This is a genomic window from Caballeronia sp. LZ008 (assembly GCF_031451435.1).
Taxonomy (GTDB): Bacteria; Pseudomonadota; Gammaproteobacteria; order Burkholderiales; family Burkholderiaceae; genus Caballeronia; species Caballeronia zhejiangensis.
In genome coordinates, this window is sequence record NZ_JARUXK010000004.1 from 55,779 (window position 1) to 113,449 (window position 57,671).

Here is a 57,671-nt window from a genome sequence, read left to right on the forward strand (position 1 = left end):
TCTGATCATTCCGCTGATCTGGATTACGAAGGTGGCGAAGGGCGGGGGTGGCGGGGCGGCGTCGGGGGCGCATTGAATGATGCTCGCGCCCCGGGTGCTATTCGGGCAGAAAGCCCTCCTCCAGCACTGACGACATCGGCCATGGACAGCTTGCGGGAAACGTATCGAAGTCGATACCTGTCTCCGCTTCGGCCTGAGTCCGCGCTTTCGACCAGACCAAGTCGAGCCACTGAACATCATCGAAGCGTCGCCGCAAGCTCGGTGCTTCATTCAACACGAACAACGCCTCCCTTCGCTGCGTGCGAATGGTACTCGTCCAACTCCGGCTTCGGCGCTCCGGCTGAAATTGCCATTTGAGCAAATGCGCGAGCAGTACCGCCAATCTGCTTCGCAGCTCGCGTGATTCAGTTTTTGCCACGTCCTCGATTTCCTCAGCGATATGCTCGATATCGATGGACGCAAATTTCCCCGCACGCAGCAGCGCCGCCTGTTCCCAGGCCCACGCCACCACGTCCTTCTCATAAGGCGTTCCCATCGGCTGACTCCCGTTCTCTTCATCGTTCCCGGTGTCGCCGATATTAGTTTGCATTCCTTTGTTCATCCAGATCGTCCGTTTGGCCAACGCTCGTCACTTCAGCCCCAGTTCGACGCGCGAACCCGCGCCCTTGTCCTTGATGTCGTCCGCACTCATCTTCGGCGCGACGACGAAAATCCGTTTGCTGTCGATTTTCCCGTCGAAATATTCCTGCACCGCCTGCGCGCGACGCTGCGCCAGATCGCGCAACGATCCTTCGTCGACCGGTGCGTTCTTCGTGAGCGCGGCTTTCATGTCCTCATCGGGCACCGACTTCGTCATGCCGATGAAGTTCGTCGGCTTCTTGAAATCGGCCGACTTGTACGCCTTCGTCAGATACTTGTCGTAGTCCGCGTCCGTCACCTTGATCGCGTTCCAGTCGACGTTCTCGCCATTGCTCGACATGTCGCGCACCTTCGCGCGCTTCACCTGTTGATCGAGCCACGCGGAACGCAACGCCGGCTCGTCCGTCTTCGGATCGACGCGGCCCGTCACGTCCAAGCGCACCGACGGCTTGTCCGCCAGCGCCTTCGCGATCGTATCGAGCTTCTTCTGCGCGGCATCGTTCAGCGTGGCCGAGCCCGCATCGAATTCGATGTAGTTGAGATCCTCGCCGCCGCCGCCGCCGAACGCATGCGCGAGCAGCGTGAACGGCGCGGTCACCGCCTTCTGCACCAGATTCACGATAGCCTGCCACACGAGCCCACCGATCGAAAACTCGGGATTGTCCAGCGAGCCGGAAATCGGAATATTGACATCGATCTCGCCGCGCGAATTCTTCAGCAGCGACACCGCGAGCCGCACCGGCAGCTTCGTCGCCGTCGGATTGTCGACGTGATCGCCGAACGTCAACTGATCGATGAACAAGTGATTGTTCGCCGTGAGCTTGTTGTCGGCGAGCATGTAATGCAGATCGACGTTGAGCTTGCCCTTCGTGATCGGATAACCCGCGTACTTCGACGAATACGGCGTCAGATTCGTCAGCTCGACGCCATGCGCGCTCGCGGTCAGATCGAGCGCGGGTTTCTCGATGAGCGGATTCACCTGCCCCTTGATCGACACCGGCCCGTTCGCCGCGAGTTTCGCCGACACGTCGACGGGCGCGGACGTGGTCGAATGCGTGCCGAACGCGCCGATCGTCCCGTTGATCGCAACGAGATTCGCGGTGTAGTTCGGCTTGATGAAGTTATCGGTGTAAGTGACGCGGCCGTCCTGCAGCACGAGCTGGCCGAAGCGCATGTTGATCGGCGGCCCCGACGGCTTCGCCGCCGTCTTCACCGGCACCGTCGCGCTCGCAGCGGCCGGCGCGGACGCGCCCTCTTCCTTCGCACGGTCGCGCGTCACCGATTGCGGGCCGTTGTCGCCGGCCACGACGCTCTTGAGGTTCAACCTGCCCTGCGCGTCGAGCAGCACCCGACCGTAGAACTTGGCGAAGGTCACGCGCGCCGCTTCGACATCGGTGCCGCGCTCGCTGTAGTCCGCCTTCACGTTCGAGAGCGAGAGCAGCTTCCAGCCGGCGAAGCGGTCGGAGGTCGCCTTGTCGAGCATGCGTACGTCCGTCAGCGACACGTCGCCCTTATAGGACGCCGCGAGCGTCTTGCCGCTGCCCGACATCGCGACGTCGCCGTTCGCGTTCAGATACGCGCTCGTCACGTCGATGTTGAGCATGTCGCCGAAATACGGCTCGAACGCGGAGGCGTCGACCTGATCGCCCTTGACGTGCAACGCGAGCTTGAGCGGCGACACCGTGACGTTGCCGCCAATCGCGAGCGCCCCCTTGCCGTTCAGCGTCAGCTTGCCGTCGACGGCGAGCGGTTTCGTCAAATCGTCGCCGAACTGCCTGACGTTGAGCGCGAGCGGCGCGACGCGCAGCTTGACCGGCTTCGTCGTGGTTTCATCGGTGATATTCGCCGATGCATCGGCGAGCGCGATCTCGCCGATCCGATACCGCCACGCCGGCCCCGCCGCCTGCGCCTTCTGGATCCTGCGCGTCGCCGACTGCTCGGGCGCGGCTTCGTGCGGCGCGGCGAGCGCGGCCAGATCGATGCTGCCGTCCTTGCGGCGCGTCGCATCGAGCGCGAGGCCGTTCAATTGCACGCTGTCGAGCGTCGCGTTGCGCGCGGACACATCGACCTTGGCGATCTTCGCCGTCGCCGACGCCAGCTTGATCGGCGCGCCGCCGCCCGCGTTGGGCGCGAGCGTGAGCGCATCGAGCTTCACATCGCCCGCGCCGATTTGCACGCCGCCATCCGCCTTGCTCCAGTCGACCGACACCGGCAGATTCGCGCCGAGCGTGCCGCTCGTCACGCGCGCGGCCAACATGTTCGCGAGATACGGCTGCAACGGCGGCAGCGCCAACGCGCTCAGCGCGAGCTTTGCGTCCGCCGTTTTCGTGGCGAGCGTCACGTTGCCCGATGCATCGAGCGCGCCGCCCTTGTCGAATGCCGTCTTGAGCGTGTATTTCGCGGGCGTTTTGGCAAGCGTCGAGAAATCGTCGAGCGTCACGGCGAAGCCGGTCAACGCGGCCTCAACACGCTGTTTGAGCAACTGGTCGTCGAGCGCGATCCGGCCGTCTTGAATCGCGAGGTGGCGAATCGCCAGATCGAGCGGCGGCGCTTCCTTCTTGACTTCCTCCGCTGAAGGCTTCGGCGCGGGACCGGCCAGCTTCTGCACGTTCAGTTGACCCGTCGAATCGCGCGCGAGATGGACATCCGGATTCGACAGCGTCACTTCGTCGAGGTGATAGACATCGCGCAGCGGCTCGGCATTCGCGATCTTCACGTGCAGCGCGCGGGCCGCGATGAGCGGCGCGCTCGCCTTGTCCGTCACCGCGAGATCGGCGAGCTCGGCGGTGCCGTCGATGCGGATCGTCGGGGTATCGCCCGAGATCGCGAAGCGCACGTTGAGATCGGTCGAGAGCTTGCCGCTCTTCACCGCGACCGGCACCGACGCCGGCGCGTAAGACGCCATCTGCGGCACGTCGAGGCCGTCGAGCGTGAGCGCGATTTCCGATTCGCGCGACTGCGCAAACGGCTTCGTGCGACCCTTCACGACGAGCGGCGAGCCGTCGATGCGGGCCTGCAACAGCGGCGTCACGAAGATATCGGTGGCGGACGGCAGCGTCGCGATGAACGGAATGCCGAGCGCGAAACGGTCGACGACGTGCTTCGTTCTCAGAAGCCGGTCATCGAACGTGATCTGGCCGTTTTCGAGCTGAATGTTCGATACCGAGAAGCGCGCAGGCTTGTCCGAAGGCGGCGACGATGGCTTCGCGAACTTCGCGATCAGATCGGAGAAATTGAAATGCTCGCCGTCGAAACGCACGACGCTGATACGCGGCGAATCGATCTTCAGTTCGTTGACGACCGGCGCGAGTTTGAACACCGACGCCCACGACGTACGCACGACGAGCCTCGACACATCGACGAAACCGGCCGCCGCGCCCGGCGCCTTCGCGAGATTCGCGGGCGATTCGCCGATATGGACGTCATCGGCTTCCAAATCGAGCGTGTACGGATTGAGCCAAATACGCCTGATGCTGACGGGCCGGTCGAGCTGCTTTGCGAGCTGTTGCTCGGCGATATGTCGGATAACCGGCGGCCCGACGAAGAACCCGAGCACGCCGATAACGAGTATCGCGATCAGCAAGCCGATGAAAAAGCGCCGCGTGCGCCGCGCGTGAACGACGCCGCGCAGCGTCTGCCCGGCGGAGGCGAGAGAAGACTTCGTGATGCTCGACATTCGATGCGCGACGACGAGCCGCCGTCCCCGGAAAGATGATGTTCGAGTATACGACGATGCGACCCGCAAACGTTCGCCAAAGCGTGCGTCAAACGCATGAAGGCCGCGAAAAAATCGCGGCCTTCATGTTCGATTCAACTGTTTGCGCGCAGCGGAATCACTGCCGTTCGACTGACGGCGGCGCCCACGAGCCGTCGCTCGCCTGCGGCTTGGGCGCATAAAGACGCATCGTGAGCTGGAACTGGCCTTCGGGCGCGGGCAGCCAATTCGCTGTCTGCGCGCGGCCCGGCGACTTCGCCGACACGATCACGTCGATGGAGCCATCGCGATTCTTCTTCAGCCGGTCGCGATCGGAAAGCGAGAGCCGCGGCAGTTTCGCATCCGAGAGCGCCCCGTCCTTCGTGTAGGCGGTCAGGGTCCAGAAGCCGCGCACCGGCGGCAGTTGCTCGGGCTCGAAGTGCAGCGTGTACGCGTTCGCGCCGTCGAGTGCGTGGCCTTCGCTGTCCACGTGCGTCACCGGCTTCACTTCGCCTTCCTTCGTGCTCGTCGCGGTCTGCCGGCGCGCAAGATAGGCGCGCAACGTGTAATCCGTACCGTAGACGCCGACGCCATCGCCGAACCAGGTCCAACCGTTCTTCGTGATCGCGTTGGGCGGCGTCGTCTCGAGCCGCTCGCGTGCATCGGCGAGACCGGAATCGAGCAGCGGTGCGTCGGTCTTCTTGAACTGCACCGGCTCGCCCGGCTTCACGCCGAGATCGGCGAGCTGGCTGATCGCGTGACTGTCGTCGGTGGCGGCGGGATTGTCGTCGAGCGAGCGGGCGAGGCGCGCGAAGAACGCGTTCGCATCGAGCGCTTCGGCCTGCGCGCCCGGCGCGATCGTCGCCAGCGCGGATGGCAGCGGCGGCACCGCGGGTTGCTTCGCGCCGTTCGCGGGCCACGCGCCGGAGACGACCGGCGTCGGATCGGCGGCGGAGCCTTTCGCGGGCGTCAGCGTGTCGATTCGCATCGCGGTCTGCAGCTTGCGCGCTTCGCGCACGTCGCGAGCGCCGTTCACGCGCACGCGCACCGAAAGCCACACGTAACGTGTGCGCGTTTCGACGCGCGTCGCGTTCGCGGGCAGCGTGCCGGTCCAGCCAGCGGGCACGAACGCGATGAGCTGCATCTTCGGATAGGGCGTCGTGTCGGCGCTGGAATAGAGCGCGTTGGTCCACGCATCGAACGCGCGGGCGTCGAGATAGCGGCCGCGCGGCGCGGCGGGCAGCGTGACGATCACCGGATCGGCGGACACATCGAGCCATGCCGACGATTCGAGCGTGTCGACGCTCGCCCAGCCCGGCGCGCCGGCGGGCGGCAGCGCGCTCGCGTGACGGAAGGTGTTGAGCGGCGTCTGGCCGGGCTGCCCGGCGCGGCCGCTGGCGCGTTCGCGCGCGATATCCGACGCGACGAGCGGAAAGCCGAAGGTATAGGCATCGGCGACCTGATTCTTCACCCAGCCCGTGCTGGTCGCCTTGGCTTCGGGCTGCTTGGTCGCACAGCCCGAAACGACCGCCATGCCGGCGAGACTCACGCTCATCCAGATTGCGGTGTTGAGCGGAAACGTCCAGCGTCGCTTGTTCTTCATTCGAATGGAAATCCAGTTCTTCTTTCGATTTGGGTTCTCGCACGCATCTTCGTAGGAGCGATGCGCGGCACGCCCGGAAGCGTATCGGCGCCGCTGCCACTCCCCGCGCGGCGCGCCACGAGCGTTATCTCGAAATTCGGGTTTTAACTTATCCGCTGACGATAGGCAAGATTAAGTCAGCAAAAGCGCTGCGGCATGCCGAAGAATGCACCAGATGCCGGTCAAAAGCACTGAATGGCGCGCTTTTCGTCCTTCGAATACGGTCTTCTCGTAGCATTTCGCGCTCCCGCGCGGCGGGACTCGACATTGCACGACGCGCTTCATTCAGGCCTTGACCTTCCAGTCATTGGAAGGTCGATACTGTTCCTTATGTGGGATCTTCGCGATCCCGGCCAGAACGGAGCGTTTCGATATGTCCACAGCAGCATCCGACCATCCGCGGACCGCGGAATTGTCCGTCAGCGGGATGACGTGCGCGTCGTGCGTCGCGCGCGTCGAGAAAGTGCTTAAACGGGTGCCGGGCGTCGAAAGCGTCGCGGTCAATCTCGCGACCGAGAAGGCGACCGTGCACGCGAGCGCCGCCGTCACCGACGATCAGCTCGTCGCCGCCGTCGCCAAAGCCGGCTACGAGGCCGCGCCGATCCTGCCCGACGCCGCGCCGGAGCTCGCCGTTTCCTCCGGATTCGATCGCGAGCTCGCGGCCGTGCTCGCGTCCGCCGTGCTCACCGTGCCGCTGCTCGCGCCGATGTTCGGCCTCACGCTCGACCCGTGGCTGCAACTCGCGCTCGCGAGCGTCGTGCAGTTCGGCTTCGGCGCGCGTTTCTATGCGGGCGGCTATCGCGCGGTGCGGGCGTTCGCGGGCAACATGGATCTGCTCGTCGCGCTCGGCACGTCGGCGGCGTGGGGCTTGTCCGTCTGGCAGATGTTCGCGCACGGCGGCATGACGGAGCATCTGTTCTTCGAGGCGTCGGCGGTCGTCATCACGCTGGTGCGCTTCGGCAAATGGCTGGAAGCGCGCGCCAAGCGCCAGACCGCCGACGCGATCCGCGCGCTCAACGCGCTGCGGCCCGACAAGGCCCGCGTGCGCGACCGCGACGATCCGGCGCGCGAACGCGAAGTGCCGCTCGCTCACGTGCGTATCGGCGATATCGCCATCGTGCGGCCGGGCGAGCGCGTGCCGGTGGACGGCATCGTGCGCGAGGGCCGCACGCACATCGACGAATCGCTGATTACCGGCGAAAGCCTGCCGGTCGCGAAGGAACCCGGCGCGCGCACGACCGGCGGCTCGATCAACGGCGAAGGCGTGATCGCGATCGAAACCACGGCGATCGGCGCGGAAACGACGCTCGCGCGCATCATCCGGCTGGTCGAATCGGCGCAGGCGGAGAAGGCGCCGATCCAGCGGCTCGTCGATCGCGTATCGGCGGTGTTCGTGCCGGCAATTCTCGCGATCGCGCTCGTCACGCTCATCGGCTGGCTGCTGCACGGCGCCGATGCAGAAACGGCGCTGCTGAACGCGGTCGCGGTGCTCGTGATCGCGTGCCCGTGCGCGCTCGGCCTCGCGACGCCGACCGCGATCATGGCCGGGACCGGCGTCGCGGCGCGTCAGGGCATTCTCATCAAGGACGCGCAGGCGCTCGAACAGGCGCACGCGATCAAGATCGTCGCATTCGACAAGACCGGCACGCTGACGGTCGGCAAGCCGGGCCTCGTCGCGTTCGATGCCGCGCCGGGGCAGGATCGGAGCGCAGCGCTCGGACTCGCCGCCGCCGTGCAGCGCATGAGCGAGCATCCGCTGGCGAAGGCCGTCGCCGCCGCCGCGAGCCACGCACCGCGCTTCGAGGCGAGCGCGGCGCGCGCGGTCGCCGGACGGGGCGTGGAGGCGAACGTCGGCGCGCGGCGCATCGCGATCGGCAGTGCGCGCTGGGTCGCGGAACTGGGTTTTGACGTGCCGCCGACGCTCGCCGCGCGCGCTCGCGAACTCGAAGCGCAAGGGAACACGATCTCGTGGCTGATCGATCTCGACGGAGAAGTCCTCGCGCTGCTCGCGTTCGGCGATACCGTCAAGCCGACCGCGCGCGATGCAATCGAACGTCTTGCGCGCATGGGCGTGAAGAGCGCGCTCGTCACCGGCGACAACGAAGGCAGCGCGCAAGCCGTCGCGCGCGCGTTGGGTATCGCGCCGGAACGCGTGTTCGCGCAGACCTTGCCCGACGACAAGGCGCGCGTCGTCGCGCAACTCAAGGCGTCGAACGAAGGCATCGTGGCGATGGCCGGCGACGGCATCAACGATGCGCCCGCGCTCGCCGCCGCCGATATCGGCATCGCGATGGCGAGCGGCACCGACGTCGCGATCGAGGCGGCCGCCATCACGCTGATGCGCGGCGATCCGGCGCTCGTCGCGGACGCGATCGATATTTCGCGGCGCACGTATCGCAAGATTCAGCAGAATCTGTTCTGGGCGTTCGTCTACAACCTGATCGGCATTCCGCTCGCGGCGTTCGGCCTGCTCGATCCGATGTTCGCGGGCGCGGCGATGGCGTTTTCGAGCGTGAGCGTCGTCACGAACGCGCTCTTGCTGCGGACGTGGCGCGCTCAGGCCGGCGCGGCCGCTGACGAAGCGCGCGCCGGCAAGCCGATCACGCGGCCCGCGTAACGCGCGTCCTTCGGCGCGACCGCAGGTTCGGCGGCGATGCGCGCGGCGATGTCATCATCGAACGATGCGGATTTCGGCGCGCCGCTCGAATCGATGTGCATCAGCATCTGCTCGCACGCGCAAACGGCCTCCGTCGCGTCGCCTTCGAACATCTCCATATAGAGATGCACGCGCTTTTTGTCATGCGCGATCACGCGCCACTCGACGCGCACCGGCGCGCCCTCCTTGATCTCGCGCAGATACGTGACATGCGCTTCGAGCGTGTAGAGCGTGCGCTGGCGTGCGCGGCGGCCCGCGTCGTCGAGACCGATGCGGTCCATGAAGGCATCGGTCGCGAGGCTGTAGATCAGCATGTAGAACGCGTCGCGCAGATGGCCGTTGTAGTCGACCCATTCGGGTTTGACGGTGTCGCGATAGGTCATCGTGGTGCCTTGCGGTTCCGTTAGTCTTCGATCCCGTGACGCGCTTTCGCCTGCGCGATCGCCTCGATCACGCTCGCGATGCAGTCGTCGCGATAACGCTCCAGTTCCTTGATGCCGCGTCCGTTCGTCTGATTCGACGTACCGTCGACGACGCGGTCGATGAGTTCGTCGGTCAGTTTCGGCGCGACGAGTTTCGTCCACGGCAATTCGAGCGCGGGGCCGAACTGCTGCATGAAGTGTCGCATGCCCGCTTCGCCGCCCGCCAGCGTGTAGGTCAGGAACGTGCCCATGAACGACCAGCGGATGCCCGCGCCGTAGCGGATGGCGTCGTCGATTTCGCCGGTTGTCGCGACGCCGTCGTTGATGAGATGCAGCGCCTCGCGCCAGAGCGCTTCGAGCAGCCGGTCCGCGATGAAGCCGGGCACTTCCTTCCTCACGCGCAAGGGCCGCATGCCGATGGACGCGTAGAAGCGCATCGCGGCATCGATCGCTTCGCCGGATGTCGCTTCGCCGCCGAGCACTTCGACGAGCGGCAGCAGGTACACCGGATTGAACGGATGCCCGACGACGCAGCGCTGCGGATTCACGGCGCGCGCGTAGAAGTCGGTCGGCAGAAGGCCGGACGTCGACGACGCGATGATCGCATCGGGCTTCGCCGCGCGGCTCGCGCGTTCGTGCAGCGCGAGCTTGAGTTCCTCGCGTTCGGGCGCGCTTTCCTGGATGAAGTCGGCATGGGCGACGCATTCCTCGACGGTATCGACGAAGCGCAATCGTTGTTGCGACGCGCCCGGCGCCAGTCCGACGCGCTCGAGCGCCGGCCACGCGTTCGCGACGTTCGCGCGCAGTTGCGCTTCGGCGCCGGGCGCGGGATCCCACGCGGTGACGTCGAGTCCTGCTCCGAGGGCGCGCGCCACCCAGCCGCTGCCGATCACACCCGCGCCGAGCGCGGCGAATTGCTTGACTTGCATGTCTTCGTGTCCTTGTCGGTTCAGGCGAATTGTTCCGCGATGCGTTTTTCCAGCAGGCGTTCGCCGCGCGCCGGGAGGCCGAGCTTCTTGCGGCCTTCCGCGGGCGTGAGCGCGCGTGCGCCGAGCCGCTCGATGATTTCCACCGCGCGCTGGACGAGCGCGCCGTTGGTCGCGTGCACGCCGCGATCGAGCCACAGGTTGTCTTCGAGACCGACGCGCACGTGTCCGCCGAGGAGCATCGCTTGCGCGACCATCGGCATCTGCATGCGGCCGATGCCGAAGCCGGCCCAATGCGCGCCGGGCGGGAGGTTATCGACCATGGCTTTCATCGTGCCGGTGTCGGGCGGTGCGCCCCACGGAATACCCATGCACAGTTGAAAGAGCGGCGGGTTGTCGAGCAGGCCTTCTTTCAGAAGTTGATTGGCGAACCACAGATGGCCCGTGTCGAAAATTTCCAGTTCGGGCTTCACGCCGAGTTCCTGGATGCGTTTGGCGCCGGCGCGCAGTTGCGCGGGCGTCGATACGTAGATGTAGTCGCCGTCGCCGAAATTGAGCGTGCCGCAGTCGAGCGTGCAGATTTCGGGCAGCAGTTCTTCGACGTGCGCGAGGCGCGTGAGGCCGCCGACGAGGTCGGTGCCTTTGCCGAAGCGCATCGGGTCTTCGCCGGCGCCGATTTCCAGGTCGCCGCCCATGCCTGCGGTGAGGTTGATGATCACGTCCGTGTCCGATGAGCGGATGCGGTCTACCACTTCGCGGTATAGCGCGGGGTCGCGGCTGCCTCTTCCTGTCTTCGGGTCGCGAACGTGGCAGTGGGCGACGGTGGCGCCCGCGCGGGCCGCTTCTATCGCTGCTTCGGCTATTTGCTTCGGCGTGACTGGGATGGAGGGGTGCTTGCCGGTCGTGTCGCCAGCGCCGGTTACTGCGCAGGTCACTATCACTTCGTAGTTCATTTTCGATGTCCTTTAGGGTTCCTGTATTTTTTCTTCGGCTTTCGTTAAGTCCTGATTTCGCGTCGGTCTATTAGCACTGCCCCTGTGCGGGGCGGCACTCACTTTCTTTGCTGCTGCCGCTTCGCCGGATCCCGGTCTGTTATCGGTCTATTAGCACTGCCCCTGTGCGGGGCGGCACTCACTTTCTTTGCTGCTGCAAAGAAAGTAAGCAAAGAAAGCAGCTTCCGATACGCCCGCGGTCACACGCAATTTGGGTAGTCCTCTCGTCCATCGTGGGCTGCCTAAAGAGTGCCCTCATCGGTCCCATCGGGCTTGGATCGCGCACGGTCTGCCACATCGCACCACACAACAAACTGGTTCAGCACCAAATAGCTCCGGCCCGCTTCGCGGCCGACCGGTCAAGCGGGTCCGCGCGTGCTTCGCTACTAACGTCTCAATCTCGCTGCACTTGCCGCACGTTGGTTTCCCTTGCATACCCGGCGGCAGCGCGTAGCGCTGTGCCGGAGCCATTTCGTGCTGAACCAGTGTCCTCAGCGTTTTCGGGCGGCAGACCGTGCGCGATCCAAGCCCGATTAGGTGTTTGAGGGCACTCATTAGGCGAGTGCCGCCTGTGACGAGAGGACTACCCAAATTGCGTGTGACCGCGGGCCTGAAAAGCTGCTTTCTTTGCTTACTTTCTTTGCAGCAGCAAAGAAAGTGAGTGCCGCCCCGCACAGGGGCAACGCTAATAGACCGACGCGATAACGGGATCCGGCAACAACAACGAGACCCGGCAACAACAACAACAACAAAAAAAAACCTCAAAGCCCAAGGTATTGCCGAACCGCCGGCAGCCCATCCTTACCATCAAGAGTCTTCACGCCTGCGAGCCAGGCATCCAGCACCTGGGGGTTCTGCTTGAGATAGGCCTTGGCCGCCTCCTGAGGCCGCTCCTTGTTCATCACCGGCTGCATGAGCCGATTCTCGAGATCCGTCGTAAAGCGCAAATTGGAAACGAACTTCCCCGCATTGGGACAACGCGTCAGAAAATCCGTATTCGTCAGCGTATAAACGCGCGCTTCTCCGTAGTTCGGCCCGAACACGTCATCCCCGCCGGAGAGGTAATTGATCTTCATCTGGATGTTCATCGGATGCGGCTCCCAGCCAAGAAACACCACCGGCTTCTTCTCGCGGATCGCCCGCTCGACCGTCACCAGCATCCCCGCCTCGCTCGACTGCACGAGCTTGAACCCGCCCAACCCGAACTGATTCGTGTCGATCATCTTCTGAATCTTCGCGTTCGCACTGCTGCCAGGCTCGATGCCGTATATCGTGCCGCCCAGTTCGTCGCGATGCTTCGCGATATCCGCGAACGTCTTGATGCCCGCGTCATACGCATAGCTCGGCACGGCGAGCGTCGCCTTCGCGCCCGACAGATTCGGCGGCTCCAGCTTCTCGATGCTCTTCGCCTCCAGAAACGGCTCGACCGCCTTCCGCTGCACCGGCCACCAGTAGCCAAGCGACACGTCGATCTGCCTGCTCTTCAACCCCGCGAGCGAAATCGGCACCGACGCGACCGTCGTCCGCGGCGCATAACCGAGCCCCTCGAATACGACCGACGCAAGCGCCGTCGTCGACGTGATATCGGTCCAGCCGATATCGACGAAGCGCACCGTGCGGCAACTCGCGTCCTCCGCGCGCGCACTCTGAGCGACGGCGAACGCCGCGCACGCGCCGGCGAAAAACAGTGTGGGAATCAGGCGTTGTCTCATTGCGAGGCTTCCGTTGAGGGTTGAACCGATGCGCCAGTTCGAATGCCGGCGTGCATACAAAGTACCGCCGCATAAAAGCGCCCGAACGCCCGCGTGCGACCGCGAGTTGACTGCTTGCGACCTGCGTCGCTCGCCGCTTCGCGCACGCGCCTTCGCATCCGCGTCCCGGCAACATTGAAAGCAAATTGAAATCATGACTTCCTGCTCATATTCGAAAACTTCGCACCATGGCGTAAACACGCATTGGAATGAAAAAACGTCGCGAATTCAGTAGTTTTTCCGCTGTTCGGTATCCGAAGCATGGCCGTCGCCGTTGCGCAAGATCAATCTTTGCCGAAACGCCACGGTCTCTGTGGTTGGTCGCACATAGCGCCGACTTCCGGCCGGGTAATGTGCGGGAAAGAGATAGCTTGTCTCGGCAGTGACGCGGCTTCAGGAAATGCGATGGAGTTAGCCGCGAAGCTCGCCGATTACATAGCCGTTCGACACACGTCGCCCAAAACCAAGGTGCCTGGATAATGGACCGTCAAGACGCCATCCGAGAGAGCGCGCGGCTCTACGCGCGCGAACCGCTTTACCTGCCTTCCGCCGAACAGATATCCGCATCGCGCATGACGGCCTTCACGCAGGCCCTCGAAAAGGCAACCGGCGAGCGCTTCGCCGATTATTCGGAATTGCATGCTTACTCAGTGCGCGAATATCGCCAATTCTGGAAATGCTTTCTCGAATCGGCGCGCGGGCTCGAATGGTCGGGATCCGATGAACCGGTCTGCATCGGCAACCAATGCGAAACGGCACGGTTCTTTCCCAACATCGAACTGAATTACGCAGAAAATCTGCTCGGCAAACGCATCGCGCCCGACGACGCTCCCGCGATCACCTCCTGCTTCGCCGACGGACGCCGCATAAGCTATACGCGCGGCGAGTTGCGCGAGCGCGTCGTGCGCCTCGCGCAGACGCTCTCCGAGCTCGGCCTGAAGGAAGGCGATCGCGTGGTGGCGATCATGCGCAACGACTGCGACGCGATCACCGCCGCGCTCGCCGTGACCGCGCTCGGCGCAACGCTTTCGACAGCCGCGCCGGAAAACGGCGTGCAGGCGATTCTCGACCGCTTCGCCCCGCTCGATCCGAAGTTCATGTTCGCGCACACGATGCAGCGTCCGTTCGACACCGGCGGCTCGCTTTCGGGCCACGTCGCGGCGGTGGCCGCGCAACTGCCGACGCTCACGGACATCGTCTGTCTCGAAGATACCGAACTGCCCAGCACGGTGACGCAGCGTCAGCACGAGTTGCGCTCGCTGATCGCGCGCGGCGACGCGATGCGTTTCGACTGGAAGCGCTTCCCGTTCAACCATCCGCTCTTCATCATGTTTTCGTCGGGCACGACCGGCAAGCCGAAATGCATCGTGCACGGCGCGGGCGGCACGCTGCTCGAACACGTGAAGGAGCATCGCCTGCACAGCGATTTCGGTCCCGGCGACAAGCTCTTTTTCCACACGAGCTGCTCGTGGATGATGTGGAACTGGCAGATGTCGGTGCTCGCGTCGGGCGTGGAGATCGTCACTTACGATGGTCCCGTCGCCGCCGTCGACACGCTCTGGCGTCTCGTCGCGAACGAGCGCGTGACGGTCTTCGGGACGAGTCCCGCCTATCTGAAGATGAGCGAGGATGCGGGCATCGAGCCGGCCGGACAGTTCGATCTCTCGGCACTACGCGCGATGATGTCCACCGGCGCCGTGCTCTACGACTCGCAGTTCGAATGGGTGTACCAGCACGTCAAGCAGTTGCAGTTGCAATCGATTTCAGGCGGCACGGACATCATCGGCTGCTTCGTGCTCGGCAACCCTAATCTGCCCGTCTATGCGGGCGAAGCACAATGCCGGAGCCTCGGCCTCGACGTGCAGGCGTTCGATCAGGGCGCGAGCACGATCATGCCGGGCGAGCTCGTCTGCACGAATCCGTTTCCGTCGCGACCGCTCGGCTTCTTCGGCGACGACGACGGCTCGCGCTTTCACAAGGCGTATTTCGCGGCGAACGAAGGCGTGTGGACGCACGGCGACGTCATCGAGTTCTCGCCGCAAGGCTCGGCGCGTCTGCACGGCCGCAGCGACGGCGTGCTCAACGTGCGCGGCATCAACGTGAGTCCGGGCGAAATCTACCGCATCCTGAGCGAGATTCACGAGATCCGTCATGCGATGGTCGTCGCCCAGACCGGCGCGAACGCGGGCGATGCGGGCCAGCGCATCGTGCTCTTGCTCGTGCTGCGGCCGGGTGCGCAACTGAATGCGGCGCTCGCCGCGCGCGTGCGCCGCGATCTCACGCGACAAGGCTCCGCCGCGCTCGTGCCCGATGTGATCGTGCAGGTCGACGGCTTGCCCGTCACGCACAACAACAAGCCGTCGGAAGCGGCCGCGCGCGATGCCGTCAACGGCCTGCCCGCGCGCAACGTGTCGTCGCTCGCCAATCCCGAGTGTCTCGATCAGATTCGCGAGCATCCGTCGCTTACGCGCGTGAAGCGCGATCTGCCCGCGCCGGGCGATTCGATCGGATCCATCGAGGCGTATCTGTGCGCGCTCTGGGAACAGCATTTCAGCTTCTCGCCGATCGACCGCGACGACAACTTCTTCGAGCTCGGCGGCCACTCGCTGCTCGCCGCGCGGATGCTCGCCGACGTGCAGCGCGCGACCGGCCGTGCATTGCCGCTATCGACGATGATCGTCGCGCCGACCGTCGCGCGCCTCGCCGCCGTCCTCGCATCCGAACCCGGCGCGCGCACCGCGGACTCGACGCTCGTGCAAATGCGCGCGGGCGTCGGCCGGCCGATCTTCATGGTGCACAGCATCACCGGCTCGGTGATGGAGTGCCTGACGCTCGCGGGCATGGTGCAGAACGAGCGGCCCGTGTACGGCCTGCAGGCGCTCGGCCTCGACGGCGATGAAGCGCCGCAGCACAGCGTCGAAGAGATGGCGCGCGGCTACGTGCTGCGCATCCGCGAAGTGCAGCCGAGCGGTCCTTATGCGCTCGTCGGCTATTCGTTCGGCGGGCTGGTCGCGTTCGAGATCGCGCAACAGCTCGTCGCGGCGGGCGAGAAGATCGAGATGCTCTGCCTGCTCGACACGTACATTCACACACATTGTCTGCCCTTCACGCTGTGGACGCGGTATCAGGCGGGCGTGCTCGTCGAACGTCTGCGCGAGTTGCGCTCGCTCAACGCCGGCGCGCGCCTCGGCTTCGTGCGCGGCAAGGCGGCGGCGATGACCAACCGCGTGCGCGGGCGCATGGGCAGGCCGACGACGCACCGGCAATCCGACGACGTCGCCGATCTTCCGCCTGTGCTGCGGCGCGTGCGCGAATCGATGAGCGCCGCGATGGCGACCTACAAGCCGCGCCGTTATGACGGCGGCCCGATCGTCTACGTGCGCGCGACGATGCTCGACGACTCGCGCAGCGATCCGCTGCCGGTCTGGCAACGCGTCGCGAAGCACGGCGTGCGCGTGATGCCGGTCCTCGGCAGGCACACCGATCTCGTGGTGGAGCCGCACCTGAGCACGGTCGCCGCGACGCTCACGAACGCGCTCGCGAGCGCCTGAACCGCATCTTCGAGCAGTGCAATCCGGCCGCCCTTCGGGGCACGCCGGATTGCGCGCGTTTTTTGCGCGCGCTAGCGTGGACGGCTTCTCTCATCGACGAGCCTTGCCAATCGATCCGATGTCCGCGCCCCACGATTTCCATTTCCTGCTGCTGCCCGAGTTCTCGTCGATCGGATTCATGTCCGCGATCGAGCCGCTGCGCGTCGCCAATCGCTTCGCGGGCGATCTGTATCGCTGGCACATTCTCAGCTTGGACGGCGGTCCGGTCGCCGCGAGCAACGGCATCACGCTCAACGCCGAAAGCGCGTTCGATCAGGTGAACGACGCGCGCACCGTGTTCGTCGTGTCGGGATTCGAGCCGCTCTCGCGCTACACGCGCGCGATCGGCGACTGGCTGCGGCGCCTCGATCGCGCGGGCGCGACGCTCGGCGGCATCGACACCGGCAGCTTCATCCTCGCGGAAGCCGGGCTGCTCGCGGGCACGCGCGCGACGCTGCACTGGGAAGCGGCCGCTGCATTCACCGAGCGTTATCCGGCGATCGCGACGAGTCAGGAACTGTTCGAGATCGACACGCGGCGCATCACATGCGCGGGCGGCACGGCATCGATCGATCTGATGCTCGACGTGATCGCGCGCGAACACGGCGCGGAGTTGGCGGCGCAAGTGTCGGAGCAGTTCGTGCTCGGGCGCATCCGGCAGCGCTCGGATCATCAGCGGATGCAGATCGCCGCGCGTTACGGCATCCACAATCGCAAGCTGATTCAGGTGATCGAGCTGATGGAGCAGCATATGGAAGAGCCGCTGTCGCCCGATGCGCTCGCCGAATCCATCGGCGTGACGCGGCGTCAGCTGGAGCGGCTCTTCTGCGCATCGCTGAAGGACACGCCGACGCACTTCTATCTCGGCCTGCGTCTCGTGCGTGCGCGCGAGCTGCTTCACCAGACCGACATGTCGATTCTCGCGGTGTGCGTCGCGTGCGGCTTCGAATCGCCGTCGCATTTTTCGCGCACGTATCGCGCGCGCTTTCAGACGAGCCCGCGGCAGGATCGAAGCGCATTGCGCGCCGTCCCGTCCGCGCGGCTCGCGGCGGCTTAGAACGAGTGACGCATGCCTACGCGCACGTCGGCCTGCGTATTCGACGACGACGGCGTGAAGCTGTAGCCGATGACTGCATCGATGGGGCCGGACGCGCGCAGATAGTCGCCCGAGATATACACGTCGGTACGTTTCGAAAGCAGATAGTGCAGCCCGAGCGAGCCCTGATTCCAGTGATTGCCTTCGAAGCGCGTGTGCTGATAGCCGCCGTAGAGATTCAGGTCCGGCCTGAAGCTGTATGACGCGCCGCCTTCGTACACCTGCATGTGCGAGGTCTGGCCGAGGCCCTTGATCGTCGTGTAGGTGAAGTTGCCCGATAACATCAGGTTGCCGATGGTCCATGCCGCGCCCACGGCGAACGCGCCTTGCTTGTCGACGGGAAACGAGGTCGAGCTATAGAGATCGGTGACGGCCCCCGTCGCCGGATCGACCGATACCGTCGGCTGGCCGAGGAAGGTGCGCGCGCCGATCATCGCGTACGGATCGAACGCGTAGATGCCGTTCGGATTGTTGAGTTGCGTATAGGCCGCGCCGACGTTGAAGGTGTTCGCCGCATAGTGCGCGCCGACGCTCCACGCGCTGTTGCGATGGAAGTCGCCCGCCTGATTGCCGAACGAATACATGCCGCCGAAGGTGAAGCCGCCGATGTCGTTCGACAGGAACTTGATCGAGTTCGGCAGACGGTCGCCGTTCATGCGGTCGAAGTCGCCCTGGTGAATGGCGTAGCCGCTCGCCCACGCCGAGATGTTGTAGAGGTAGACGAACTCTTCGGTCATATCGAGCTGATTGCCGAGCGAGACGGTGCCCCACTGGTTCTTGAGGCCTACGTAGGCTTGCCGTCCGAATTGCGCGCCGCCGAAGCCGAGCTGGCCATTGCCGAGATGAAAGCCCGATTCGAGCACGAAGACCGCCTGCAATCCGCCGCCGAGATCTTCGGTGCCGCGAAATCCGATGCGGTTGCCATAGGAGATGCCGTCATCGAACTTCACGACATGCGAGCCGCCCGTGTTGCTGACCCAGGTGACGCCCGCATCGAGAATACCGTAGAGCGTCACGCTGCTTTGCGCGTGCGCCGTCATCGGCATGTTCGCCGCGCCCGCTGCGAACGCGAGGCCTGCGATCCTTGCGGCATGTCTTTTTCTCATGTGCTGGTCCTTTGCTCGTCTCGATGTGTATTGCGTTGGAATAGGCGATGAAGCATCGCGTCGACGTCGTAAAAATAATGGTCCATATATGCGCCGGCTCGACCCGGTGCGACGCAAATCTGTCTAGTTGCGACTACTGCAACATCGTGTTTCGCGTCAATAGAACGAATTCGTTTTCGGACATGCCCGATATGCGCGGCAGGGCTCGGCTCGCATACTTCGGAATCTGTAAAAAACCCGCATTACTCAAGCCTTGTTTCGGATTCGAACGACATGACTACCCGCTGCCTGAGCATCCATCAGACCGACGCACCCGAAGTCCTGACCAATCACAAGCACTACGCCGCCCGCATGGGCTACGAGCACGCGAGCATTTCGATGGCGGGCATGCCGTGCCCGTCGCAGCGTTTGTTGCTCAAGTACGAGGCGATCCTGCATCACTTGCGCCGGATGCCCGAGATGGCGCTGCTCGTCTGCATGAGCGAAGACTGCATCGTGCTCAACATGCTCCCGGTCGAGCCCATCGCAGAAGGCAGGCAGCACGCGCTCATGGCGGTTTCCGGCAACGACGACGGACGTCAGACGGCCGTGCAGATCTGGCGTAATACGGTCGAGGTGCGCAACCTCATCGTGTGGTGCATCGGGGAATGCAAGATCGGCAAAGCGCCGCAAAACGAAATCGCGATGCTTGCAGGGCTCGACTACATCGAGCCGCACGGTGAACGCGGCGGCATCATGGCTACGATGCACTGCGGTCCGCGCTACGATCCCATCTGGACGCAGTACCCCAACCTCTGGACCATCGTGCTCGGCGAGGAAGCGATCTACGGTTTCATCCCGGCGAGCTTTCGCAACGCGCTCGCCGAACACATCAACGACTGTCAGCAGAAGGGCGTGCCGCTGTTCCAGCTTCCGGCGCAAAGCGAAACGCCGCATGAAGAGTTCAGCGTCTATAACCCCGGCAAGTCCATCGCCTTCATCACGTACTACACGCCCAACGTGCGTGCGTACGGCGCGATCGCCGAGCAGAACATGCGGCGCTATTGCGAGCGCCACGGCTATACGCTTTACGTCTATCGGCAGACGCCCGCCGAAGGCGTGCCCGGCGCGACCGGCACCTGGCTCAAGCCGTGGTTCCTGCGCAAGCATCTGCCGCATCACGACTGGGCGATCTGGGTCGATGCCGACATCCTCTTCTTCGATCAGCGCAAGCCGATCGATCCGCTGCTGGACGGGCGCGACATTCTCGCGGCGCACGATATCGGGCCGTGGATCATCAATGCCGGCGTGCTCGGCTTTCGCCGCAAGCCCGCGGTCCTCGCGTTCGTCGACGAAATCCACGAGCATGTCAGCGCCGCGCCCGACAAATCGAGCACCTATGCGAACGGCGGCGATCAGACCATCATCGCGAATCTGCTGACGGACCGTCTCGGCTGGAAGCTCGAACACGGCCTCGACTGCCTGAGCATCAATACGCCGTGGTACTTGCACCAGGCGGACAGCCTGATGCTCCACTTCATGGCGATCCAGACGCCGATGCGCGCCGTCGTGATGGCCGCACAGGAACGCGCGAGCATTCAGCTCGGCTGATCCCTCACTTCACGCCGAGCGCGGTCTGAACGGCTTCCAGGCCGTTTCCGCCGCTCGCCGTGGTCACGCCGTCCAGCCACGATTTCAGCAGCTCCGGATGACGCTTCAGCGCATCCGTGGCCGCTGCATCGACATTCGTTTTCTTCTCCAGCACATCCGTGATGACGCCGTTCTCCAGATCGACGTTGAACGCCATCTGTTTGAACAGCCTGCTCACGTTGGGGCATTGCTGCTCGTAGCCGCTGCGCGCCACCGTGTTCACCGTCGCGCCGCCATAGTTGGGGCCGAAGTATTTGTCGCCGCCATCGAGATAGGCGAGCTTGAACTTCGTGTTCATCAGATGCGGCTCCCACGCGAGAAACACGATCCACTTCTTGTCGCGCACCGCCCGCTCCACTTGCGTGAGCATCGCGGTTTCGCTCGATTCGACCAGCTTCCAGTCGCCGAGACCGAAGGCCTTGTCATCGACCATGCGCTTGATGTTCTGATTCGCCGGCGCGCCCGGTTCGATGCCGTAGATGCGGTTATCGAACTTGTCGGCGTTCTTCGCGAGGTCCGCGAACGAATGCACGCCCGCCGCCGCCACATAGTCCGGCACCGCGAGCGTGAACTTCGCATTGGAGAGATTCGGACGCACGACGTCGATCGATTTCTCTTCGAAGAACGGCTTCACGAGCGGCGCCTGCGCGGGCATCCAGTTGCCGAGAAACACGTCGATCTGCCCTTTCTTCATGCCCTGATACGTGATCGGCACCGACAGGTTCGCGACGTTCTGCCGATAGCCGAGCGCCTTGAGCACGATGCCGCTCATCGCATTGGTCGCGTCGATATCGGTCCAGCCCGGCCCCGCCATGCGGACCTGCGTGCAGGACTGCGGCTCGGCGGCAAACGCATGCGAAGCCACGCAAGCCAGCGCGGCGGCGAAGAGCGCGTGGATGAAGCCCTTTTTCATGGTGCATTCCTGTCGTGTGTTGTGGGGATGCGATCGATGCGTCAGTGCTCGACGGCGGGAAAACGCGCCATCGCTTCGAGATCGTCCAGATCGATGTGATTGCGCATGTAGCGCTGGCTCGCATCGACGTGAGGCTGCCAGTCCCATGACTGAATCGTGCCCTGCGTCGTCGCCGCGAAATGGAAATGGCGGCGGCGCTGACTCTTCAGCACGTCCCGATGCAGCGCATCGAGATTCCAGCGGCGCGCGATCTCCGCGCGGAATTCGGCCACGCGCGCGGCGTGACGCTCATCGCTTGCGAGATTCTCACGCTCGAACGGATCGGCTTCTACATCGTAAAGCTGATCCGGATCCACGCTCGAATGAATGAACTTGAAGCGCCCGCGCCGGATCATCACGATGGGCGCAATCGCGCCTTCCGCGAGATATTCGCCGATGGCTTCGTCGTGCCCGCCGGTCTCGCGCAAGTGCGGCACGAGGCTTTGACCGTCGATGCTGTCGGGCCACGCTTGCGGCGCTTGTCCGCGCGCGAATTCGACGAGCGTCGGCAGCACATCGAGATGCGAGACCGAATCCTTCACGCGATGCGCGCCAAACCGCTTCGGCGCGTGCACGATGAGCGGCACGCGGCAGCCGCCTTCGAAGAACGTCATCTTGTACCAGAGGCCGCGCTCGCCGAGCATCTCCCCGTGATCCGACGTGACGACGATGATCGTATCGTCGGCGAGACCGGCCTCGTCGAGCGCTTCGAGGATCGATGCGAACTGGTCGTCGACATACGACACCGCGCCGTAGTACGCGCGCCGCGCATTGCGGATTTGCCGGTCCGTCGGCGGCGTGCGATCCGCTTCGTACACATGGCGCAGGCGCTTCGAATGCGGATCGCAGGCATCGAGCGAATCGCGATACGAAGGCATGTCGATGTCTTCATCGCGATACGCGTCCCAGTACTTGCGCGGAATCGCATACGGATCGTGCGGATGCGTGAGCGATGCGACCATCATGAACGGACGCGCGTCCTTGCCCGCGTTGCGCTCGCGCGCGATGTCGAAGAGCTTTTGACGCGTGGTGAAGGTCACTTCGTCGTCGAAGTCGAGTTGATTGGTACGCACGCATGGGCCCGCGTCTATCACGGAGCTCATGTTGTGATACCACGTCGGGCGCGCATCGGCGTTCTGCCAGTCGGGCGTCCAGCCGAAATCGGCGGGATAGATATCGGTCGTGAGACGTTCCTCGAAGCCGTGCAACTGATCCGCGCCGCAGAAATGCATCTTGCCGGAGAGAATCGTGCGATAGCCTTCGGCGCGCAGATAGTGCGCGAAGGTCAGCGTTTCGGACGGGAATTCGGCGGCATTGTCGTATGCGCCGATGTTCGAAGGCAGCTTACCCGCGAGAAGCGAAAAACGCGAAGGCGCGCACAGCGGACTCGCGCAATACGCGGATTCGAATACGACGCCTTCGCGCGCGAGCGCATCGATGCGCGGCGTCTTCGTCACGCGATTGCCGTATGCGGCGAGTGCGAAGGGCGTGAGCTGATCGGCCATCAGTACAAGGATATTTTGTTTCGTCTCAAGCATGACTGCGTGCCTCGAATAGAATCGTTGATTGAGCGTTGGGTGTCACTATTGCCGTTCAAATCGCGGCTGTGAAGACAGCAAAACGTTATGCGTTCATAAGGGGGAGTTATGCCGCGGCCGGACCGCCTGCCACCGATGCAGGCGTTACTGATGTTCGAATCCGCCGCGCGGCACGCGAGCTTCACGGCTGCCGCGCGCGAACTCGGCTCGACGCAGCCCGCGGTGAGCCAGCGCGTCGTGCAGTTGGAGGAATCGCTCGGGGCGGCGCTGTTCGAGCGCGGGCATCGCGGGGTCACGCTCACGGACGACGGCACGCGTCTTTTCGATGCGGTGCGTCGGGGACTCGACGTGATTCGCGCGGCGACGTCGGACATTCGCTCGCGTCACGCGCAACGCACGCTCACGCTGTCGACGGATTTCGGCTTCGCCACATACTGGCTGATGCCGCGCCTGCCGCAATTCAAGGCGCTGATGCCCGATGTCGACGTGAAGATCATCACGTCGCAGAGCTTGCCGAGCGCATCCGGCGATCATGCCGATGTGGTCATCGTCTTCGGCGACACGCATGCCGAATGGAGCGGTCAGAGCGCCGTGAAGCTCTTCGCCGAACGCGTGATGCCGGTGTGCAGCCCGGCGCTGATCGCGGGAAGAAGCGCGCGGGTATCGCCCGCCGATCTATCCGGGCTGCCGCTCTTGCATCTCGAACCGACGCTGCCCGAGCGCTGGCTTTCATGGAGCGCGTGGTTCGAAGCGCACGGCCTTGCCGCGCCGCCGACGCAGGGCGGCTTCACGTTCAACAGCTACGCGCTCGTCGCGCACGCCGCGGTGATGGGCCAGGGCGTCGCGCTCGGCTGGGCGCCGCTCATCGACGAACTGATCGCGACGGGCCAGCTCGTCGCGCTCTGCGATGCCCCGCTCGTCACCGATCGGGGCTACGTGCTCGTGACGCCGCGCGAGCCGTCGGCGGCGGTGCGGGCGTTCACCGAGTGGCTGCTGGACGAATGCGACGTCGTCGGCTGACGCTTTCGTACTATTTGCGCGGCGGTTCGCTTCTATCCGGAAGGCGCGCGCGTTTGCTCTACTAGCGCGTACGCTCGCCGCATTTCGCGGCGCTGCAACCATTCGAATGTGGAGCACGCATGGCAGCCGATTCCCGCTTTGATCAACTCGTGCTTACCGTTTCGTGCCCGAGCGCGGCCGGGCAGGTCGCCGCGATCGTCGGCTTTCTGGAGCGGCATCACGGCTATATCGACGAACTCACCGTCTTCGACGACGATCTCTCCGAGCGCTTTTTCGTGCGTTGCGTGTTTCATGGCGCGCGGCCCGAGGAGGCGCTCGATCTCGCGATGCTGAAGCGCGAATTCGAGCCTATCGCCGAGCGCTTTGCGATGTCGTGGGCGATGCACGATCTCGCCGTGCGGCCGAAGGTGTTGCTGATGGTGTCGAAGCTCGAGCACTGTCTTGCGGATTTGCTGTTCCGCTGGCGCATGGGCGAGTTGAAGATGGATATCGTCGGCATCGGGTCGAATCATACGGATCTGGCGCATCTGGCGGGGCAGCATGGCTTGCCGTTCCATCATCTGCCGATTACCGCCGATACCAAGCCGCAGCAGGAAGCGCGCTTGCTCGATCTGTTCGATACGTCAGGCGCGGAGTTGATGGTGCTTGCGCGGTATATGCAGATTCTTTCAGGCGAGACGAGCCGCAAGCTGGCGGGGCGTGCGATCAATATCCATCACTCGTTCTTGCCTGGGTTCAAGGGGGCGAAGCCTTATCACCAGGCGCATGCGCGTGGGGTCAAGCTGATTGGCGCGACCGCGCATTTCGTCACCGACGATCTCGATGAAGGACCGATCATCGAGCAGGAAGTTGAGCGCGTCGATCATTCTTATGGACCGGAGCGGTTGTTGGCTACGGGGCGGGATGTGGAGTGCCTTGCGCTTGCACGCGCGGTTAAAGCGTTTATTGAGCGGCGGGTTTTTATTAATGGCGAGCGGACTGTGGTTTTGCGTTGAGGTTTTTGCGCTCCGGGTTAGCTTGCTTTGCTGTTTTCGCTGGATTCCATATTCGCTTGGCTAGGGTTTCGCCGGATCCCGTTTTCGTGGCGGTCTATTAGCACTGCCCCTGTGCGGGGCGGCAGTCACTTTCTTTGCTGCTGCAAAGAAAGTAACCAAAGAAAGCAGCTCGTCACCGCCCGCGGTCACACGCAATTTGGGTAGTTCTCTCGTTCCAGGTGGCACTCGCCTAAAGAGTGCCCTCATCACAATAACGGGGCTTGGATCGCGCACGGTCTGACGAGCTAGTTTTCCAAGGACACTGGTTCAGCACGAAAGAGCTTCGGCACAGCGCTACGCGCTGCCGCTGGGTCTGCAAGGGAAACCAACGTGCGGCAAGTGCAGCGAGATGGAGACGTTAGTAGCGAAGCACGCGCGGACCCGATTGACCGGTCGGCCGCGAAGCGGGCTGGAGCTATTTGGTGCTGAACCAGTTTCGTGTGTGATGCGATGTGGCAGACCGTGCGCGAGCCAAGCCCGATGGGGCCTATGAGGGCACTCTTTAGGCAGCCCACGATGGACGAGAGGACTACCCAAATTGCGTGTGACCGCGGGCGTATCGGAAGCTGCTTTCTTTGCTTACTTTCTTTGCAGCAGCAAAGAAAGTGAGTGCCGCCCCGCACAGGGGCAATGCTAATAGACCGCCACGAATACGGGATCCGGCGAAAACAAAAGCCAAGAGCCAAAAGCCAAAAGCAACACCCCAAAAAAAAAGCGCCGCAGGCATAACCCACGACGCTCAGCGTTTGCCCAAACGCCCAAAGACCCAAAAAACCCAACGAAAAAAATTACTTAGTCCAGGACTCCACCCGATCCCCATGCGCGCTGATCCACGCATCCGCCGCCGCCTGCGGCTTCTCTCCATTTTGCGTCGCCAGCATCACGCTATCGATCTCACCCGGCTTCCACTGAAACTTCTTGAGGAATGCCACCACCTGCGGCGCCTTCTTCTCCAGCTCCGGATTGATCACGTTATCGACGTGCTCCGACTCACCGAACACCTTCTTCGGATCCTCGAGGAACTTGAGCTTGTACTTCGCGAACATCCAGTGCGGCTTCCAGCCCGTCACGATGATCGGCTTATTGGCCGCTTCGGAACGCGCCAGTTCCGCCGTCATCGCCGAACCCGAGCTCGGCAGCAGCTTGTAGTCGAGGTTATAAGCCTTGATCGCTTCGCTCGTCTTCTGCATCACGCCCGCGCCCGCATCGATGCCCACGATGCGCGAATCGAATTCCGCCTTCTTCGCCTCGAGATCGCTCAAGCTGTTGACGTCGACGTTCTCCGGCACGATCAAGCCGATTTTCGCGTCCTGAAAGTTCGGACCGAGATTCACGACCTTCGACTTGAAGTTGTTCCAGTACGCGCCATGCGTGACCGGCAGCCACGCCGACAGCGTCGCGTCGAGATCGCCGCGCGCCACGCCCTGCCACATCACGCCCGCGGCCACCGGCACCAGTTGCACCGGATAACCCAGCTTCTTCTCGATCACGCGCGCCGCCACGTTCGACGTCGCCACGCTATCGTCCCAGCCCTCGACATAACCGATTTTGATCGTCGGCTTATCCGCGGCGTTTGCCATCAGGCTCGATGCGAGGGCGGCGCTCATCGCCCCCAAAACGAGCATTCTTCTCATCGGTTTCATTTGGTTTCCCCTTAGCGGCCCCACGCCGTGTAGCGAACAGAATCACCAGCCAGAATTGACGCGTAGCGCACTTTTCCGACACTCAGTTGTCAAGAAACGACGCGCCCCTCAGGGCTTACTTGTCGACGACGAGATCGCTCATAGGCTTGCTGCAGCACAGCAGCACCATGCCCTGATCGATCTCGCGCTGACGTATGCCGCCCGCATGCTTCATGCTCACTTCGCCCGACACGAGCTTGACCTTGCACGTCCCGCACATGCCCTGCGTACACGACGATGGCAAGCGCACGCCCGCCTTCTTCGCCGCATCGAGCACATGTTCGTTGCTGCCGCATTCGATGTCGCGCCGGCTCTTCGCGAAGCTCACCTTGAACTTCGTATCGACGACGGGCGCGGCTTCAACAGGCGCTTCGATGATCTCGACGGGCTCTGTCGGCGCGGGCGCAAAGCCGACCGCGTCCTCGCGTGTTTCGACGAAATCCGTCTGCGCCGCAAGGGCCTCGGCGACATGCGCCGTCGTCAGTTCAGCCGCGACTTCCTCGACGACGCCGAACGAGAAGCTCTCCTCGTGATAATGCTTGCGATCGAAACCACCTGCATCGAGCAGATCGCGCACCGCCTTCATATACGGCGCCGGGCCGCACGTGAAGACTTCGCGCTCGAGAAAGTCCGGCGCGATCAGCTTCAGGAGCGGCAGCGTGAGAAAGCCCGTCACGCCCGGCCAGTTCGTGCGCGTGCCGACCCGCTCGCACACGAACGCCGTGCGGAAGTTCTTGTGATTCGACGCGATGAGATCGAGCTCGCGCGCAAAGATGATGTCATCCGGCGTGCGCGCGCTATGCACGAACACGATGTCGGCATCGTCGCCGAGTTCGTGATGCGCGCGGCTCATCGACATGAGCGGCGTAATGCCCGAACCCGCCGACAAGAACAAATACTTGCGCGCCGGATGACGCGCGCACGTGAATTCGCCCGATGGCCCGAGCACGCGCACCGTCGATCCCGCGACGAGGTTATCGTGCAGCCAGTTCGACACCGGCCCGCCCGGCACGCGCTTCACCGTGATGGAGATCGTGTGCGGGCGCGTCGGCGCGGACGAGATCGTATAGCAGCGATTGATCTGCTCGCCGTTGATCTCGAGCTCCAGCGTGATGAACTGCCCCGGCTCGAAGACGAACGTGCGCTCACCCGGCGCCTTGAAGAAAAAGCTCTTGACGTCGTGCGTTTCCTGCCGGACGTGACAGCAGACGAGCGTCTCGTCCGTGTCGCAATTCCAGCGCACGGGCAGCGTCCCCCAGAACTTCGGCTGGGTCACGCGGCTGTCGGTCGGCTCGAAAGTAGCCTGATCGCGCATCATGTTCTACTCCTGCTACGAGGCTGTCAGCGCATGAAGGAAACGACTTTCTCACCGAGCGACGCATCGACGCCGTGCTCGGGCGTATCGGCGTAATCGGCAAGACGTCCGATGTACCACTCGCAAAACTTCTCGACGAGACCTTCCGTGAACGGCGAGTACGGACCCGGTTCGTAGGCGTTGCTCGCGACGCCGAGTTGCGAGTACTCGACGAGCGTGCGGTCCTGATCGTTCGTCGCGCGCCACACGGCGGTGAGATTGTCGACGTCGTAATCGATGCCTTCGCGCGCGTCCTTGTGCACGAGCCACTTCGTGCGGACGAGCGTTTCCCCCGATGCAAGCGGAATCACGCAGAACGTCACGATGTGATCGCTCATGAAGTGATGCCACGAGTTCGGCTGCGTCCAGAACGACAAGCCGCCCAGGTCCGCGCGCTCGAAGCCGCCGAGCAGTTTCTTCGATGCGACTTTCGCATCGAGCGTCTGCGATTCGCCATCGCGATCGAGCGGCAAACGTTGCGTGCGAAAGCCCGTCACGAGATCGGCGAGGCGTTCGATCTCCGCGGACGGCAGGCACATCGCTTCCCATTGCTTCGTGCGCTCTTCGACGGTCTTCTCGAACGCCGCCATGCCTTCTTCGTTCGCGGGCGAGCGCTGATAGCCGAAGCCGTATTCGTAAAGCGAAATGGTCAGCTCTGGATGATTCGCGACGCAGTGATAGCACTCGCGATTGTTCTCCATCGTGAGCTTCCAGTTGCCCTTCTCGACGATATCGATGCTCGCCGCGATCTTGCAATCCTTCAGACCGTGCGGCGCGAGATACGGCTCCATCGCTTCGCGCATCACGGCGAAATCGGCGGGCGGTTCATCGGCGAGACAGACGAAGATGAGGCCCGCGAGATTCTGGACATGCACCTTCTTCAGGCTGTGCTTGCAGCGGTCGAACTGGTCGCCCATGTGCTCGGCGAACATCAGATCGCCGGAGAGGTTGTAGGTCCAGCTGTGATACGGGCACACGATATTGCCGAGCGAGCCCTTCTCCTGATTGCACAGGCGCGCGCCGCGATGCCGGCACACGTTGTAGAAGGCGCGTATTTCCATATCGTCGTCGCGCACGATCAGGATCGAATCGTTGCCGATCTCGATCGTCGTGTAATCGCCCGGCTCGGGAATGTCCGGCTCGACGGCGACCTGAATCCAGGTCTTGCGGAAGATGGCATCGAGGTCGAGCGCGTGAATCTCTTCGCTCGTGTAGAACGGCGCCTCGAGCGTGTGGCCCTTTTTGCGGCGTTCGATCATTGCGCGAACGTCTGCCGAAACTTTCATCGTGTGCACCTGTATGTGGGTCGATGTGGGTCGAGAAATCAGTAATCGACGAGTTGATGCTCGCGCAAATACGCCAGAATCACTTGTGCTTTTTCGACGGAACTCCCTTCAATTACGACGCTTCCGCCGCGGCTTTCGGTCGTCGTCGCGCCGAGCATGCGCGCGTGGCCCGAACGCCTTTCCGGCGCGGCGAGTTTCTTGGGCTTGGCCGTCACCGGGCCGATGCGCCACGCCGTGCTTTCCTTGTCGACGGGCGCGCTCGCGGCGACCGGCGCGACGTGGCCTTCGCGCATGCGCGCATAGGCGTAGCGCGGCGCGGCGTTGGCCAATGGATGCACGGCGACGAGCGCGGGCAGCGGCGCGCGCACGCGTCGGCGCAAGCCCTTCGGCATGAACTGGCGCACTTCGACGCCTTCCTTCGTCACGCTGACATCGACGGCCGCGCCGACGAGCGGAACGTTCAGCGCATCCGCGAGCTTGTACGGCAGCGTGCCGCTGTCGTAAGCGCCTTCGGCGCGCGTGCCGGTGAACACGAGCTCGTAGCCCGCAAGCCTTTGCGCGAGGGCCGCACACGCATCGCCTTGCGTGTTGAGCACTTCGACTTTCGACGCGCCGAGCGCGAGATATTCCTGCAACGCCGGATTAGCCGGATCACCCGCGTGCAACACGTCGAGTTGCGCGCCGTGCGTCTTCGCGATGCCGATGGCGATGGTCAGCGCGGCGGCGTCGTTGCGGCTGTAGCGCGCCGCGCCGCTGACGGGATGACGTCCGGTAGAGACGAGAACGGCGATCTTCATGCAGCGACTCCTTCGGCGATGTGCGCGGTCTGCGCGATCGATCCGCCGCCGGCACGCGCGGCGCGTGCGGCGGCGGCGGCATCGGTCAGTGCCTTGATCGTTTCCTGCGTGTCCGCGACGATCGTCAGATTCGCGCGCTTCGCGATCGGCGCACTGGCGTCGAGATTCACGGCGATGACGTGGCGGCAATCCTTGATGCCCTGCAAGTGCTGCACCGCGCCCGAAATGCCGAACGCGATATACACGCTCGCCTCGACCGTCTTGCCGGTCGCGCCGATCTGCTTGTCGCGCGTGAACTTGCCATCGTCGACGGCGACGCGGCTCGCGCCGATCGCCGCGCCCAGCGTGCCCGCGAGCGCTTCGAACGCGGCGATGTCCGACACGCCGTTGCCCGCCGACACGATGAAGTCCGCTTCCTCCAGCGCGACCTGCGCCGCGTCCATCTCTTCGATGCCGAGATCGACGTAAGCGCTCGCTTTCGCCGCCGGCACGATGCCTTGCGGATTCATCGCCTCGCCCGCGCCGACGAAGGGCAGCTTCGCATCGACGGCATGAGCTGCAAGCAAAACCATGTCGGGCAATGCACGCGATGCAAGCGCGCGACCCGCCTGTGCATACGACGCGACATGCGCTGCATCGATTTCGACGACCTGCGTCGCGATGGACGCATCGGCGCGTGCGGCGTAGCGGCGGCCGAGATCGCCGTCGCCGGTTGCGTTGTCGGGCATGAAGATATGCGCCGGTCGGAACGCAGCGACGCAGGCGGTCAACGCGCGCACTTCTTCGTCGGGCGCGTAGTTGCGGCGATCGAACTCCGGCAGCGCGACGTAGCGATCCGCGCCGAGCACGGCGGCATCGTCCTTGAACTCGCCGAACGCGATCAGCACGACTTCGGTCTGATCGTCCGCGAGCAAGGCGGCGGCCGCGAGCGCCTGGCGCGCGTGATCGTCGAGCGCGCCGCGATCCGTGTGCGCCGCGACGAGCAGCGAACGCGTCGCGGGCTTCGTCGTGCGGCGCGGCTTCGTCGCTTCCTTGTGGCCGCCGTGCGTGAAGTTCAGCACGAGGCCATTGCCGATTTCGCCGAGCGTGATGCGCTTCAGTCCATCGGCCGTGATGACGAAGGGACGGCGCGGATCGATTCGTTTGATGTCGTTGTTCATCGCTTCACTCCAAGGCCGCAGCGACGAGTTCCGCCACGTCGAGCACTTCGGGACGAGGACCGACCACGCCTTCCAGCATCGCGGTGCATTGCGGGCAACCGACCGCGACGACTTCCGCGCCGACCGACTTCGCATCCGCGATGCGGATATCGGGAATGCGCTGCTTGCCGGGGATATCCGTCAGCGGCGCACCGCCGCCACCGCCGCAGCAACGCGCGCGCATGCCATGACGCTCCATCTCGACGACCTTGATGCCAATGGTCTTCAGCAACTTGCGCGGCGCTTCCGTCTCGCCGTTGTAGCGGCCGAGATAGCACGGATCGTGGTACGTGATTTTCTTGTCCGCGAGCACGGCGGCGGCCTTCGGCGTGAGCTTGCCGCTCGCGACGAGCTCCGCCATGAACGCCGTGTGATGCTGCACTTCGTAGTAGCCGCCAAGCGCGCGATATTCGTTGCGCAAGCTATGCAGCACATGCGGATCGGCCGTGACGATGCGACGGAACTGGTATTGCGACAGCGTGTTCATCAGCTTCGATGCGCATTGCTGGAACGTGGCTTCGTCGCCGAGACGCCGCGCCGTGTCGCCCGTATCCGTTTCGACGCCGCCGAGCACCGCGTAATCGACGCCCGCCTTGTTCATCACTTTGGCGAGCGCGCGCAGCGTGCGCTGATAGCGCATGTCGAATGCGCCTTCGCCGGCGATCAGCAGAACATCGACAGGGCGTCCCGGCTGCGCGACCTGCACTTGCAAATCCACCGACCAGTCGTAGCGCGCGCCGATATCGAAACCGTTCTGACTGCCGGTCTCGCGCAGGTTCGCGAGCGTGATCGGGCCTTTGCCGGGCACATCGCCTTCGACGAGCGTTTGATTGCGGCGCATGTCGACGATCGCATCGACGTGCTCGATCAGCATCGGGCACTCCTGCACGCACGCGCGGCACGTCGTACACGACCAGATCGTGTCCGCTTCGATCATCTGCGAGATGAGCGGCTTGGCCGGACCGCCGGAATGCCTGCCGACGGGAATGCCGGGTGTCGGGCTACCCGCGTATTGCGAGTCCGATCCGCCGACCATGCCGACGACCAGATCCTGAATCAGCTTCTTCGGATTCAACGGCTGACCCGATGCGAACGCGGGACACGCGGCCTCGCACTTGCCGCACTGCACGCAGGCATCGAAGCTCAACAACTGATTCCAGCGAAACTCGACCGGCTTCCCGACGCCATATTCCTTCGCATCGAGCACGGGCTTCTTGAGCGCCGTCGGCGGCACGACTTCGCGTTCGTTTTCGTCCTTCGCGTGAAAACGCTCCTGACGCGGATGAAACGCGAGATGCAGCAGACCCGCCATCGCGTGCTTCATCGGGCCGCCTTGCGCCGCGCCGAAGGTCATCGTGTACGCGCCCGCCGCGATCAGCAACGCGACGATGATCGCGAGCGCGCCGGACATCCACGATGCAGGCAGCAGCATGAACAACGCGAGACCGAGCGCGAACGAACCGAGCAGCAACGGCAGGCTGTCCCACGGTCCATGCGACAGACGCGCGGGCACGTCCTTCGCGCGACGCCGCTTGTACACGAACATCGCACCGACGAACATGATGATCGCCGCGAGGAAAATCGCGCGGTCGAGCCACACCGAATAGATCGCGAGACCGTAGTTGACGAAGACGAGCGCCATCGCGAGGATCGCGCCACCCGCGGTCGCGACGTGCGTCTTCGCGATATACGGATCGCGCGCCACGACATGATGCAGATCGACGAAATAGCGCTTCGGAATAGTCAGCAGATTCGCCCATCCATAGGCGCCGGCCGTCGTCGCGCGGCCTTCGCGCCAGTACGCTGCGCGCTTGAGCAAGGCGAACGCGAGGCCCGCCATCGAAAGCCACAACAGCGCGGTGATGACAAACACGGGGTTCATCGTCGAATACCTCGTCAGAAGTCTTTGCAGAGGCGCAGCGAATCGTAGATCGCGCTGTGGATGTTGTGCATCGAGATGCAGTCGCCGACGCGGAACAACAGGAAGCGTCCGTTGCCGAGCTCTTCGCTCAACGACGGCTGCGGTAGCGATGCGAACAGCGTGTGCACGTCGATCTGTCCGCGATTGAGCGACTCGGGCTTGAGCTTCCAGTAGAGCGCGTCGTTCGGCGTGATGCCGTTCTCGATCACGACCTGATCCACCGCGCGCTCTTCCTGCTCTTCCGTGTACTCGTTGCGGATCACGGCGATCTTCTTGCCGTTTTCCTCGTAGACCTTGTCGAGCCAGTAGTTAGGCGTATGAATGACGCCTTGCGCATAGAGACGGCGATAGAAGATCGGGAACGTGGTGCCGCCGGTGTCGTCGGCGACTTTGACATCGGGCGTGACGATCTCGACGTTATTGCCGCGCGACGCGATGAAGTCCGCTACGCCCGCGCCCGCATGAGTCGATACGCCGTCGTAGACGAGCACGTTCTTGCCCGGCTCGACCTTGCCCGAAAGAATGTCCCACGAACTCACGGCGAGACCTTCTTCGACGCCCCACGCAGGAACCTGTTCGGTGAACGACGAACCGCCCGTCGCGAGCACGACGATGTCCGGCTTCTCTGCCATGATCATCTTCTCGTCGGCGGCGACACCGAGACGGCGATCGACGCCGAGGCGCTTCGTTTCCATGTCGAACCAGCGCACGATGCCGGCCATTTGCTCGCGCTGCGGCGCTTTCGCGGCGAGCATGATCTGACCGCCGACATAATCGTTCTTCTCGAACAGCACGACATCATGACCACGCGAACGCGCGACGCGCGCCGCTTCGAGACCGGCAGGCCCCGCGCCGACCACGACAACCTTGCGCTTCGGGCCACGCGTCTTTTCGATGACGTGCGGCATCGTCTGTTCGCGCGATGTCGCGGCGTTCTGCACGCACAAAACGTCGAGACCGTTGTACTGGCGATCGATGCAATAGTTCGCGCCGACGCACTGCTTGATTTCGTCTTCGCGGCCATCGCGAATCTTGATGACCATATGCGGATCGGCTATCTGCGCGCGCGTCATGCCAACGAGATCGACCATGCCGTTTGCAAGCAGACGCTCGGCCTGTCCCGCATCGCGAATGCTTTGCGCATGCATGATCGGCAGCTTCACGACCGACTTGATGCCCGCGGCGAGATGCACGAACGGCTCGGGCGGCAGCGCCATCGGCGGCATGCAGTTGGCGAGCGTGTTGTGCGTATCCGCGCCCGAACCGATCACGCCGACATAATCGATGAGGCCGCTTTCGGACATCGCCTGCGCAATCTCCTTGAGGTTCTCGTGCGAGAGACCGTCTTCATGAAATTCGTCGCCGCACATGCGCAGGCCGACGCAGAAATCCGCGCCCACTTCTTCACGCACGGCCTTCAGCACTTCCATCCCGAAGCGCAGACGATTCTCCAACGAACCGCCCCATTCATCGGTACGGAAGTTGGTGCGCGGGCTCCAGAACTGATCGATCAAATGCTGATGCGCCGCCGAGATCTCGATGCCGTCCATGCCTGCATCCTTCACGCGCCTCGCGGCCGCCGCGAAGTCCTGGATGATGCGCTTGATCTCTTCCACTTCGATGATCTTCGCGTTGCCGCGATGCACCGGCTCGCGCACGCCCGACGGCGACATCAGATGCGGCCAGTGCTCGCCGTGCCATGCGGAGCGGCGGCCCATGTGCGTCGCCTGAATCATGATGAACGCGCCATGACGATGCATGGCTTCGGCGAGACGCGAGAGCGGATCGATAACCTTGTCGGTCGCGAGGTTCACCGACTTCCACCAGCCTTGCGGACTGTCGATCGACACCGGGCTCGAACCGCCGCACACGGCGAGGCCGACGCCGCCCTTCGCTTTCTCCTCGTAATAGCGGATATAGCGGTCGCCGGGCAGACCGCCCGGTTCGGCATAGACCTCCGCGTGCGCGGTGCTGACGATGCGGTTGCGCAACGTGAGCTTGTTGAGCTGAAGAGGCTTGAAAAGGTTCGGGTAACGCATCGCGATCGACCTCGGAGTTGAGCTTTGCTTACAGCGGCGACACTTCAAATACGCAATGCGAATGGCCTTCCGCCGCGCATTGGGTTTCGATCGACTTCGAGCGCGGACCTTTCTTCGCACTGTCGGGAGCCGTGTCGTTGACCCAGTCCATCGCGCCCGCGAACCAGCCCGCGAACATGTAGCAGAGCTTGCCCTCTTTGCCGGGCTGCGCGAGCACGAACGACGAGTTATGCAGATGAATGCGCGCATGCGATGTCGCAGGATCGGCTTCGACGATCGTGAAGAGTCCCCATCCACGTTGCGACAGGCGCTTCAGGTAATGCTCGAAGCACGCCATGCCGCTGATGCCGTGCTTCTCGGCTTCCTTGTCGCACCAGTGATACGCGGACTTGTAGCCGGCCTTGTAGAGAATCTCGGCATACGTATCGCGGCCGAGCGCTTCTTCGACGGCGACGTGATTGTTCGTGAAGAAGTGGCGCGGCACGTAGAGCATCGGCAGCGCGTCGGTGGTCCAGACGCCGGTTTGCGGATCGACATCGATAGGCAGTTGCGGTTGCATCGCGGGGTTCCTGTTTATTTGTCGTTGACGGTCAGACGTTCCAGACTTCGCCGAAGAAGCGCATCCAGTTTTCGCCCATCACTTTCTTGATGCGCGATTCGCTCCAGCCGGCCTTTTCCATTGCAGCGGTGAGGTTCGGGAATTCGCCGATCGTGCGAATGCCTTCCGGATTCACGACCTTGCCGAAGTTCGTCAGGCGGCGATAACGGCCCTTGTCGTGCGTGATCCAGTCGAAGAATTCGGTGCTATAGCCTTGCGTGAAGTCCGTGCCGATACCGACGTTGTCTTCGCCGATGACATCGATGGTGTATTCGATCGCTTCGAGATAGTCATCGACCGTTGCATCCGGGCCTTTCTTGAGGAACGGCGAGAACATCGTCACGCCGACGAAGCCGCCCGCATCGACGATCTCGCGCAGTTGATCGTCGCTCTTGTTGCGCGGATGATCCTTGAGTCCCGACGGACAGCAGTGCGAGTACGTGACGGGCTTCTTCGAGCAGGCGATCGCATCGGAAGACGTCTTTGCGCCGACGTGCGAGAGATCGACCATGATGCCGACGCGATTCATCTCGTGAATCACTTCCTTGCCATAACCCGACAGACCGCCGTCCGGTTCATAGCAACCCGTGCCGACGAGGTTCTGTGTGTTGTAGCAAAGCTGGACCACGTTCACGCCCAGCTCCTTGAACACTTCGATATAGCCGAGGTTGTCCTCGAACGCATACGAGTTCTGGAAGCCGAAGATGATGCCGGTCTTGTTTTCCTTCTTTGCGCGCAGGATGTCGTCGGTCGTGCGGACGAGCGTGAGAATTTCGCTGTATTCGCGGATCTGCTGCTTCATTTCCGCGATGTTGTCGATGGTCTTCTGGAAGTCTTCCCACACCGACACGGTGCAGTTCACGGCGGTGACGCCGCCCTTTCTCATGTCTTCGAACACGGAGCGCTCGAACTTCGAGATGTTCAGTCCGTCGATGATGATGCTGTCGTTGTGGAGGGTGCTCATCGTGGTGTGCTCCGTGTCGCCTGAGAGGTGGGGGTCGTTCGACGTCGCTTTCGTCGTTGCGTCTATTCTTGACTTTCGCCGTGCCGGTCAATTTACGAATTCAGACGTGTTCTTTACCTTTTCCGACATGCGCGTCTGTTTTCGACAAGTGGCGAATTCCTTTTCGGTGTAGCGAATTTTTTGTGTGGGCTGTTGCACTGCATCGGAACGATCGTGCGCTGCTGTAGTGCATGTCTTGCGGCGCCTGGCCCCGCGTCAGTGCGAGCGCGCAGCGGAGCATGCGCGATGCCCTTCATCGATCAGGGTTTAGCCTGATGGCATGGTAGTTGCACTCGCAACCAAAATTGCAAGCGTGGTAAGCGCCGCGCGTGACGGCGCCACTCAATAGATTCCAAGGAATCAGTTCTCACATGTCCTCCGATCGCACGGCGTCGCTGTCACACTTCGCGTTCATGCCGCTTCCTAACTTCACGATGATCGCGTTCACCAATGCGATCGAAGTCCTGCGCATGGCGAACTACTTGACGGGGCAGCCGTTGTATCGCTGGTCGATCGTGAGTCCGGAGGGCGGGCCGGTGACGGCGAGCAACGGGCTTTCCGTCGATACCGGTCCGGTGGAATGCGTGGGGCAGCCCGACATCGTGTTCGTGGTCGGCGGCATCGACGTGCAGCGTGCGACTACGCCCGCGCATCTTTCTGCCTTGCGCCGTTTCGCGCGCACGGGCAGCGTGCTCGGCTCGCTTTGCACCGGCACGTATGCATTGGCGCGCGCGGGCTTGCTCGCCGGCTATGCGTGCGCGATTCACTGGGAAAACATGTCGGCGCTTAAAGAAGAGTTTCCCGACACGCGCTTTCTCAAAGAGCTGTTCGTGGTCGATCGCGATCGCGTGACGTGTACGGGCGGCGTCGCGCCGCTCGACATGATGCTGAACTTGATCGCGGCACGCGTCGGCACCGCGCGGGTGACGCAGATCGCGGAGCAGTTCATCGTCGAGCATGTGCGCGATACGAGCGCGCAGCAGCGGATGCCGCTCGTCGCGCGTCTGGGGTCCGCGAACAAGTCGCTCTTCGAAGTCATCTCGCTGATGGAGAACAACATCGAAGAGCCGTTGTCGCGCGAGGAACTGGCGCGGCTCGCGGGCATGTCGCAACGGCAACTGCAGCGGCTATTCCGCGAACATCTCGGCATGACGCCGACGCACTACTATCTGACGTTGCGCTTGCGGCGCGCGCGTGAATTGCTGCTGCAGACCGACATGTCGATCATGCACATCACGATGGCGTGCGGTTTTCAGTCGGCGTGTCATTTCTCGAAGAGCTATCGCGATGCGTTCGGCACGGCGCCGACGCGCGAGCGGCGCAAGCAGGTGCCGCCGCTGGCTGCCGTTCCCGCGATGGTGGCCTGAGCGTTCAGATCGCCATGTGAAGGCGCGTTTCGCAGACTTCGCATCCGCCGAGTCTTTCGGTGCGGAACACGCCGTCCAGTGCAAAGCCGAGCGCCTTGTAGAAGCGCAGGCCGTGCACGTTTTCTTCGAGCGCCCAGAGCGTCATTTCCCGATAGCCTTCGCTTGCCGCGGCGTTGATCGCTTCATCGATCAGCATTCTTCCCGCGCCCTGGCGCCAGTGTGCCGGGTCGATATAGATGGCTTCAATTTCGGCATCCGTTCTGCCTTTGTCGTTATCGCGTGACGGGCCCCATGCGATCCAGCCGAGCATGATGTCGTCGCGTTCGGCGAGCATTATGCGGGGCATGCCGCGCGCGATCAGCTCGGACCAGAGGGCACGGCGTTTCGGAATGGAAAGCGAATTGAGGTATTCGGCGGGGAAGATGGAACGATAGGCGGCCTGCCAGGCCTTCACGTGGATGCGCGCGATTTCCGCAGCATCGGAGGGGGCCGCCAGGCGGAAGGAAAGCGCGGTTCGGAGGTAATCGGCCTTCATGCGTCCTAGTATGACGCGGTTTTCTTGCTTTTTGCCTTGTGGTTTTCGCTTGGTTCGGGTTTTGCCGGATGCCGGTTTCGCCGGAGCCCGGGTCGGTTGGCTTGGCTTGGTTTCGCCGGATCCCGTATTCGTGTCGGTCTATTAGCACTGCCCCTGTGCGGGGCGGCACTCACTTTCTTTGCTGCTGCAAAGAAAGTAAGCAAAGAAAGCAGCTTCCGATACGCCCGCGGTCACACGCAATTTGGGTAGTCCTCTCGTCCATCGTGGGCTGCCTAAAGAGTGCCCTCATAGGCCCAACCGGGCTTGGATCGCGCACGGTCTGAACCATCGCACCACACACCAAACGGGTTCAGCACCAAATAGCTCCAGCCCGCTTCGCGGCCGACCGGTCAATCGGGTCCGCGCGTGCTGCTCTACTAACGTCTCCATCTCACTGCAATCGCCGCCCTTTTGGTTTCCCTTGCAGACCCAGCGGCAGCGCGTAGCGCTGTGCCGAAGCCATTTCGTGCTGAACCAGCGCCCTCGAAGTTATTGGGCGGCAGACCGTGCGCGAGCCACGCCCGATTAGGTGTTTGAGGGCACTCTTTAGGCGAGTGCCGCCTGTGACGAGAGGACTACCCAAATTGCGTGTGACCGTGGGCCGTGACGAGCTGCTTTCTTTGCTTACTTTCTTTGCAGCAGCAAAGAAAGTGAGTGCCGCCCCGCACAGGGGCAACGCTAATAGACCGACACGAACACGGGATCCGGCGAAAAGAAACGAAACGCCAAACCCAGCTTTGCAGCGGCAAAGAAAGTAGGTGCCGCCCCGCACGGGGGCCGTGCTAATAGACCGACGCGATCACGGGATCCGGCAACAACAAGAAAACCGAAGGCCCCCAACCCGCCGGGGGCAAAAACAAAGGCTCAAGCCGCCTTCAACAACCCATGCGGATCGATAACAAACTTCCTCGGCGCTCCGCCATCAAACTTCCGATACCCATCCGGCGCTTCATCGAGCGAAACCACCGTCACATTGACGATATCGGCAATCGGCAACCGATCCCACAAAATCGCCTGCATCAGATTGCGGTTGTACTTCATGACCGGCGTCTGCCCCGTATGGAACGAATGCGACTTCGCCCAGCCCAGCCCGAAGCGAATGCTCAAACTCCCCTTCCTCGCCGCAGCATCGACCGCACCGGGATCGTCAGTCACGTAAAGACCCGGAATCCCGATCGCGCCCGCCGCCTTCGTAATCTCCATCAGCGAATTGAGCACCGTCGCGGGCGCTTCGTGACCGGCATCGCTGCCGTGACCGTGCGCTTCGAAACCCACGCAATCGACCGCGCAATCCACTTCCGGCTTGCCGAGAATCTGCTCGATCTGCTCGCCGAGCGTCGCATCCTTCGACAGGTTGATCGTCTCGAAGCCCATCGCGCGCGCATGCGCAAGACGCTCCTCGTTCATGTCGCCGACGATCGTGCAAGCCGCGCCCAGCAAGCGCGCCGACGCAGCCGCCGCCATCCCGACCGGCCCCGCGCCCGCGATATACACCGTCGAGCCCGGCCCCACGCCCGCCATCACCGCGCCGTGGTAACCCGTCGGAAGAATGTCGGAGAGGCAAGTCAGATCGCGGATCTTGGACATCGCCTGCGCTTTGTCGGGAAACTTCAGCAGATTGAAGTCCGCGTACGGCACCATCACGTATTCCGCCTGACCGCCGATCCAGCCGCCCATGTCGACATAGCCATACGCGCCGCCCGCACGCGACGGATTCACGTTCAGGCACACGCCCGTATGCTGCGCCTTGCACGTCGGACAACGGCCGCACGCGACGTTGAATGGCACCGAAACCAGATCGCCGATGGCAAGCGTCTCGACATCGCGCCCCACTTCGATCACTTCGCCCGTAATCTCATGGCCGAGCACGAGGCCGACTTCCGCTGTCGTGCGGCCGCGCACCATATGCTGATCCGAGCCGCAAATGTTCGTGCTGACGACCCTCAGAATGACGCCGTGGCCGATGTCCCGCCCGCGTGGATCGACCATCTTCGGATAGTCGATGGATTGCACTTCGACCTTGCCCTGCCCCAGATACACGACGCCGCGATTGCTGCTCATTGATCGTCTCCTTGTTTCGTGGACGGCATGCGCGAACCATCCGACCGATGACCGCGCCCGTGCAACGAGGGTAGCGCTCTCGCGACGCCGCGACTCGCACTCAATGCGACGCACGTTTGACTGAAACCGACATCGCGCGCAGAAAACCTTTCGACCCGGTTTTTATTGATTGACCGTTCAAAATAAAAAAAATAGTATCGGCGCACATCGTCAGTCACGAAAGGACCATGCCCAAGCTCGGAATGCGCGATATCCGCCGCGCGCAACTCATCGACGCCACGTTGCATACCATCGACCAATCTGGACTTTCCGGCGCGACGCTCGCTTCGGTCGCGCAGCGCGCGAGCACGTCGACGGGCATCGTCAGCCATTACTTCGGCGACAAGGACGGTCTGCTCGAAGCCACGATGCGCCATGTGCTGCGCTCGCTATGGCAAGGCACGTCGCGCCGCCGCAAAGCCGCGAAGCCCGATCCGCGATCGAAACTGCGCGCGGTCGTCGCGGCGAATTTCGATGTCGAACAGGTGAACGGGCCCGTCATGAAAACCTGGCTCGCGTTCTGGTCGGAAAGCATGCACAAGCCGGAATTGCGCCGGCTGCAGCGCGTGAACACGCGGCGTCTGCATTCGAACCTGTGCGCGGATTTCGCGCGTGCCTTGACGAAGCCCGCCGCGCGCCGCGCCGCAAGCGGCCTCGCCGCGCTGATCGACGGCCTGTGGCTGCGCGGCGCGCTGGCCGGCGAGCCGTTCGACACGAAGGGCGCGCTGCGGCTCGCTTACGAATACATCGACCTCGTGCTGGAAGCGCACGGCTGATTAATCACATTCAAGGAAAGGAGCGCGACATGTCCGCATTCGGAGAGCAACGGCTTTATATCGGCGGCGAATACGTCGATGCGACAAGCGGCGAAACCTTCGACACGCTCGATCCCGCGACCGGCGAAACGCTCGCGCGCGTGCAGCGGGCGTCGCAGGCGGATATCGATCGCGCGGTGAAATCGGCGCGCGAAGGCCAGCGCGAATGGGCCGCGATGACCGCGATGCAGCGCTCGCGCATCCTGCGCCGCGCGGTCGATCTGCTGCGCGCGCGCAACGACGAACTCGCCGCGATCGAAACACGCGATACCGGCAAGCCGATCGCGGAGACGCGCGCCGTCGATATCGTCACGGGCGCGGATGTCATCGAGTATTACGCGGGGCTCGCGACGGCCATCGAAGGTGAGCAGATTCCGCTGCGCGAATCGTCGTTCGTTTATACGCGGCGCGAACCGATCGGCGTTTGCGCGGGCATCGGCGCGTGGAATTATCCGATTCAGATCGCGTGCTGGAAATCCGCGCCCGCGCTCGCGGCGGGCAACGCGATGATCTTCAAGCCGAGCGAAATCACGCCGCTGACTGCGTCGAAGCTCGCGGAAATCTATACGGAAGCGGGCGTGCCCGCGGGCGTCTTCAATGTCGTGCATGGCGACGGACGCGTAGGCGCGATGCTCGCGGAACATGCGGGCATCGAGAAGATATCGTTCACGGGCGGCGTCGAAACCGGCAAGAAAGTGATGGCGCGCGCGGGCGGATCGACGCTCAAGGAAGTGACGATGGAACTCGGCGGCAAGTCGCCGCTCATCGTATTCGACGACGCCAACCTCGAACGCGCCGCCGATATCGCAATGAGCGCGAACTTCTTCAGTTCCGGACAGGTATGCACGAACGGCACGCGCGTGTTCGTCGAACGCGGTGTCATCGGCAAGTTCGAAGCGCTCGTGATGGAACGCGTGAAGCGCATTCGCATCGGCGCGCCCGATGATCCGCGGACGAATTTCGGGCCGCTCGCGAGCGCCGCGCAGTTGCAGAAGGTGCTGACGTATATCGAGAGCGGCAAGCGCGAAGGCGCGCGGCTCGTCGCGGGCGGTGGGCGCATGACCGACGGCGCATTCGCGCGCGGCCAGTACGTCGAGCCGACCGTGTTCGCTGATTGCCGCGACGACATGCGCATCGTGCGCGAAGAAATTTTCGGGCCTGTGATGAGCATCCTCGCGTTCGATGACGAAGACGAAGTCATCGCGCGCGCCAACGATACTGACTACGGCCTCGCGGCGGGCGTCGTGACGGAGAACCTGTCGCGCGCGCATCGCGTGATTCATCGGCTCGAAGCGGGCATCTGCTGGATCAATACGTGGGGAGAGTCGCCGGCGGAAATGCCCGTCGGCGGATACAAGCAATCGGGCGTCGGGCGCGAAAACGGCATCGTCACGCTGAGCGCCTTTACGCGCATAAAGTCCGTGCAGGTCGAGCTCGGTCCCTATCAGCCTGTGTTTTAAGGAGCATGTGCGATGAGCGCGAACGAATACGATTACATCATCGTCGGTGCGGGATCGGCGGGCAACGTGCTCGCGTCGCGTCTCACGGAAGACGAAGACGTGACGGTGCTGCTGCTCGAAGCGGGCGGGCCGGATTATCGCTTCGACTTTCGCACGCAGATGCCTGCGGCGCTGGCTTATCCGCTGCAAGGGCGGCGATACAACTGGGCCTATGAAACCGAGCCCGAGCCGCATATGAACAACCGTCGGATGGAGTGCGGGCGCGGCAAGGGGCTGGGCGGATCGTCGCTGATCAACGGCATGTGTTATATCCGCGGCAATGCGCTCGATTACGACAACTGGGCGTCGATGCCCGGTCTCGAGAACTGGAGTTATCTCGACTGTCTGCCGTATTTCCGCAAAGCGGAGACGCGCGATATCGGACCGAATGCGTATCACGGCGGCGATGGTCCCGTGCATGTGACGACGAGCAAGCCCGGCAACAATCCGCTTTTCGCCGCGATGGTCGAGGCAGGCGTGCAGGCGGGTTATCCGCGTACCGAGGATCTCAACGGTTATCAGCAGGAAGGCTTCGGTCCGATGGATCGCACCGTGACCGCGAAGGGACGTCGTGCGAGCACGGCGCGCGGGTATCTGGATCGCGCGAAGCATCGTGCCGGGTTGACCATCGTGACGCATGCGATCACGGATCGCGTGTTGTTCTCGGGTAAGCGGGCTATCGGCGTTGCTTATCTGCATGGCGGGCAGCGCGTGACGGCGCATGTGCGGCGCGAAGTGCTCGTGTGCAGCGGCGCGATTGCATCGCCTCAGTTGTTGCAGCGCTCGGGCGTCGGACGGTCTGACTGGCTGAAGGAGTTGGAGATTCCTGTCGTGCATGATCTGCCGGGCGTCGGTGAGAACTTGCAGGATCATCTCGAGATGTACATGCAGTACGAATGCAAGGAGCCGGTGTCCTTATATCCGGCGTTGCAGTGGTGGAATCAGCCGGCGATCGGGCTCGAATGGATGCTGAACGGGACGGGCATCGGCGCGAGCAATCAGTTCGAAGCGGGCGGCTTCATCCGCACGCGCGACGAGGATCTTTGGCCGAACATCCAGTACCACTTTCTTCCGGTCGCGATCAATTACAACGGCTCGAATCCGATAAAGATGCATGGGTTCCAGGCGCATGTCGGATCGATGCGCTCGCCGAGTCGGGGGCGCGTGAAGCTCAAGTCGCGCGATCCGAACGCGCATCCGAGCATTCTTTTCAACTACATGGCCGATCCGCTCGACTGGCGTGAGTTTCGCGATGCCATTCGGATTACGCGCGAGATCATGCGGCAGCCGGCGCTCGCGCGATATCGCGGGCGGGAGTTGCATCCGTCGGATGATCTGCAAAGCGATGCGGAACTCGATGCGTTCGTGAGGGCGAAGGCGGAGACGGCTTTTCACCCTTCGTGCTCGTGCAAGATGGGTTATGACGATATGGCTGTCGTCGACGGCGAAGGACGCGTGCATGGGATGGAAGGATTGCGCGTCGTGGATGCGTCGATCATGCCGCAGATTACGACCGGGAATCTCAATGCGCCGACGATCATGTTGGCGGAGAAGATTGCGGATCGGATTAGAGGCGTTGCTGCGTTGGGGCGGGCGGAGACGGCTTATTTTGTGGCGCGGGGGAAACGGGCGCGGGAGGTGGTGGGGGCGAAGGGGGGGTTGGTGGGGGTTTGAGGGGGGAGCTCCGCTTGGGCGGAGGGGGCTAACGGGGGTTGTAGGTGTGTGGACACAAATCGGGTCTATCTCCGCGCATGCGGAGGAACCACTGCGGCACCCATGCCGCCATGTGGCACGCCAAGGTCTATCTCCGCGCACGGCTCGATCGTCGCATTCCTCCGCCCCCGCGGAGCTTCAACTCCCCCCAAACCTCCCCCTAGCCGCCTCCACCACCCTAACCACCGCCTCCGCGCTCAACCGCGCCGCCACGACCCTCACATACTCATGATGCCTGGCCTCTAACGGCGCATCGAGATACTGCGCATGCAGATACCGAATCAACGCAATCCGCCGATGCTTCAGCGCGATACTTCGATCCAGCAGCTTAAGCGCCGCATCCGCATCATGCTTCTTGCATGCACGTTCGGAGAGCTGCGCAGCCGAATCACGCGACGCGTTCATCGCCGGACTACAGCCGCATCCCACGCATCGACGCGCGACCGCCAAGCATCGAAATCCGCCCGACGCCAGTCGAGTTCAAGCCCAAGCCGCTTCGTGCCCTCACGAATCTTCGGCTTGTGCAGCACCAAAGTAAGCGCATCCAGCGCCGGCCACTCTTCGAACGACAACGCGGCGATCTCCACCGCGAGCGTCTCCAGCAAGCGCGTATGCGCCTTCCCTTCAAGAAACGCGCTCACGCGATTGCACCACGCCTCGTAATCAATGAGACCATCGTCCGATTCATGCGGCATGCCGCGATAACGAAGGCTCGCATCGATGCACACGGGCTGCGGCCCTTCATGCTCATGCTCATACAAGCCGACGCGCGTCTCCACGATCAACTCATCGACGATCACGCGCCAGCCCAGGCCACCCGCGGCAAGCGGTTCGAACGGCTTCATGAGAGCAACGGCGCGGCGGCGTCGAGCATCATCTTCACGAAGTAATCGGCGAAGCTGCGGCGCACGATTATCTCGAAGCGATCGCCGCCCAGCGGAACGAGCGTAAGCGATGCCTTGAAGTAATGGCTCTGCGCGCATTGTCCTTCGCCGAAAACCTTCGGATGCAGATCGAGCGGACAACCGCGCGAAAGCACGTCACGCGTCTTCGGGCCATCGATTTCGAGCACCGTATAACCGCTGCCGATATCCACCGCCGCCGAGAACTGTCCGACGAACGCGTCGCGCAGTTTCGCTTCGAGCGGCGCGGGACGCGATGCATCGTGCGCCGTATCCGAATGCACGAGCCATTCATCGGGACCGAGCCACAGCATCGTATAACCGTTGCCGCGCGCAATAGTGTTCGCCTTCTCGGGCGGCGTGCAGCCGATCACGCTCTGCACCGCCTTCGCGAACGCCGGATCGCGCGTATCGCCACGCACGTTCACGAGTTCGAGGAACGGCCGCTCGGCCAGACGAAACGCTTTCGGCGAGCCCGACTGATGCGTCTTCATCAATGCATCCGCGCCGACGAGCGGAGACTCCTGCCACACACCCTGTCCGCTGATTGCGCGATCGACGACCGTCGAGGAACCTTTGATCTCATTCAACATGCTGACGTGCTCCTTCGCTGTCGTAGAACACCGAACTGGTGATTTTTGCGTTGACCCGCTTGCCGTTCGCGAGCGGAATCATGACCGATTCGCCGATCTTCTCCAGACCGCCCTTCACGACGGCCAACGCAATCGAGCGCTTCAAAATAGGGCTGTAATAGCTCGACGTGACGTGTCCGAGCATCGGCGCGGTATCGCCCTGAAACGGTCCCGCGACGATCTGCGCGCCTTCCGGCAGCACGAACGAAGGATCGTCGGTGAGCAGGCCGACGAACTGCTTTCGCCCTTGTTTTGCAGTGTCCGAACGCGTGAGCGAGCGCTTGCCGATGAAGTCCTTGGACTTCGCGACAAGCCCGCCCATGCCGAGGTCGTAGGGCGTCATCGAGCCGTCCGTATCCTGTCCGACGATGATGTAGCCCTTCTCCGCGCGCAGCACATGCATCGTTTCCGTGCCGTACGGCGTAATGTCGAATTCAGCGCCCGCGAGCATCAGCGCTTCCCACACCGCGCGTCCGACATTCGCGGGCACGTTCACTTCATACGCGAGCTCGCCCGAGAAACTGATCCGCATCACGCGCGCCGATGCGCCCGCCACCGTGCCATCGCGATAGCTCATGAACGGGAACGCCGCGTTCGCGAAGTCGATGTCGTGACACACTTTCTGCAGCACCTTGCGGCTGTTCGGTCCGACGACCGCGAAGGTCGCCCAGTGATCCGTCACCGATGCGAGACGCACGCGCATGTCGGGCCATTCGGTCTGCAGCCAGCGTTCGAGCCACGTCAGCACGCGCGCCGCGCCGCCGGTGGTCGTCGTCATCATGTAATGCTGTTCGCCGAGACGCACCGTGACGCCATCGTCGAAGATCATGCCGTTCTCGTCGAGCATCAGCCCGTAACGGCACTTGCCGACTTCGAGCTTGCTCCACGGATTCGTGTACATCCAGTTCAGGAGCTTCGCCGAATCGGGGCCTTGAATGTCGATCTTGCCGAGCGTCGATGCATCGAGAATGCCGACGCTCTGACGCACCGCGAGCGACTCGCGCGCGACCGACGCGTGCATGTCCTCGCCCGCCTTCGGGTAGTACCAGGGACGCTTCCAGTTGCCCACATCCTCGAACATCGCGCCGTTCTCGACGTGCCATTCGTGGATCGCGGTCTTGCGCACCGGATCGAGAAACTCGCCCAGCTCGCGGCCCGCGAACGTGCCGAAAGTGACAGGGGTGTAATTCGGGCGGAACGTCGTCGTGCCGGTCTCGGGAATCGTCTTGCCCAAGGCTTGCGCGAGAATCGCCATGCCGTTGATGTTGCCGAGCTTGCCCTGATCGGTGCCGAAGCCCATCGCCGTATAACGCTTGACGTGCTCGACCGATTCGAAGCCTTCGCGCGCCGCAAGATAGATGTCGGCCGCCGACACGTCGTTCTGGAAGTCGACGAATTGCTTCGGACCGCGCGTCGACAATTCCTTGTTGCCGACGATCCACAGCGGCAACATCGGCGCTTCGACGATTTCAGCGACTTGCACGGCAGCCGGCTTCACGACGATATGACCCGCGGCGCGCGCCGCTTCCGCGCCCGCATCCGCGCCGAGGCGAATGCCGCGCGACAGCGAGAACTCGCCCGCGCATGCGCCGACGCTGCTCTCCAGTTGCATCGCCTTGCCCGGCACGAAGCACGCTTTCTCTTCGTGCCAGTGCGCCTTGCCGCCCGATTGCGCGAAGAGATGCAGCACGGGGCTCCAGCCCCCCGACATGGCGACGAGATCGCATGGCAGGTCTGTCTGCTTCTGACCGACCTGGCCTTTGTCGTACGAAGCCACTTCAACCGATGCAACCCGCAGCTTGCCGCGCGCAGCCGTGATGACCGCGTTGTTCAGCACGCGCACGCCGTAGCGTCGCGCGGCCGCCGGCAACGTGCCCTTCGATTCGGCCGGACGCGGATCGACGACGGTCACATCCGCGCCTGCCGCCTTCAGATCGAGCGCGCATTGATATGCGTCGTCGTTGTTGGTGAACACAACGGCGTTGCGGCCCGGCATCACCGCATAGCGATGCAGATACGTCGACACCGCCGACGCCAGCATGATGCCCGGCAGATCGTTGTTGCCGAAAACGATCGGGCGCTCGTGCGCGCCGGTCGCGAGCACGACGCGTTTCGCGCGCACTTTCCACATCAGTTCGCGCGTGCCGCTGCGGCGCGATACCGGCAGATGTTCCGTCAGACGCTGCGTGACCGTGACGAGGTTGTGATCCTGATAACCGAACGCCGTGCTGCGCGAAAGAACCTTCACATCGGGCATCTTGCGCAGTTCGCCTTCGATTTTCTGCACCCATTGCAGCGCGGGCTTGCCGTCGATCTCCGCGCGGCACGACAGAAGCGATCCGCCGAGTTCGCGCTGATCGTCGACGAGAATCACGCGCGCGCCCGACAAACCCGCCGCATGCGCCGCCGCGAGACCCGAAGGTCCGCCGCCGATCACGAGCACGTCGCAATGCGCGAAGCACTTGTCGTAGCGATCGGCATCGAGTTGCTTCGGCGCTTCGCCGAGACCCGCTGCATCGCGAATCACTTCCTCGTATTTCGGCCACAACTTGCGCGGCCACATGAACGTCTTGTAGTAGAAGCCTGCGGGAATGAAGCGCGCGATCTTCTGATTGACCGCCATGCGATCGTTTTCGATGTTCGGCTTCGCGTTCACGCTCTGCGCGACGAGCCCTTGATACAGCTCGACTTCGGTAGCGCGCGCATTCGGGACGGTGTACGCGCCGGTTTCGAGTTGCACGATTGCGTTCGGCTCTTCGACGCCCGCCGTGATGATCCCGCGCGGACGGTGATACTTCCAGCTGCGCGCGACGAAGCGCTCGCCGTTCGCGAGCAACGCGGACGCGAGCGTATCGCCTTCGAAGCCCTGATACGTCTTGCCGTTGAACGTGAAGGTGACGGGAATCGCACGATTGATGCGCCCGCCCATGCCGAGTCGGTCTTTCTGGCTCATTTCGACGTGCCTCCGTTGTCATGCATCACAGCCAGCGGACGGTCGAACGTCTCGTAGCCTTGAATTTCATATGAAACCGTATCGCGCTGCACTTTGAACCAGCGGCGGCAGCCTTGCGCATGATTCCATTGCTCGCGATGCACGCCGCGCGGATTCTTGCGCATGAAGAGGTAGTCGCCCCACTCGCGGTCGGATAGCTTTTCGGTGTCGAGCGGGCGCGCGATATCCGCTTCGCCGCCGCAGGAAAATTCGGTTTCGGCGCGCGGCCCGCACCAGGGGCATTCGATCAGCAACATGTTTTTCGCTCCTAATGCGATTAGTGGGCCACGGCAGCCGCGCCGTGTTCGTCGATCAGATGACCGGTATAGAAACGATCGAGCGAGAACGGCGCGTTCAGCGGATGCGGCTCGTCCTTCGCGATCGTGTGCGCGTAGGCCCAGCCCGAACCCGGCGTCGCCTTGAAGCCGCCCGTGCCCCATCCGCAGTTGAAGTACAGACCCTTCACGTCGGTCTTGGAGATGATCGGGCACGCATCCGGCGATACGTCGACGATGCCGCCCCACTGACGATTCATCCGCACGCGCGAGAACACGGGGAACATCTCGACGATCGCTTCCAGCGTGCCTTCGATGATGTGAAAGCTGCCGCGCTGACCGAAGCCCGTGTATTGATCGACGCCCGCGCCGATCACGAGGTCGCCTTTGTCGGACTGGCTGATGTACGCATGCACCGCGTTCGACATCACGACCGTGTTCACGACCGGCTTGATCGGCTCCGACACGAGCGCCTGCAACGGATGGCTTTCGAGCGGCAGGCGCACGCCGGCCATGTCGGCGAGCGTCGTCGTGTTGCCCGCCGTGACGACCGCGACCTTCTTCGCCTTGATGAAACCCTTCGTCGTATCGACGCCCGTCACCTGACTGCCGTCGCGGCGAATGCCCACGACCTGGCAGTTCTGGATGATGTCGACGCCCGCGCGATCCGCGCCGCGCGCGAAGCCCCACGCGACCGCATCGTGACGCGCGACGCCGCCGCGACGCTGAATCGACGCGCCCAGCACCGGATAGCGGCTGTTGAGATTGATCGTCGGCTCGATTTCCTTGATCTGCTGCGGCGTGAGGAACTCGGCATCGACGCCGTTGAGACGGTTCGCGTTCACGCGGCGCTCGGTATCGCGCACGTCCTGCAGCGTATGCGCGAGATTCATCACCCCGCGCTGCGAAAACATCACGTTGTAGTTGAGGTCTTGCGAGAGGCCCTCCCACAGCTTCATCGCTTTTTCGTACAACGCCGCCGATTCATCCCACAGATAGTTCGAGCGCACGATGGTCGTGTTGCGCGCGGTATTGCCGCCGCCGATCCAGCCCTTCTCGAGAATCGCGACGTTCGTGATGCCGTGCTCCTTCGCGAGGTAATACGCGGTCGCGAGACCATGACCGCCGCCGCCGACGATCACCACGTCGTACTCGCGCTTCGGCTCGGGACTTCGCCACTGGCGCTCCCAGTTCTCGTGATACGACATGCCGTTGCGTAAGAGGCTGAAGATGGAATAGCGGCTCATGGTGTTTCTCTTCCTTCGTGGGGTCCTGAATTCAGCATTCGATGACGTTCACGGCGAGGCCACCGCGCGACGTCTCCTTGTATTTCGTCTTCATGTCCGCGCCGGTTTCGCGCATCGTCTTGATGACCGAATCGAGCGACACGTAATGCTTGCCGTCGCCCTTCATCGCCATGCGCGCGGCGTTGATCGCCTTGATCGCGCCCATCGCATTGCGCTCGATGCACGGAATCTGCACGAGGCCGCCAACGGGGTCGCACGTCATGCCGAGGTTGTGTTCCATGCCGATTTCCGCGGCGTTTTCGACTTGCGCGGGCGTGCCGCCCATGACGGCGGCGAGCGCGGCGGCGGCCATCGAACAGGCGACGCCGACTTCGCCCTGGCAACCCACTTCCGCGCCCGAGATCGACGCCGTTTCCTTGTAAATGATGCCGATGGCCGCGGCTGTCAGAAGGAAGCGCACGATGCCGTCATCGTTCGAGCCGTGCATGAACTTCACGTAGTAATGCAGCACGGCGGGAATCACGCCGGCCGCGCCATTGGTCGGCGCGGTGACGACGCGGCCGCCCGCCGCGTTCTCTTCGTTGACGGCCATCGCATAGAGATTGACCCAGTCGAGCATCGACAGCGGGTCGCGCAGCGACTCTTCCGAGCGCGACCGCAGCGACGCGGACAGATCGGCGGCGCGGCGCTTGACTTGCATCGGACCGGGCAGCTCGCCGCGCTCCTTGCAGCCGCGCTCCACGCACGCGGCCATCACGCGCCACACCGCGAGCATGCCTTCGCGGACTTCGGATTCGCTGCGATTCGCGCATTCGTTTTGCATGGTCACGTCGGCGATAGACAGACCTGTCTCCTGACAGACGCGCATGAGATCGTCGCCGGTGCGAAACGGATACGGCACCGTATTGGCCGCGCGCAAGCCGTTCACGCGATCGCCTTCGCGATTCACGACGAAGCCGCCGCCGACCGAGTAATACTCCTTCTCGACGAGAAGCTGGCCGTTCTCGTCGAACGCCTGAAAGCGCATGCCGTTCGGATGCACGATGCTCGATCCCGGCGCGCCCGGCATCAGCTTGCGATAGAAGCCGATATGCTCGCGCTCCTCGAACATCACATCGTGCTTGCCGAGCAGCTTCAGGCGCTTCGTCGCGCGGATTTCCGCGAGACGCGGCGCGATGACGTCCGGATCGATGAGATCGGGCAGATTCCCTTCGAGGCCGAGCAGCACGGCCTTGTCGGTGCCGTGGCCTTTGCCGGTCGCGCCGAGCGAGCCGAACAGCTCGGCGCGCACGCGCGTGACGAAGGCGAGCAGATTGGCGTCTTCGATATGCGACGCGAAGCGGCACGCCGCGATCATCGGCCCGACGGTATGCGAGCTCGACGGTCCGATGCCGATCTTGAACAGATCGAAGACGCTGACGTTCATTGGCGTGTCCCTTGGGTTGGCGAGATGTTCCGGTATGGCGCTCATTGCACCAAACCCAGAAAAGACCCGATAGAACAAAAACGCCATCGAAATGGGATCGCGGCGTCAGCGCCGTTTTTCGCGCGTGGACGACGTCGGATTTCCGATGATTTCAGGCCCGGCGACGCAAGCGCGACTGCGCGTAACAGAGCATTTCGCGCCCGGCGCGTTTTTGCGCATCTTCGTTGCACATCCCGCATTTTTGAGACTGGTCCGAAGCGTCGCGCCGACAGGCATCGGTATATTCCCTAGGTCTTGAGGTGAGCCACGCCTATAGGTTTCGGATCACTCGTCCTTTCCGCCTTTTCTTGCTTATCCGGTTCGCATCGATGGAAACTCACGCCTTACCCGACCAGTTCTTCAAATCCTGGATTCTCGCTTTCCTTATCAGCGTGGCTGTCGTCGGCACGCTTCAGGCAGTCGATCTGCTCGCCGTCGATCGCGTGCTCACGCGTCAGGTGCCCGTCTGGATCGCGCTGATGCTGCTCTGCTCGATCGATCCCGCCCTGCGCTACTTCGGCGTGTTGAAGGCCGAAGTCGAACAGCGTTGGGCCGATTACACGATCGCGAGCGTGCTCGGCCGCGCGGCGGGCGCGCTCATCGGCGGCGCTTTCGCCTGGGGCTTCGCGGTGCTCGGCGGCTGAAGCGCACCGCTTCGATTCATGGTTATTTGTGCGGCCGGCGTCACACGACGCCGGCCGCGTTCCATTTCTGACGCACGCCCGATGCTCGCGGCCGAGTGATATGCTCGCTGGATAACGTCCAGCCGCATGTCTCCCGCATGAACGCCGCAGAATCTCTTCCGCCGTCGTCTGTCGACGGTCAATCGAAATCGCGCATCCGCTTCGGCATCATCCTGCTGCCGAATTTCACGCTGACCGCGTTCTCCGGTTTCGTCGATCTGCTGCGCCTTTCCGCCGATGAAGGCGATTTCAGCCGACCGGTGCGCTGCTCGTGGAGCGTGATCGGCGAGACGCTCGCGCCCGTTCGCGCGAGTTGCGGCATACAGATCACGCCGTGGGAAACCTACGATCAGGCCGAGCCTTTCGATTACGTCGTCGTCGTCGGCGGCCTGCTGCATTCCGGCCCCGCGACGAGCGATGCGACGCTGCAGTTCATCCGCCGCGCGGCTGCCTCAAATGCAACGCTCGTCGGCATGTGCACCGGCGTGTTCTCGCTGATGCGCGCGGGCGTGCTCGAAGGCCATCGCATCTGCGTGAGCTGGTTTCATTATTGGGACTTCGTCGAGCGATTCCCGCACGCGGATGAGCAATCGCTCGTCGCGGACCGGCTCTTTGTCATCGACAGAAGGCGCATTACGTGTTCGGGCGGGCGCGCATCGATCGATGTCGCCGCCGCCATTCTGCTGCGTCACTTCGAAACGGCGACGGTGCAAAAGGCGCTGCGCATCCTGCTCGTCGATGACATGCAGAAGGGCAACGCGCCGCAGCCGCATCCGCCGGGTCTCGCGCCCGCGACGCATCCGAAAGTAAAACGTGCGATCCTGCTGATGGAGCAGCACGTCGGCCGTTCGCTTACGCTCGATGAACTCGCGCACAAGCTCGATCTTTCGACGCGGCAACTCGAACGGTTATTCAAGGCGGAGACGGGCAAGGCGCCGCAGGCGTATGCGAAGCAGGTGCGGCTGCGCACGGCGGCGTGGCTGCTGACGAGTTCGGACAAGACGGTCGCCGATATCGCATCGAGTTGCGGCTTTTCCGACGCATCGCATCTGGGCCGCGAATTCCGCAAGCAATTCGGCCTGCCGCCGATGATGTATCGCGAGCAGGGCGGCGCGCCGGATGCGCCGGATGCAAATCACGCAATGGACTACGACGAAACTTTCCCGGGCCGCGCGCAGGCAATCTAGCAGGATCTGAATACGTTTTCCGCGGCTCATCAAACCAAGGAGGAACGGCATGGAGACTCACGGATACTCGCAGGAAGAATGGAAAGTGCGCTGCGATCTGGCGGCGCTGTATCGCGTGATCGGGCATTTTCGCTGGACCGACATGATCTTCACGCACATCAGCGCGCGCGTGCCGGGCACCGATCATCACTTTCTGATCAACCGTTATGGCGTGCTTTTCGACGAGATGCGCGCATCGGATCTCGTGAAGATCGATCATGAAGGGCGGCCGGTCGAAGCGGGCGCACGCGATGATCCCGCGCGATATCTCGTGAATCCGGCGGGCTTCACGATTCACTCCGCGATTCACATGGCACGGCCCGATGTGTTTTGCGTCGTGCATACGCATACGGCGGCGGGCGCGGCGGTATCGGCGCAAAAACAGGGCTTATTGCCGATCAGTCAGCATGCGTTGAAGTATTACGGACATATCGCGTATCACGACTATGAAGGCATTGCGCTGGACCTCGCGGAGCGCGATCGCCTCGTCAACGATCTCGGCTCGCATAACGCGATGATCCTGAAGAATCACGGGTTATTGTCGTGCGGAAAGTCCATTCCGGAAGCGTTCCAGGAAATGTACTTTCTTGAACGCGCTTGCGAGATTCAGATTCGCGCGCTGGCGGGCAATGCGGAATTGAATCTGCCGTCGCAGAGGGTTTGCGAGTTGACTGCAGAGCAATATCGGCGCGATGAAGCCGATGGAATCATGGCGTTGCAGTGGCAAGCGGCGTTGAGAATGATCGAAGGCGCGAAGCCGGATTATCGGACCTGACGCGCCTTCGTTGAATCACTGCGTCAGTTTTCAGTTGCCGGCGACATACGCCTTCACTGCCGGCAACCCATCCTTCCCGTCGAACGTCTTTACGCCTGCAAGCCATTTATCGAGCACCGCCGGATTCGCCTTCAGCCATTCGCGCGCCGCCTTGTTCGCATCCGTCTTGTTCATGATCGGCAGCATCACGTGGTTCTCGATATCCGTCGTGAACTGCAGGTTCGACACGAGCTTCGCGACATTCGGACAGCGCGTGTCGTAATCCGTCGGCGTGACGGTCAGCACTTTTGCTTCGCCATAGTTCGGGCCGAAGACATCGTCGCCGCCCGCGAGATAGTCGATCTTCATCTGCACGTTCATCGGATGCGGCTCCCAGCCGAGGAACACGATCGGCTTCTTGTCGCGAATCGCGCGATTCACTTCCACGAGCATGCCCGCCTCGCTCGATTCCACGAGCTTGAACTTGCCGAGCCCGTACAGGTTGTTGTCGATCATCTTCTTGATGAGCGCATTGCCGTCGTTGCCCGGCTCGATGCCGTAGATCTTGCCGTCGAGCTTGTCGTAGTTCTTCGCGATGTCGTTGAAGTTCTTGATGCCCGCCTGATACGCATAATCCGGCACCGCGAGCGTGTACTTCGCGCCCGTCAAGTTCGGCGTCGGCAAGACCTTCACTTGATTCGCTTTCCTGAACGAATCGATCATCGGGTCCATCGTCGGCGACCAGTAGCCGAGGAACACGTCGATCTGCTTGCTCTTCACGCCCGCGAACGTGATCGGCACGGACGCGATCGTCTTCGTCGGGTTGTAACCCAAGCCCTGAAGAACGGTCGATGCAAGTCCGGTGGTCGCGGCGATATCCGTCCAGCCGACATCCGCAAAGCGCACGTTCCTGCACGCGGCAGGCTCGGCTGCATACGCTCCCGACAAACCAGATAGCAAAGCTGCCGCGATCCACAATCGTTTCATCGATCTCTCTCCGAAGTTATTTTCAAGGCATGACGCGGCCCGCACGCGAGGCTTTCATACGAAGCCCGCGCGGCCAAAAAAGAAAAAGAAAAAGTCAGGCCGATAATCGCCGCTCGACGCTCGGCGCATGTCCGAACTGCGCGCGATACGCCTTGCTGAAGTGACACGGCGAATGGAAGCCGCAGATGCTCGTCACGCGCGCGATCGACGCATCGGTGTTGCGCAACAGTTCGCGTGCGCGACGCAATCGCAACGTCAGGTAGTAATGCGTCGGCGATACGTTGAGGAACATCTTGAACATGCGCTGCAAATGCCGCTGCGACAGATGCACGAGCCGCGCGAGTTCTTCGAGCGACAACGGCTCTTCGATGTTCGCCTCCATCAGCCGCACCACTTCGACGAGTTCCGCACGCGAGAAGCCGACGCGCGCATCGACGGGAATGTGCTGATAATCCGTCGATCCGCGAATACGCTCGACGATGAACTGCTCCGACACCTGCGCCGCATGCGCCTGCCCGAGCCGCATGCCGACGAGATTGAGCATCAGGTCGAGCGGCGCGGTGCCGCCCGTGCACGTCAGGCGGTCGCGATCGATCACGAAGAGCTCGTCGGCGAAGCGCACATGCGGAAAGCGCTTGTTGACCGGCGACATGTCTTCCCAGTGCAGCGTGCAGCGATAACCATCGAGCAGTTTCGCCGCGAGCAGCGCATACGGCCCGGTGCAGATTCCGCCGAGCGGAATGCCCGCTTCATGCGCGCGCTGCAGAAGACCGATCACCTTGTCGTCGACATAATCGGCGACATGCCAGCCCGCGCAGACGATCAGCACGTCGGGCATGCCGGCTTCGTCGAGCGTCATCGTCGGCTTGATGGTGATGCCGTTGCTCGCACGCGCGGGCTCGCCGTCCGGCGTGATGATCGACCAGCTGTAGTGCTGCGCGCGGCCGACGTAATTGGCCATGCGCAGCACCTCGACCGCGCTCGTGAACGCGATCATCGAGAAGTTCGGCAGCGTGAGAAAGCCGAAGCGCGAAAGACTGGACAACGGTGATTCGGTACCCGCCGGAACGATCGCGTCGCGCTTCATGGGTCGTGTGCCTTGTTAGCCTTGTTGCGCCGCCGGCTCGCGGCGCACTTTCATCACGCTCTTCAGACCGGCGAAGAGCGGGGCGCGTGCCATGCCGGGCGCTCGTCCGAAGCTCTCGGTGATGCGGTCGAGGATGATCGCCAGCAACACCACCGACAAGCCGCTCTCGAAACCAAGCCCGATATCCAGACGCTGAATCGATGCGAGCACGTCGTTGCCGAGACCGCCCGCGCCGACCATCGACGCGATGATGACCATCGACAGCGCCATCATGATCGTCTGGTTCACGCCGGTCATGATCGACGGCAGCGCGTTCGGAATCTGCACCTTGTAGAGCAGCTGGAACGGCGTGCAGCCGAATGCCTGGCCGGCTTCGACGATCTCGCGATTCACCTGCTTGATGCCGAGCGCGGTGAGGCGCACGGCCGGCGGCATCGCGAAGATGACGGTTGCGAGAATTCCCGGCACGCGGCCGAGACCGAACAGCATCGCGGCCGGAATCAGGTAGACGAAGGCGGGCATCGTCTGCATCAGATCGAGCACCGGGCGCACGCCCATTTCGACGTACTTGCTCTTCGACGTCCAGATGCCGAGCGGAATGCCGAGCAGCAAGCTGATGAACGTCGAGGACAGCGTGAGGCCGAGCGTGATGACCATCTGATCCCAGAAGTTCGTCGCGTAGATCAGCAACAGCGACGCGAGGACGAACACGGCGAATCGCCAGCCCACTCGCCACAAGCCGATGCCGACGAAGATCGCCATGAGCGCCCACATCGGAATGGCCTGC

45 protein-coding genes (2 of these 45 cut by a window edge) are annotated in these 57,671 nt (G+C 63.1%); 14 read left to right on the forward strand and 31 right to left on the reverse strand.

The window, feature by feature from the left end; translation table 11 throughout:
• Nucleotides 1-76 carry the 3' portion of a DHA2 family efflux MFS transporter permease subunit gene (locus QCE49_RS25020; RefSeq protein ID WP_008354125.1) on the forward strand. The gene continues 1,514 nt to the left of window position 1, outside the view, so the window shows 76 of its 1,590 coding nt (coding positions 1,515-1,590); the start codon falls outside the window, past its left edge; its stop codon occupies nucleotides 74-76.
• A 21-nt stretch (nucleotides 77-97) separates the two neighbouring features.
• Here QCE49_RS25020 and QCE49_RS25025 read toward each other — a convergent pair whose 3' ends face one another.
• The 3 genes from QCE49_RS25025 to QCE49_RS25035 all read right to left on the reverse strand — a co-directional run bounded on the left by QCE49_RS25025 (nucleotide 98) and on the right by QCE49_RS25035 (nucleotide 5,936).
• Nucleotides 98-601, reverse strand: a complete 504-nt coding sequence (locus QCE49_RS25025) for a DUF29 domain-containing protein (protein WP_250459182.1) — start codon at nucleotides 599-601, stop codon at nucleotides 98-100.
• A gap of 27 nt (nucleotides 602-628) precedes the next feature.
• Nucleotides 629-4,315, reverse strand: a complete 3,687-nt coding sequence (locus tag QCE49_RS25030) for a DUF748 domain-containing protein (protein WP_250459184.1) — start codon at nucleotides 4,313-4,315, stop codon at nucleotides 629-631.
• A gap of 157 nt (nucleotides 4,316-4,472) precedes the next feature.
• Nucleotides 4,473-5,936: a DUF1254 domain-containing protein gene (locus QCE49_RS25035; protein ID WP_250459186.1), complete on the reverse strand. Its 1,464-nt coding sequence runs from the start codon at nucleotides 5,934-5,936 to the stop codon at nucleotides 4,473-4,475.
• A gap of 412 nt (nucleotides 5,937-6,348) precedes the next feature.
• On the opposite strand from QCE49_RS25035, the gene QCE49_RS25040 reads away from it, so the two are divergent.
• Nucleotides 6,349-8,592, forward strand: coding sequence for a cation-translocating P-type ATPase (locus QCE49_RS25040; protein ID WP_250436327.1), 2,244 nt, complete (start codon nucleotides 6,349-6,351; stop codon nucleotides 8,590-8,592).
• Here QCE49_RS25040 and QCE49_RS25045 read toward each other — a convergent pair.
• The 4 genes from QCE49_RS25045 to QCE49_RS25060 form a co-directional block, all read right to left on the reverse strand.
• On the reverse strand, nucleotides 8,532-9,014 hold the full coding sequence (locus QCE49_RS25045) for a thioesterase family protein (protein ID WP_175982930.1): 483 nt from the start codon (nucleotides 9,012-9,014) through the stop codon (nucleotides 8,532-8,534). The genes QCE49_RS25040 and QCE49_RS25045 overlap by 61 nt on opposite strands.
• A gap of 20 nt (nucleotides 9,015-9,034) precedes the next feature.
• On the reverse strand, nucleotides 9,035-9,982 hold the full coding sequence (locus tag QCE49_RS25050) for an L-carnitine dehydrogenase (RefSeq protein WP_250459188.1): 948 nt from the start codon (nucleotides 9,980-9,982) through the stop codon (nucleotides 9,035-9,037).
• A 20-nt stretch (nucleotides 9,983-10,002) separates the two neighbouring features.
• On the reverse strand, nucleotides 10,003-10,932 hold the full coding sequence (locus QCE49_RS25055) for a 3-keto-5-aminohexanoate cleavage protein (RefSeq protein ID WP_008354133.1): 930 nt from the start codon (nucleotides 10,930-10,932) through the stop codon (nucleotides 10,003-10,005).
• Nucleotides 10,933-11,732: 800 nt separating this feature from the next.
• Nucleotides 11,733-12,683 carry a choline ABC transporter substrate-binding protein gene (locus QCE49_RS25060; protein ID WP_250459190.1) on the reverse strand — a complete coding sequence of 317 codons (951 nt, stop codon included), beginning with the start codon at nucleotides 12,681-12,683 and terminating at the stop codon, nucleotides 11,733-11,735.
• Nucleotides 12,684-13,201: 518 nt separating this feature from the next.
• On the opposite strand from QCE49_RS25060, the gene QCE49_RS25065 reads away from it, so the two are divergent.
• Complete coding sequence (locus QCE49_RS25065) at nucleotides 13,202-16,273, forward strand: acetoacetate--CoA ligase (protein ID WP_175982927.1); 3,072 nt, start codon at nucleotides 13,202-13,204, stop codon at nucleotides 16,271-16,273.
• Nucleotides 16,274-16,391: 118 nt separating this feature from the next.
• Nucleotides 16,392-17,369: a GlxA family transcriptional regulator gene (locus QCE49_RS25070; RefSeq protein WP_008354136.1), complete on the forward strand. Its 978-nt coding sequence runs from the start codon at nucleotides 16,392-16,394 to the stop codon at nucleotides 17,367-17,369.
• On the opposite strand, the gene QCE49_RS25075 is transcribed toward QCE49_RS25070, so the two are convergent.
• Complete coding sequence (locus QCE49_RS25075; protein WP_008354137.1) at nucleotides 17,366-18,514, reverse strand: porin; 1,149 nt, start codon at nucleotides 18,512-18,514, stop codon at nucleotides 17,366-17,368. The genes QCE49_RS25070 and QCE49_RS25075 overlap by 4 nt on opposite strands.
• A gap of 273 nt (nucleotides 18,515-18,787) precedes the next feature.
• On the opposite strand from QCE49_RS25075, the gene QCE49_RS25080 reads away from it, so the two are divergent.
• A complete protein-coding gene (locus QCE49_RS25080; RefSeq protein ID WP_008354138.1) occupies nucleotides 18,788-20,104 on the forward strand; it encodes a hypothetical protein in 1,317 nt (438 codons plus the stop codon).
• Nucleotides 20,105-20,108: 4 nt separating this feature from the next.
• Here QCE49_RS25080 and QCE49_RS25085 read toward each other — a convergent pair whose 3' ends face one another.
• Both QCE49_RS25085 and betC read right to left on the reverse strand, forming a co-directional pair.
• On the reverse strand, nucleotides 20,109-21,056 hold the full coding sequence (locus tag QCE49_RS25085; RefSeq protein WP_008354139.1) for a choline ABC transporter substrate-binding protein: 948 nt from the start codon (nucleotides 21,054-21,056) through the stop codon (nucleotides 20,109-20,111).
• Nucleotides 21,057-21,097: 41 nt separating this feature from the next.
• Entirely contained in the window at nucleotides 21,098-22,633 is a 1,536-nt protein-coding gene (betC, locus tag QCE49_RS25090; RefSeq protein WP_250459192.1) for a choline-sulfatase, read from the reverse strand.
• A gap of 108 nt (nucleotides 22,634-22,741) precedes the next feature.
• On the opposite strand from betC, the gene QCE49_RS25095 reads away from it, so the two are divergent.
• Nucleotides 22,742-23,653 (forward strand): choline sulfate utilization transcriptional regulator, encoded by a 912-nt coding sequence (locus QCE49_RS25095; protein WP_250459194.1) that lies wholly within the window; start codon nucleotides 22,742-22,744, stop codon nucleotides 23,651-23,653.
• A 119-nt stretch (nucleotides 23,654-23,772) separates the two neighbouring features.
• Nucleotides 23,773-24,648, forward strand: a complete 876-nt coding sequence (gene purU / locus QCE49_RS25100; RefSeq protein WP_008354143.1) for a formyltetrahydrofolate deformylase — start codon at nucleotides 23,773-23,775, stop codon at nucleotides 24,646-24,648.
• An 827-nt stretch (nucleotides 24,649-25,475) separates the two neighbouring features.
• On the opposite strand, the gene QCE49_RS25105 is transcribed toward purU, so the two are convergent.
• The 9 genes from QCE49_RS25105 to QCE49_RS25145 form a co-directional block, all read right to left on the reverse strand.
• Nucleotides 25,476-26,312 carry a glycine betaine ABC transporter substrate-binding protein gene (locus QCE49_RS25105; RefSeq protein ID WP_409014143.1) on the reverse strand — a complete coding sequence of 279 codons (837 nt, stop codon included), beginning with the start codon at nucleotides 26,310-26,312 and terminating at the stop codon, nucleotides 25,476-25,478.
• A 133-nt stretch (nucleotides 26,313-26,445) separates the two neighbouring features.
• Nucleotides 26,446-27,687, reverse strand: coding sequence for an FAD-binding oxidoreductase (locus QCE49_RS25110; RefSeq protein WP_409017488.1), 1,242 nt, complete (start codon nucleotides 27,685-27,687; stop codon nucleotides 26,446-26,448).
• 23 nt (nucleotides 27,688-27,710) lie between these two features.
• The gene (locus QCE49_RS25115; protein WP_175982385.1) at nucleotides 27,711-29,009 is read right to left on the reverse strand and encodes an SRPBCC family protein; all 1,299 of its coding nucleotides are present in this window, start codon (nucleotides 29,007-29,009) and stop codon (nucleotides 27,711-27,713) included.
• A 38-nt stretch (nucleotides 29,010-29,047) separates the two neighbouring features.
• On the reverse strand, nucleotides 29,048-29,806 hold the full coding sequence (locus QCE49_RS25120; protein WP_250436320.1) for an electron transfer flavoprotein subunit beta/FixA family protein: 759 nt from the start codon (nucleotides 29,804-29,806) through the stop codon (nucleotides 29,048-29,050).
• Entirely contained in the window at nucleotides 29,803-30,966 is a 1,164-nt protein-coding gene (locus QCE49_RS25125) for an electron transfer flavoprotein subunit alpha/FixB family protein (RefSeq protein ID WP_250459196.1), read from the reverse strand. The genes QCE49_RS25120 and QCE49_RS25125 overlap by 4 nt, the downstream gene beginning before the upstream one ends.
• 4 nt (nucleotides 30,967-30,970) lie before the next feature.
• Nucleotides 30,971-32,887: a (Fe-S)-binding protein gene (locus tag QCE49_RS25130; RefSeq protein ID WP_250459198.1), complete on the reverse strand. Its 1,917-nt coding sequence runs from the start codon at nucleotides 32,885-32,887 to the stop codon at nucleotides 30,971-30,973.
• Between the two features lie 14 nt (nucleotides 32,888-32,901).
• Complete coding sequence (locus QCE49_RS25135; protein WP_250436319.1) at nucleotides 32,902-34,965, reverse strand: NADH:flavin oxidoreductase; 2,064 nt, start codon at nucleotides 34,963-34,965, stop codon at nucleotides 32,902-32,904.
• Nucleotides 34,966-34,993: 28 nt separating this feature from the next.
• Complete coding sequence (locus tag QCE49_RS25140) at nucleotides 34,994-35,524, reverse strand: DUF5943 domain-containing protein (protein WP_008354152.1); 531 nt, start codon at nucleotides 35,522-35,524, stop codon at nucleotides 34,994-34,996.
• 31 nt (nucleotides 35,525-35,555) lie between these two features.
• A complete protein-coding gene (locus QCE49_RS25145; protein WP_008354153.1) occupies nucleotides 35,556-36,527 on the reverse strand; it encodes a dipeptidase in 972 nt (323 codons plus the stop codon).
• A 410-nt stretch (nucleotides 36,528-36,937) separates the two neighbouring features.
• Between QCE49_RS25145 and QCE49_RS25150 the strand changes: the two genes are divergently transcribed.
• Nucleotides 36,938-37,933, forward strand: a complete 996-nt coding sequence (locus QCE49_RS25150; protein ID WP_008354155.1) for a GlxA family transcriptional regulator — start codon at nucleotides 36,938-36,940, stop codon at nucleotides 37,931-37,933.
• Nucleotides 37,934-37,937: 4 nt separating this feature from the next.
• Here QCE49_RS25150 and QCE49_RS25155 read toward each other — a convergent pair whose 3' ends face one another.
• Both QCE49_RS25155 and fdhA read right to left on the reverse strand, forming a co-directional pair.
• Nucleotides 37,938-38,468, reverse strand: a complete 531-nt coding sequence (locus QCE49_RS25155; protein WP_008354156.1) for a GNAT family N-acetyltransferase — start codon at nucleotides 38,466-38,468, stop codon at nucleotides 37,938-37,940.
• 903 nt (nucleotides 38,469-39,371) lie between these two features.
• The gene (fdhA, locus tag QCE49_RS25160; protein WP_008354157.1) at nucleotides 39,372-40,568 is read right to left on the reverse strand and encodes a formaldehyde dehydrogenase, glutathione-independent; all 1,197 of its coding nucleotides are present in this window, start codon (nucleotides 40,566-40,568) and stop codon (nucleotides 39,372-39,374) included.
• 227 nt (nucleotides 40,569-40,795) lie between these two features.
• Between fdhA and betI the strand changes: the two genes are divergently transcribed.
• The 3 genes from betI to betA are packed head-to-tail and all read left to right on the forward strand — an operon-like array spanning nucleotide 40,796 to nucleotide 44,595.
• On the forward strand, nucleotides 40,796-41,383 hold the full coding sequence (gene betI / locus QCE49_RS25165; RefSeq protein WP_008354158.1) for a transcriptional regulator BetI: 588 nt from the start codon (nucleotides 40,796-40,798) through the stop codon (nucleotides 41,381-41,383).
• A gap of 29 nt (nucleotides 41,384-41,412) precedes the next feature.
• Nucleotides 41,413-42,882 (forward strand): betaine-aldehyde dehydrogenase, encoded by a 1,470-nt coding sequence (betB, locus tag QCE49_RS25170; RefSeq protein ID WP_175982380.1) that lies wholly within the window; start codon nucleotides 41,413-41,415, stop codon nucleotides 42,880-42,882.
• A gap of 12 nt (nucleotides 42,883-42,894) precedes the next feature.
• Entirely contained in the window at nucleotides 42,895-44,595 is a 1,701-nt protein-coding gene (betA, locus tag QCE49_RS25175) for a choline dehydrogenase (RefSeq protein ID WP_250440855.1), read from the forward strand.
• Nucleotides 44,596-44,772: 177 nt separating this feature from the next.
• Here the strand turns inward: betA and QCE49_RS25180 are convergent, their stop codons facing one another.
• The 7 genes from QCE49_RS25180 to QCE49_RS25210 are packed head-to-tail and all read right to left on the reverse strand — an operon-like array spanning nucleotide 44,773 to nucleotide 52,108.
• Entirely contained in the window at nucleotides 44,773-45,039 is a 267-nt protein-coding gene (locus QCE49_RS25180; protein WP_008354170.1) for a hypothetical protein, read from the reverse strand.
• Entirely contained in the window at nucleotides 45,036-45,479 is a 444-nt protein-coding gene (locus QCE49_RS25185) for a dihydroneopterin aldolase (RefSeq protein ID WP_250457885.1), read from the reverse strand. Before QCE49_RS25185 ends, QCE49_RS25180 begins: the two co-directional genes overlap by 4 nt.
• Nucleotides 45,476-46,129 (reverse strand): sarcosine oxidase subunit gamma, encoded by a 654-nt coding sequence (locus tag QCE49_RS25190; protein WP_175982377.1) that lies wholly within the window; start codon nucleotides 46,127-46,129, stop codon nucleotides 45,476-45,478. The genes QCE49_RS25185 and QCE49_RS25190 overlap by 4 nt, the downstream gene beginning before the upstream one ends.
• Nucleotides 46,119-49,121, reverse strand: coding sequence for a sarcosine oxidase subunit alpha family protein (locus QCE49_RS25195; protein WP_250457889.1), 3,003 nt, complete (start codon nucleotides 49,119-49,121; stop codon nucleotides 46,119-46,121). The genes QCE49_RS25190 and QCE49_RS25195 overlap by 11 nt, the downstream gene beginning before the upstream one ends.
• The gene (locus QCE49_RS25200; protein WP_175982376.1) at nucleotides 49,118-49,417 is read right to left on the reverse strand and encodes a sarcosine oxidase subunit delta; all 300 of its coding nucleotides are present in this window, start codon (nucleotides 49,415-49,417) and stop codon (nucleotides 49,118-49,120) included. The genes QCE49_RS25195 and QCE49_RS25200 overlap by 4 nt, the downstream gene beginning before the upstream one ends.
• A 20-nt stretch (nucleotides 49,418-49,437) precedes the next feature.
• Nucleotides 49,438-50,682 carry a sarcosine oxidase subunit beta family protein gene (locus QCE49_RS25205; protein WP_008354176.1) on the reverse strand — a complete coding sequence of 415 codons (1,245 nt, stop codon included), beginning with the start codon at nucleotides 50,680-50,682 and terminating at the stop codon, nucleotides 49,438-49,440.
• A gap of 31 nt (nucleotides 50,683-50,713) precedes the next feature.
• Nucleotides 50,714-52,108 carry an L-serine ammonia-lyase gene (locus QCE49_RS25210; protein WP_008354177.1) on the reverse strand — a complete coding sequence of 465 codons (1,395 nt, stop codon included), beginning with the start codon at nucleotides 52,106-52,108 and terminating at the stop codon, nucleotides 50,714-50,716.
• A gap of 368 nt (nucleotides 52,109-52,476) precedes the next feature.
• On the opposite strand from QCE49_RS25210, the gene QCE49_RS25215 reads away from it, so the two are divergent.
• The 3 genes from QCE49_RS25215 to QCE49_RS25225 all read left to right on the forward strand — a co-directional run bounded on the left by QCE49_RS25215 (nucleotide 52,477) and on the right by QCE49_RS25225 (nucleotide 54,831).
• A complete protein-coding gene (locus tag QCE49_RS25215; protein ID WP_033535841.1) occupies nucleotides 52,477-52,791 on the forward strand; it encodes a hypothetical protein in 315 nt (104 codons plus the stop codon).
• Between the two features lie 137 nt (nucleotides 52,792-52,928).
• Complete coding sequence (locus QCE49_RS25220) at nucleotides 52,929-54,017, forward strand: GlxA family transcriptional regulator (protein WP_175982375.1); 1,089 nt, start codon at nucleotides 52,929-52,931, stop codon at nucleotides 54,015-54,017.
• Nucleotides 54,018-54,066: 49 nt separating this feature from the next.
• Entirely contained in the window at nucleotides 54,067-54,831 is a 765-nt protein-coding gene (locus QCE49_RS25225; protein ID WP_008354180.1) for a class II aldolase/adducin family protein, read from the forward strand.
• Between the two features lie 30 nt (nucleotides 54,832-54,861).
• On the opposite strand, the gene QCE49_RS25230 is transcribed toward QCE49_RS25225, so the two are convergent.
• The 3 genes from QCE49_RS25230 to choW all read right to left on the reverse strand — a co-directional run.
• A complete protein-coding gene (locus QCE49_RS25230; RefSeq protein ID WP_033535840.1) occupies nucleotides 54,862-55,797 on the reverse strand; it encodes a choline ABC transporter substrate-binding protein in 936 nt (311 codons plus the stop codon).
• Between the two features lie 94 nt (nucleotides 55,798-55,891).
• Complete coding sequence (locus tag QCE49_RS25235) at nucleotides 55,892-56,884, reverse strand: GlxA family transcriptional regulator (protein WP_008354182.1); 993 nt, start codon at nucleotides 56,882-56,884, stop codon at nucleotides 55,892-55,894.
• Between the two features lie 15 nt (nucleotides 56,885-56,899).
• Nucleotides 56,900-57,671 carry the 3' portion of a choline ABC transporter permease subunit gene (choW, locus tag QCE49_RS25240; protein ID WP_008354184.1) on the reverse strand. The gene runs 131 nt beyond the window's last position, so 772 of the gene's 903 nt are visible here — the last part of the coding sequence; the start codon falls outside the window, past its right edge; it ends in the stop codon at nucleotides 56,900-56,902.

What these genes read in the sequence shown, in the direction of transcription:
- QCE49_RS25025 (WP_250459182.1), bottom strand. Translation starts at nt 601, where the DNA reads ATGAACAAAGGAATGCAAACTAATATCGGCGACACCGGGAACGATGAA.
- QCE49_RS25030 (WP_250459184.1), bottom strand. Translation starts at nt 4,315, where the DNA reads ATGTCGAGCATCACGAAGTCTTCTCTCGCCTCCGCCGGGCAGACGCTG.
- QCE49_RS25035 (WP_250459186.1), bottom strand. Translation starts at nt 5,936, where the DNA reads ATGAAGAACAAGCGACGCTGGACGTTTCCGCTCAACACCGCAATCTGG.
- QCE49_RS25040 (WP_250436327.1), top strand. Translation starts at nt 6,349, where the DNA reads ATGTCCACAGCAGCATCCGACCATCCGCGGACCGCGGAATTGTCCGTC.
- QCE49_RS25045 (WP_175982930.1), bottom strand. Translation starts at nt 9,014, where the DNA reads ATGACCTATCGCGACACCGTCAAACCCGAATGGGTCGACTACAACGGC.
- QCE49_RS25050 (WP_250459188.1), bottom strand. Translation starts at nt 9,982, where the DNA reads ATGCAAGTCAAGCAATTCGCCGCGCTCGGCGCGGGTGTGATCGGCAGC.
- QCE49_RS25055 (WP_008354133.1), bottom strand. Translation starts at nt 10,932, where the DNA reads ATGAACTACGAAGTGATAGTGACCTGCGCAGTAACCGGCGCTGGCGAC.
- QCE49_RS25060 (WP_250459190.1), bottom strand. Translation starts at nt 12,683, where the DNA reads ATGAGACAACGCCTGATTCCCACACTGTTTTTCGCCGGCGCGTGCGCG.
- QCE49_RS25065 (WP_175982927.1), top strand. Translation starts at nt 13,202, where the DNA reads ATGGACCGTCAAGACGCCATCCGAGAGAGCGCGCGGCTCTACGCGCGC.
- QCE49_RS25070 (WP_008354136.1), top strand. Translation starts at nt 16,392, where the DNA reads ATGTCCGCGCCCCACGATTTCCATTTCCTGCTGCTGCCCGAGTTCTCG.
- QCE49_RS25075 (WP_008354137.1), bottom strand. Translation starts at nt 18,514, where the DNA reads ATGAGAAAAAGACATGCCGCAAGGATCGCAGGCCTCGCGTTCGCAGCG.
- QCE49_RS25080 (WP_008354138.1), top strand. Translation starts at nt 18,788, where the DNA reads ATGACTACCCGCTGCCTGAGCATCCATCAGACCGACGCACCCGAAGTC.
- QCE49_RS25085 (WP_008354139.1), bottom strand. Translation starts at nt 21,056, where the DNA reads ATGAAAAAGGGCTTCATCCACGCGCTCTTCGCCGCCGCGCTGGCTTGC.
- betC (WP_250459192.1), bottom strand. Translation starts at nt 22,633, where the DNA reads ATGCTTGAGACGAAACAAAATATCCTTGTACTGATGGCCGATCAGCTC.
- QCE49_RS25095 (WP_250459194.1), top strand. Translation starts at nt 22,742, where the DNA reads ATGCCGCGGCCGGACCGCCTGCCACCGATGCAGGCGTTACTGATGTTC.
- purU (WP_008354143.1), top strand. Translation starts at nt 23,773, where the DNA reads ATGGCAGCCGATTCCCGCTTTGATCAACTCGTGCTTACCGTTTCGTGC.
- QCE49_RS25105 (WP_409014143.1), bottom strand. Translation starts at nt 26,312, where the DNA reads ATGCTCGTTTTGGGGGCGATGAGCGCCGCCCTCGCATCGAGCCTGATG.
- QCE49_RS25110 (WP_409017488.1), bottom strand. Translation starts at nt 27,687, where the DNA reads ATGATGCGCGATCAGGCTACTTTCGAGCCGACCGACAGCCGCGTGACC.
- QCE49_RS25115 (WP_175982385.1), bottom strand. Translation starts at nt 29,009, where the DNA reads ATGAAAGTTTCGGCAGACGTTCGCGCAATGATCGAACGCCGCAAAAAG.
- QCE49_RS25120 (WP_250436320.1), bottom strand. Translation starts at nt 29,806, where the DNA reads ATGAAGATCGCCGTTCTCGTCTCTACCGGACGTCATCCCGTCAGCGGC.
- QCE49_RS25125 (WP_250459196.1), bottom strand. Translation starts at nt 30,966, where the DNA reads ATGAACAACGACATCAAACGAATCGATCCGCGCCGTCCCTTCGTCATC.
- QCE49_RS25130 (WP_250459198.1), bottom strand. Translation starts at nt 32,887, where the DNA reads ATGAACCCCGTGTTTGTCATCACCGCGCTGTTGTGGCTTTCGATGGCG.
- QCE49_RS25135 (WP_250436319.1), bottom strand. Translation starts at nt 34,965, where the DNA reads ATGCGTTACCCGAACCTTTTCAAGCCTCTTCAGCTCAACAAGCTCACG.
- QCE49_RS25140 (WP_008354152.1), bottom strand. Translation starts at nt 35,524, where the DNA reads ATGCAACCGCAACTGCCTATCGATGTCGATCCGCAAACCGGCGTCTGG.
- QCE49_RS25145 (WP_008354153.1), bottom strand. Translation starts at nt 36,527, where the DNA reads ATGAGCACCCTCCACAACGACAGCATCATCATCGACGGACTGAACATC.
- QCE49_RS25150 (WP_008354155.1), top strand. Translation starts at nt 36,938, where the DNA reads ATGTCCTCCGATCGCACGGCGTCGCTGTCACACTTCGCGTTCATGCCG.
- QCE49_RS25155 (WP_008354156.1), bottom strand. Translation starts at nt 38,468, where the DNA reads ATGAAGGCCGATTACCTCCGAACCGCGCTTTCCTTCCGCCTGGCGGCC.
- fdhA (WP_008354157.1), bottom strand. Translation starts at nt 40,568, where the DNA reads ATGAGCAGCAATCGCGGCGTCGTGTATCTGGGGCAGGGCAAGGTCGAA.
- betI (WP_008354158.1), top strand. Translation starts at nt 40,796, where the DNA reads ATGCCCAAGCTCGGAATGCGCGATATCCGCCGCGCGCAACTCATCGAC.
- betB (WP_175982380.1), top strand. Translation starts at nt 41,413, where the DNA reads ATGTCCGCATTCGGAGAGCAACGGCTTTATATCGGCGGCGAATACGTC.
- betA (WP_250440855.1), top strand. Translation starts at nt 42,895, where the DNA reads ATGAGCGCGAACGAATACGATTACATCATCGTCGGTGCGGGATCGGCG.
- QCE49_RS25180 (WP_008354170.1), bottom strand. Translation starts at nt 45,039, where the DNA reads ATGAACGCGTCGCGTGATTCGGCTGCGCAGCTCTCCGAACGTGCATGC.
- QCE49_RS25185 (WP_250457885.1), bottom strand. Translation starts at nt 45,479, where the DNA reads ATGAAGCCGTTCGAACCGCTTGCCGCGGGTGGCCTGGGCTGGCGCGTG.
- QCE49_RS25190 (WP_175982377.1), bottom strand. Translation starts at nt 46,129, where the DNA reads ATGTTGAATGAGATCAAAGGTTCCTCGACGGTCGTCGATCGCGCAATC.
- QCE49_RS25195 (WP_250457889.1), bottom strand. Translation starts at nt 49,121, where the DNA reads ATGAGCCAGAAAGACCGACTCGGCATGGGCGGGCGCATCAATCGTGCG.
- QCE49_RS25200 (WP_175982376.1), bottom strand. Translation starts at nt 49,417, where the DNA reads ATGTTGCTGATCGAATGCCCCTGGTGCGGGCCGCGCGCCGAAACCGAA.
- QCE49_RS25205 (WP_008354176.1), bottom strand. Translation starts at nt 50,682, where the DNA reads ATGAGCCGCTATTCCATCTTCAGCCTCTTACGCAACGGCATGTCGTAT.
- QCE49_RS25210 (WP_008354177.1), bottom strand. Translation starts at nt 52,108, where the DNA reads ATGAACGTCAGCGTCTTCGATCTGTTCAAGATCGGCATCGGACCGTCG.
- QCE49_RS25215 (WP_033535841.1), top strand. Translation starts at nt 52,477, where the DNA reads ATGGAAACTCACGCCTTACCCGACCAGTTCTTCAAATCCTGGATTCTC.
- QCE49_RS25220 (WP_175982375.1), top strand. Translation starts at nt 52,929, where the DNA reads ATGAACGCCGCAGAATCTCTTCCGCCGTCGTCTGTCGACGGTCAATCG.
- QCE49_RS25225 (WP_008354180.1), top strand. Translation starts at nt 54,067, where the DNA reads ATGGAGACTCACGGATACTCGCAGGAAGAATGGAAAGTGCGCTGCGAT.
- QCE49_RS25230 (WP_033535840.1), bottom strand. Translation starts at nt 55,797, where the DNA reads ATGAAACGATTGTGGATCGCGGCAGCTTTGCTATCTGGTTTGTCGGGA.
- QCE49_RS25235 (WP_008354182.1), bottom strand. Translation starts at nt 56,884, where the DNA reads ATGAAGCGCGACGCGATCGTTCCGGCGGGTACCGAATCACCGTTGTCC.